This is a genomic window from Pseudomonas vlassakiae (assembly GCF_014269035.2).
GTDB classification, from domain to species: domain Bacteria; phylum Pseudomonadota; class Gammaproteobacteria; order Pseudomonadales; family Pseudomonadaceae; genus Aquipseudomonas; species Aquipseudomonas vlassakiae.
Map to the genome: position 1 here is coordinate 226227 of NZ_JABWRP020000003.1, position 54944 is coordinate 281170.

Annotated in this window: 58 protein-coding genes and 1 pseudogene (2 of these 59 cut by a window edge); 26 read left to right on the forward strand and 33 right to left on the reverse strand. The window is 63.2% G+C overall.

What is annotated here, in order from left to right:
* The 6 genes from HU738_RS05310 to HU738_RS05335 form a co-directional block, all read left to right on the forward strand.
* Positions 1-639: the 3' portion of an ABC transporter permease family protein gene (locus tag HU738_RS05310; RefSeq protein ID WP_186601496.1), read on the forward strand. Its footprint begins 1650 nt before the window's first position; only the last 639 of its 2289 coding nucleotides appear in the window; its start codon lies off the left edge, out of view; the stop codon is at positions 637-639.
* Between the two features lie 17 nt (positions 640-656).
* Entirely contained in the window at positions 657-2327 is a 1671-nt protein-coding gene (gene pstA, locus HU738_RS05315; protein ID WP_186601495.1) for a phosphate ABC transporter permease PstA, read from the forward strand.
* Positions 2328-2399: 72 nt separating this feature from the next.
* Positions 2400-3233, forward strand: a complete 834-nt coding sequence (gene pstB, locus HU738_RS05320) for a phosphate ABC transporter ATP-binding protein PstB (protein ID WP_054884758.1) — start codon at positions 2400-2402, stop codon at positions 3231-3233.
* Between the two features lie 85 nt (positions 3234-3318).
* Positions 3319-4089, forward strand: a complete 771-nt coding sequence (gene phoU, locus HU738_RS05325; protein ID WP_176508514.1) for a phosphate signaling complex protein PhoU — start codon at positions 3319-3321, stop codon at positions 4087-4089.
* 164 nt (positions 4090-4253) lie between these two features.
* Complete coding sequence (locus HU738_RS05330; protein WP_186601494.1) at positions 4254-5159, forward strand: response regulator; 906 nt, start codon at positions 4254-4256, stop codon at positions 5157-5159.
* Between the two features lie 254 nt (positions 5160-5413).
* Positions 5414-6316, forward strand: coding sequence for a peptidoglycan DD-metalloendopeptidase family protein (locus tag HU738_RS05335; protein ID WP_176508512.1), 903 nt, complete (start codon positions 5414-5416; stop codon positions 6314-6316).
* A 2-nt stretch (positions 6317-6318) separates the two neighbouring features.
* Here the strand turns inward: HU738_RS05335 and HU738_RS05340 are convergent, their stop codons facing one another.
* From HU738_RS05340 to phoB, 3 genes are all read right to left on the reverse strand, one after another.
* A complete protein-coding gene (locus HU738_RS05340; RefSeq protein WP_054884754.1) occupies positions 6319-7659 on the reverse strand; it encodes a hemolysin family protein in 1341 nt (446 codons plus the stop codon).
* A 126-nt stretch (positions 7660-7785) separates the two neighbouring features.
* On the reverse strand, positions 7786-9093 hold the full coding sequence (gene phoR / locus HU738_RS05345) for a phosphate regulon sensor histidine kinase PhoR (RefSeq protein WP_186601493.1): 1308 nt from the start codon (positions 9091-9093) through the stop codon (positions 7786-7788).
* A 48-nt stretch (positions 9094-9141) separates the two neighbouring features.
* Positions 9142-9831, reverse strand: coding sequence for a phosphate regulon transcriptional regulator PhoB (phoB, locus tag HU738_RS05350; RefSeq protein WP_003253341.1), 690 nt, complete (start codon positions 9829-9831; stop codon positions 9142-9144).
* Positions 9832-10005: 174 nt separating this feature from the next.
* Between phoB and HU738_RS05355 the strand changes: the two genes are divergently transcribed.
* A complete protein-coding gene (locus HU738_RS05355; RefSeq protein WP_186601492.1) occupies positions 10006-10374 on the forward strand; it encodes a COG4315 family predicted lipoprotein in 369 nt (122 codons plus the stop codon).
* Positions 10375-10476: 102 nt separating this feature from the next.
* Here the strand turns inward: HU738_RS05355 and ubiA are convergent, their stop codons facing one another.
* Together ubiA and HU738_RS05365 are read right to left on the reverse strand one after the other, a co-directional pair.
* The gene (gene ubiA / locus HU738_RS05360; RefSeq protein WP_186601491.1) at positions 10477-11367 is read right to left on the reverse strand and encodes a 4-hydroxybenzoate octaprenyltransferase; all 891 of its coding nucleotides are present in this window, start codon (positions 11365-11367) and stop codon (positions 10477-10479) included.
* The gene (locus HU738_RS05365; RefSeq protein WP_176508507.1) at positions 11367-11924 is read right to left on the reverse strand and encodes a chorismate--pyruvate lyase family protein; all 558 of its coding nucleotides are present in this window, start codon (positions 11922-11924) and stop codon (positions 11367-11369) included. Before HU738_RS05365 ends, ubiA begins: the two co-directional genes overlap by 1 nt.
* Before the next feature lie 112 nt (positions 11925-12036).
* On the opposite strand from HU738_RS05365, the gene HU738_RS05370 reads away from it, so the two are divergent.
* From HU738_RS05370 to HU738_RS05385, 4 genes are all read left to right on the forward strand, one after another.
* Positions 12037-12204 (forward strand): rubredoxin, encoded by a 168-nt coding sequence (locus HU738_RS05370; RefSeq protein ID WP_054884848.1) that lies wholly within the window; start codon positions 12037-12039, stop codon positions 12202-12204.
* A 15-nt stretch (positions 12205-12219) separates the two neighbouring features.
* Positions 12220-13368 carry an NAD(P)/FAD-dependent oxidoreductase gene (locus tag HU738_RS05375; RefSeq protein WP_186601490.1) on the forward strand — a complete coding sequence of 383 codons (1149 nt, stop codon included), beginning with the start codon at positions 12220-12222 and terminating at the stop codon, positions 13366-13368.
* 186 nt (positions 13369-13554) lie between these two features.
* Positions 13555-13851 (forward strand): HU family DNA-binding protein, encoded by a 297-nt coding sequence (locus tag HU738_RS05380; protein ID WP_176508505.1) that lies wholly within the window; start codon positions 13555-13557, stop codon positions 13849-13851.
* Positions 13852-13996: 145 nt separating this feature from the next.
* Entirely contained in the window at positions 13997-14371 is a 375-nt protein-coding gene (locus HU738_RS05385; protein ID WP_060507705.1) for a hypothetical protein, read from the forward strand.
* A gap of 108 nt (positions 14372-14479) precedes the next feature.
* Here the strand turns inward: HU738_RS05385 and HU738_RS05390 are convergent, their stop codons facing one another.
* The 6 genes from HU738_RS05390 to exbB form a co-directional block, all read right to left on the reverse strand.
* The gene (locus tag HU738_RS05390; RefSeq protein WP_176508504.1) at positions 14480-15883 is read right to left on the reverse strand and encodes an aminoacyl-tRNA deacylase and HDOD domain-containing protein; all 1404 of its coding nucleotides are present in this window, start codon (positions 15881-15883) and stop codon (positions 14480-14482) included.
* Between the two features lie 78 nt (positions 15884-15961).
* Positions 15962-18040, reverse strand: coding sequence for an ATP-dependent DNA helicase RecG (gene recG, locus HU738_RS05395; RefSeq protein ID WP_186601489.1), 2079 nt, complete (start codon positions 18038-18040; stop codon positions 15962-15964).
* A 3-nt stretch (positions 18041-18043) separates the two neighbouring features.
* Entirely contained in the window at positions 18044-18970 is a 927-nt protein-coding gene (locus tag HU738_RS05400) for a hydrogen peroxide-inducible genes activator (protein WP_060507702.1), read from the reverse strand.
* A gap of 94 nt (positions 18971-19064) precedes the next feature.
* A complete protein-coding gene (locus HU738_RS05405; RefSeq protein ID WP_176508502.1) occupies positions 19065-19799 on the reverse strand; it encodes an energy transducer TonB in 735 nt (244 codons plus the stop codon).
* The gene (gene exbD, locus HU738_RS05410) at positions 19796-20224 is read right to left on the reverse strand and encodes a TonB system transport protein ExbD (protein WP_186601488.1); all 429 of its coding nucleotides are present in this window, start codon (positions 20222-20224) and stop codon (positions 19796-19798) included. Before exbD ends, HU738_RS05405 begins: the two co-directional genes overlap by 4 nt.
* A gap of 3 nt (positions 20225-20227) precedes the next feature.
* Positions 20228-21187: a tonB-system energizer ExbB gene (gene exbB, locus HU738_RS05415; protein WP_176508501.1), complete on the reverse strand. Its 960-nt coding sequence runs from the start codon at positions 21185-21187 to the stop codon at positions 20228-20230.
* A gap of 191 nt (positions 21188-21378) precedes the next feature.
* On the opposite strand from exbB, the gene HU738_RS05420 reads away from it, so the two are divergent.
* Entirely contained in the window at positions 21379-22236 is an 858-nt protein-coding gene (locus tag HU738_RS05420; RefSeq protein WP_186601487.1) for an SDR family oxidoreductase, read from the forward strand.
* A 58-nt stretch (positions 22237-22294) separates the two neighbouring features.
* Here the strand turns inward: HU738_RS05420 and HU738_RS05425 are convergent, their stop codons facing one another.
* The 5 genes from HU738_RS05425 to HU738_RS05445 all read right to left on the reverse strand — a co-directional run bounded on the left by HU738_RS05425 (position 22295) and on the right by HU738_RS05445 (position 26989).
* Positions 22295-23020, reverse strand: a complete 726-nt coding sequence (locus HU738_RS05425; RefSeq protein ID WP_186601486.1) for a hypothetical protein — start codon at positions 23018-23020, stop codon at positions 22295-22297.
* Positions 23021-23077: 57 nt separating this feature from the next.
* Positions 23078-23458 (reverse strand): RidA family protein, encoded by a 381-nt coding sequence (locus tag HU738_RS05430; protein ID WP_145184357.1) that lies wholly within the window; start codon positions 23456-23458, stop codon positions 23078-23080.
* 23 nt (positions 23459-23481) lie between these two features.
* Positions 23482-25590, reverse strand: a complete 2109-nt coding sequence (spoT, locus tag HU738_RS05435) for a bifunctional GTP diphosphokinase/guanosine-3',5'-bis pyrophosphate 3'-pyrophosphohydrolase (protein WP_176508498.1) — start codon at positions 25588-25590, stop codon at positions 23482-23484.
* A 59-nt stretch (positions 25591-25649) separates the two neighbouring features.
* Positions 25650-25913 (reverse strand): DNA-directed RNA polymerase subunit omega, encoded by a 264-nt coding sequence (gene rpoZ, locus HU738_RS05440; protein ID WP_016394025.1) that lies wholly within the window; start codon positions 25911-25913, stop codon positions 25650-25652.
* 203 nt (positions 25914-26116) lie between these two features.
* Positions 26117-26989 (reverse strand): LysR family transcriptional regulator, encoded by an 873-nt coding sequence (locus tag HU738_RS05445; RefSeq protein ID WP_186601485.1) that lies wholly within the window; start codon positions 26987-26989, stop codon positions 26117-26119.
* 205 nt (positions 26990-27194) lie between these two features.
* Between HU738_RS05445 and HU738_RS05450 the strand changes: the two genes are divergently transcribed.
* The 3 genes from HU738_RS05450 to HU738_RS05460 all read left to right on the forward strand — a co-directional run bounded on the left by HU738_RS05450 (position 27195) and on the right by HU738_RS05460 (position 30994).
* On the forward strand, positions 27195-28577 hold the full coding sequence (locus HU738_RS05450) for a glutamine synthetase family protein (RefSeq protein WP_176508496.1): 1383 nt from the start codon (positions 27195-27197) through the stop codon (positions 28575-28577).
* A gap of 4 nt (positions 28578-28581) precedes the next feature.
* A complete protein-coding gene (locus tag HU738_RS05455) occupies positions 28582-29337 on the forward strand; it encodes a gamma-glutamyl-gamma-aminobutyrate hydrolase family protein (RefSeq protein WP_186601484.1) in 756 nt (251 codons plus the stop codon).
* 118 nt (positions 29338-29455) lie between these two features.
* Positions 29456-30994: an APC family permease gene (locus tag HU738_RS05460; protein WP_176508494.1), complete on the forward strand. Its 1539-nt coding sequence runs from the start codon at positions 29456-29458 to the stop codon at positions 30992-30994.
* Positions 30995-31030: 36 nt separating this feature from the next.
* Here the strand turns inward: HU738_RS05460 and gmk are convergent, their stop codons facing one another.
* Entirely contained in the window at positions 31031-31651 is a 621-nt protein-coding gene (gmk, locus tag HU738_RS05465; RefSeq protein ID WP_176508493.1) for a guanylate kinase, read from the reverse strand.
* Between the two features lie 14 nt (positions 31652-31665).
* On the reverse strand, positions 31666-32529 hold the full coding sequence (locus HU738_RS05470; RefSeq protein ID WP_176508492.1) for a YicC/YloC family endoribonuclease: 864 nt from the start codon (positions 32527-32529) through the stop codon (positions 31666-31668).
* Between the two features lie 205 nt (positions 32530-32734).
* Here HU738_RS05470 and rph point away from each other — a divergent pair, with 205 nt between their 5' ends.
* Entirely contained in the window at positions 32735-33457 is a 723-nt protein-coding gene (gene rph, locus HU738_RS05475; protein ID WP_082433665.1) for a ribonuclease PH, read from the forward strand.
* 24 nt (positions 33458-33481) lie between these two features.
* Complete coding sequence (locus HU738_RS05480; RefSeq protein WP_054886771.1) at positions 33482-33850, forward strand: DUF4870 domain-containing protein; 369 nt, start codon at positions 33482-33484, stop codon at positions 33848-33850.
* 27 nt (positions 33851-33877) lie between these two features.
* Here the strand turns inward: HU738_RS05480 and crc are convergent, their stop codons facing one another.
* Positions 33878-34657 carry a catabolite repression control protein Crc gene (gene crc / locus HU738_RS05485; RefSeq protein ID WP_008091582.1) on the reverse strand — a complete coding sequence of 260 codons (780 nt, stop codon included), beginning with the start codon at positions 34655-34657 and terminating at the stop codon, positions 33878-33880.
* A gap of 80 nt (positions 34658-34737) precedes the next feature.
* Here crc and pyrE point away from each other — a divergent pair, with 80 nt between their 5' ends.
* Positions 34738-35379, forward strand: a complete 642-nt coding sequence (gene pyrE / locus HU738_RS05490) for an orotate phosphoribosyltransferase (RefSeq protein WP_054886770.1) — start codon at positions 34738-34740, stop codon at positions 35377-35379.
* Between the two features lie 83 nt (positions 35380-35462).
* Here the strand turns inward: pyrE and HU738_RS05495 are convergent, their stop codons facing one another.
* The 7 genes and pseudogenes from HU738_RS05495 to coaBC form a co-directional block, all read right to left on the reverse strand.
* Positions 35463-36122: a DUF799 domain-containing protein gene (locus HU738_RS05495; RefSeq protein ID WP_186601483.1), complete on the reverse strand. Its 660-nt coding sequence runs from the start codon at positions 36120-36122 to the stop codon at positions 35463-35465.
* A complete protein-coding gene (locus HU738_RS05500; RefSeq protein WP_176508489.1) occupies positions 36119-36487 on the reverse strand; it encodes a DUF4810 domain-containing protein in 369 nt (122 codons plus the stop codon). The genes HU738_RS05495 and HU738_RS05500 overlap by 4 nt, the downstream gene beginning before the upstream one ends.
* Before the next feature lie 27 nt (positions 36488-36514).
* Complete coding sequence (locus tag HU738_RS05505) at positions 36515-37195, reverse strand: CsgG/HfaB family protein (protein WP_186601482.1); 681 nt, start codon at positions 37193-37195, stop codon at positions 36515-36517.
* A 212-nt stretch (positions 37196-37407) separates the two neighbouring features.
* A complete protein-coding gene (argB, locus tag HU738_RS05510; protein WP_054886766.1) occupies positions 37408-38313 on the reverse strand; it encodes an acetylglutamate kinase in 906 nt (301 codons plus the stop codon).
* Between the two features lie 30 nt (positions 38314-38343).
* Positions 38344-39711: pseudogene (locus tag HU738_RS05515) on the reverse strand (phosphomannomutase/phosphoglucomutase); the annotation flags it as partial.
* A gap of 144 nt (positions 39712-39855) precedes the next feature.
* The gene (gene dut / locus HU738_RS05520; RefSeq protein WP_176508487.1) at positions 39856-40311 is read right to left on the reverse strand and encodes a dUTP diphosphatase; all 456 of its coding nucleotides are present in this window, start codon (positions 40309-40311) and stop codon (positions 39856-39858) included.
* A gap of 5 nt (positions 40312-40316) precedes the next feature.
* On the reverse strand, positions 40317-41528 hold the full coding sequence (gene coaBC / locus HU738_RS05525; RefSeq protein WP_054886763.1) for a bifunctional phosphopantothenoylcysteine decarboxylase/phosphopantothenate--cysteine ligase CoaBC: 1212 nt from the start codon (positions 41526-41528) through the stop codon (positions 40317-40319).
* Positions 41529-41656: 128 nt separating this feature from the next.
* Between coaBC and radC the strand changes: the two genes are divergently transcribed.
* On the forward strand, positions 41657-42337 hold the full coding sequence (radC, locus tag HU738_RS05530; protein WP_176508486.1) for a RadC family protein: 681 nt from the start codon (positions 41657-41659) through the stop codon (positions 42335-42337).
* 116 nt (positions 42338-42453) lie between these two features.
* Here the strand turns inward: radC and HU738_RS05535 are convergent, their stop codons facing one another.
* A complete protein-coding gene (locus HU738_RS05535; RefSeq protein WP_186601480.1) occupies positions 42454-44043 on the reverse strand; it encodes an ABC transporter substrate-binding protein in 1590 nt (529 codons plus the stop codon).
* A gap of 361 nt (positions 44044-44404) precedes the next feature.
* Here HU738_RS05535 and rpmB point away from each other — a divergent pair, with 361 nt between their 5' ends.
* The gene (rpmB, locus tag HU738_RS05540) at positions 44405-44641 is read left to right on the forward strand and encodes a 50S ribosomal protein L28 (RefSeq protein ID WP_003253504.1); all 237 of its coding nucleotides are present in this window, start codon (positions 44405-44407) and stop codon (positions 44639-44641) included.
* Positions 44642-44652: 11 nt separating this feature from the next.
* Complete coding sequence (rpmG, locus tag HU738_RS05545; RefSeq protein ID WP_003253507.1) at positions 44653-44808, forward strand: 50S ribosomal protein L33; 156 nt, start codon at positions 44653-44655, stop codon at positions 44806-44808.
* A gap of 66 nt (positions 44809-44874) precedes the next feature.
* Here rpmG and HU738_RS05550 read toward each other — a convergent pair whose 3' ends face one another.
* The gene (locus HU738_RS05550) at positions 44875-45078 is read right to left on the reverse strand and encodes a hypothetical protein (protein WP_186601479.1); all 204 of its coding nucleotides are present in this window, start codon (positions 45076-45078) and stop codon (positions 44875-44877) included.
* A gap of 82 nt (positions 45079-45160) precedes the next feature.
* Positions 45161-45520, reverse strand: a complete 360-nt coding sequence (locus HU738_RS05555; RefSeq protein WP_176508483.1) for a cupin domain-containing protein — start codon at positions 45518-45520, stop codon at positions 45161-45163.
* A gap of 196 nt (positions 45521-45716) precedes the next feature.
* On the opposite strand from HU738_RS05555, the gene HU738_RS05560 reads away from it, so the two are divergent.
* Both HU738_RS05560 and HU738_RS05565 read left to right on the forward strand, forming a co-directional pair.
* Positions 45717-47210 (forward strand): aldehyde dehydrogenase, encoded by a 1494-nt coding sequence (locus HU738_RS05560; protein ID WP_099815011.1) that lies wholly within the window; start codon positions 45717-45719, stop codon positions 47208-47210.
* 103 nt (positions 47211-47313) lie between these two features.
* Positions 47314-48453, forward strand: coding sequence for an MFS transporter (locus HU738_RS05565; protein WP_186601478.1), 1140 nt, complete (start codon positions 47314-47316; stop codon positions 48451-48453).
* Positions 48454-48455: 2 nt separating this feature from the next.
* Here the strand turns inward: HU738_RS05565 and HU738_RS05570 are convergent, their stop codons facing one another.
* Both HU738_RS05570 and HU738_RS05575 read right to left on the reverse strand, forming a co-directional pair.
* Entirely contained in the window at positions 48456-50012 is a 1557-nt protein-coding gene (locus HU738_RS05570) for a phospholipase D family protein (protein WP_186601477.1), read from the reverse strand.
* A 60-nt stretch (positions 50013-50072) separates the two neighbouring features.
* Positions 50073-51503, reverse strand: coding sequence for an aminotransferase-like domain-containing protein (locus HU738_RS05575; RefSeq protein WP_186601476.1), 1431 nt, complete (start codon positions 51501-51503; stop codon positions 50073-50075).
* 179 nt (positions 51504-51682) lie between these two features.
* Between HU738_RS05575 and HU738_RS05580 the strand changes: the two genes are divergently transcribed.
* Entirely contained in the window at positions 51683-51913 is a 231-nt protein-coding gene (locus HU738_RS05580; RefSeq protein WP_176508479.1) for a DUF1127 domain-containing protein, read from the forward strand.
* A gap of 132 nt (positions 51914-52045) precedes the next feature.
* Here HU738_RS05580 and HU738_RS05585 read toward each other — a convergent pair whose 3' ends face one another.
* Positions 52046-53338, reverse strand: a complete 1293-nt coding sequence (locus tag HU738_RS05585) for an NAD(P)/FAD-dependent oxidoreductase (RefSeq protein ID WP_186601475.1) — start codon at positions 53336-53338, stop codon at positions 52046-52048.
* 102 nt (positions 53339-53440) lie between these two features.
* On the opposite strand from HU738_RS05585, the gene HU738_RS05590 reads away from it, so the two are divergent.
* Positions 53441-53794: a YkgJ family cysteine cluster protein gene (locus tag HU738_RS05590; RefSeq protein ID WP_186601474.1), complete on the forward strand. Its 354-nt coding sequence runs from the start codon at positions 53441-53443 to the stop codon at positions 53792-53794.
* Between the two features lie 2 nt (positions 53795-53796).
* Here the strand turns inward: HU738_RS05590 and dadR are convergent, their stop codons facing one another.
* Positions 53797-54285, reverse strand: coding sequence for a transcriptional regulator DadR (gene dadR / locus HU738_RS05595; RefSeq protein WP_003258963.1), 489 nt, complete (start codon positions 54283-54285; stop codon positions 53797-53799).
* Positions 54286-54438: 153 nt separating this feature from the next.
* Here dadR and dadA point away from each other — a divergent pair, with 153 nt between their 5' ends.
* Positions 54439-54944, forward strand: the 5' portion of a protein-coding gene (gene dadA, locus HU738_RS05600) for a D-amino acid dehydrogenase (protein WP_186601473.1). 799 nt of this gene lie beyond the right edge of the window; only the first 506 of its 1305 coding nucleotides appear in the window; its start codon is at positions 54439-54441; its stop codon lies beyond the right edge, outside the window.

Below are 54944 nucleotides of genomic sequence, written 5' to 3' on the forward strand. Positions count from 1 at the left end.
CGCCTGCCGGAGTCTATCCGCCTGCGCGTTCCGGATGGTTGGGAAGCGGCAATCCTGATTCCGGTGATCCTGGCGATCGGCTGGTTTGCCCTGGCGGTCAGCCCGTATCTCGAAAGCTGGTTCTTCGGCGGTGACATGCGCCTGTGGATCGAGCACTCGCTTGGCCTGCGCTACGACCAGCGCAATGCCTTGGTGGTCGGAATCGCCATGGGCTTCGCGGTCATCCCGAACATCTACTCGATCGCCGAAGACGCCGTGTTCAGCGTGCCGCGCAGCCTGACCCTGGGCTCCCTGGCCCTGGGTGCGACGCCGTGGCAGACCCTGACCCGCGTGGTCATCCTCACCGCCAGCCCGGGCATCTTCTCGGCGTTGATGATCGGCATGGGGCGTGCGGTGGGCGAGACCATGATCGTGCTGATGGCCACCGGCAATACTCCGGTGATGGAACTGAACCTGTTCGAAGGCATGCGCACCCTGGCCGCCAACGTGGCGGTCGAAATGCCTGAATCGGAAGTTGGCGGCAGCCACTATCGCGTGCTGTTCCTCGCCGCCCTCGTGCTGCTGATGTTCACCTTCATCATGAACACCTTGGCCGAGCTGATTCGCCAGCGTCTGCGCAAGAAATACTCGTCGCTTTGATAGAAAGGTAGCGATCCGTGAAAAAGGATTCCCTCAAAGGCTGGTTCAAGAGCGGCGCCCCAGGCGTCTGGATCAGCGGTGGCGCGGTGGCCATGGCGGTGATCATGACCGTTGGCCTGCTGGCGGTGATTGCCGTGCGCGGCCTGGGCCACTTCTGGCCAGCCGACCTGATCCAGGCCACCTACAAGGTGCCGGGCCAGGCCGACCACGTTGTCATCGGCGAAGTGGTGCAGAAGGAAGAAGTCCCGCGTGCCCGCCTCAAGGGCGCCGGCTTGCCGGTGCCAGACGACGGCCCTGAGTTCATGACCCGCGAGCTGGTCAAGGTGGGTAACCGCGACCTCAACGGCAGCGACTTCACCTGGGTGGTCGGCGAGTGGCTGGTAGACGAGCAGCGCCCGGCCGACCTGATCGCCCTGGAGCGCCGCGAGTGGGGCAACTTCTACGGCTACCTGGTCAGCGTCAAGGAAGACGGCCGCGTGGTTGCCCAAGGCCCGGCGGCCTGGAACGAGCTGCAAGCCCGCCTGAAGCGTGCCAACCAGCTCAACAGCGAACTGCAAACCCTCGAGAAGAAAGACATCGGGGCCATCAACCATGGCCTCGAGCGCTTGCGCCTGCACGGCCGCAAGCTGGAACTGGACGGCAAGCTGGACGCCACTGCCCAGGCCGACATCGACGCCGAACGCGCCGAGCTGAACAGCCGCTACAAGGCCGTCGAGGAGCGCCTGCTGGGCCTGCACCAGGCCTTCGCCCGTGACAGCCTGGTGGCCCGCGACGGCAACGGCCGCGAAGTGGAAATCAACCTGAGCAAGGTGGTGCACGCCATCCAGCCGAATGCCATGTCCGGCTTCAGCAAGATGGGTACCTATTTCGCCAAGGTCTGGGAATTCCTCAGCGACGACCCTCGTGAAGCCAACACCGAGGGCGGCATCTTCCCGGCCATCTTCGGCACCGTGATGATGACCCTGATCATGGCGGTAATCGTCACGCCGTTCGGCGTGCTGGCCGCGGTCTACCTGCGCGAATACGCCAGGCAAGGCCCGGTGACCCGCCTGATCCGCATCGCGGTGAACAACCTGGCTGGCGTGCCGGCGATCGTCTACGGCGTGTTTGGCCTGGGCTTCTTCGTCTATGTACTGGGCGGCTCGATCGACCGCCTGTTCTTCCCCGAAGCGCTGCCCGCGCCGACCCTGGGTACCCCGGGCTTGCTGTGGGCTTCGCTGACCCTGGCGCTGCTGGCCGTGCCGGTGGTGATCGTGGCCACCGAGGAAGGCCTGGCACGGATTCCACGGACCGTGCGCGAAGGCTCCCTGGCCCTGGGTGCGACCAAGGCCGAAACCCTGTGGAAGATCGTCCTGCCGATGGCCAGCCCGGCGATGATGACCGGCATGATCCTCGCCGTGGCCCGTGCCGCCGGTGAAGTGGCGCCGCTGATGCTGGTGGGTGTGGTGAAGCTGGCGCCATCGCTGCCGCTGGACGGCAACTACCCGTACCTGCACCTGGACCAGAAGATCATGCACCTGGGCTTCCACATCTACGACGTCGGTTTCCAGAGCCCTAACGTCGAAGCTGCGCGACCGCTGGTATACGCCACGGCGCTGCTGCTGGTGCTGGTGATCGCCACCCTCAACTTGTCGGCGGTGTGGATCCGTAACCACCTGCGCGAGAAGTACAAGGCGCTCGACAGCTGAGCCTGAATTGCAAGCGTGCCGCCTGCCAATCGGCGGCCCTTTGAAACGTATTGATAGCGTATGGAGTTGACCATGCAGCATGATTCCCATACCCACGGCATCGACATGTCTGCCCTGGGTCGCGACAAGCAGGGCCTGCGCCTGGCTGAAGAAACCGTGGCCATCGAAGTGCCGGGCCTGAGCCTGTTCTACGGCGACAAACAAGCCCTGTTCGACGTGCAGATGAACATTCCCAAGCAACGCGTGACCGCCTTCATTGGCCCGTCCGGCTGCGGCAAGTCGACCCTGCTGCGCACCTTCAATCGCATGAACGACCTGGTCGACGGCTGCCGCGTGGAAGGTGCCATCAACCTTTACGGCAACAACATCTACCGCAAGGGCGAAGACGTGGCCGAGCTGCGTCGCCGGGTCGGCATGGTGTTCCAGAAGCCCAACCCGTTCCCCAAGACCATTTACGAGAACGTGGTGTATGGCCTGCGTATCCAGGGCATCAACAAGAAACGCGTGCTGGATGAAGCGGTGGAATGGGCACTGAAGGGCGCCGCCTTGTGGGACGAAGTCAAAGACCGCCTGCACGAATCCGCCCTGGGCCTGTCCGGCGGCCAGCAGCAGCGTCTGGTGATCGCCCGTACCATCGCCGTGGAGCCTGAGGTGCTGCTGCTCGACGAACCGTGCTCGGCGCTGGACCCGATCTCGACGCTGAAGGTCGAAGAGCTGATCTACGAACTGAAATCCAAGTACACCATCGTCATCGTGACCCACAACATGCAACAGGCGGCCCGTGTTTCGGACTACACCGCCTTCATGTACATGGGCAAACTGGTCGAATTCGGCGATACCGACACCCTGTTCACCAACCCGGCGAAGAAGCAGACCGAAGACTACATCACCGGTCGTTACGGCTAAGGCCGGCTCGGTGTCTGGCACCGGCTTCGCCGGTGTTCGCGGGTGAACCCGCTCCTACAGGGCCGCGCTACCAAAGGATAATACGATGATCAACAAAGAAAGCCTGACGCACCATATTTCCCAGCAGTTCAACGCCGAACTCGAAGAGGTGCGCAGCCACTTGCTGGCCATGGGTGGCCTGGTCGAGAAGCAGGTGAACGATGCCGTCACCGCGCTGATCGAGGCCGACTCGGGTCTGGCCCAGCAGGTGCGCGAAGTCGATGAGCAGATCAACCAGATGGAGCGCAACATCGACGAGGAATGCCTGCGCATCCTCGCCCGCCGCCAGCCGGCGGCCTCCGACCTGCGCCTGATCATCAGCATCTCCAAGTCGGTGATCGACCTGGAGCGCATTGGTGACGAATCGACCAAGATCGCTCGCCGCGCCATCCAGCTGTGCGAAGAAGGCGAGTCGCCGCGCGGCTATGTCGAGGTGCGCCACATCGGCGACCAGGTGCGCAACATGGTGCGCGATGCCCTCGATGCCTTCGCCCGCTTCGATGCCGACCTGGCACTGTCGGTGGCCCAGTACGACAAGACCATCGACCGCGAGTACAAGACTGCCCTGCGTGAACTGGTCACCTACATGATGGAAGACCCGCGCTCGATCTCGCGGGTGCTCAGCGTGATCTGGGTGTTGCGGTCGCTGGAGCGGATCGGCGACCACGCGCGAAACATTTCGGAGCTGGTGATCTACCTGGTGCGCGGCACCGATGTCCGTCACATGGGCCTCAAGCGCATGAAGGCTGAAGTCGAAGGCACTGCGGGGGATGCGGCCGAAAGCGCTAATGTTCCGGGCAAACCTGACGATAAATAAGATTGCTCCCGAGCATCGACGCCCGGCCCGTGCCGGGCGTTTGCGTGTGTGGCAGAGCAATCAGCAGGCACCCGCGAACGATGCGAAGAAGTCCCGGCGTGACCCTAGAGTTGGCAAGTGGCCACCATTGCGCGGTAGGCTAGTCGGGTTCAAGAGGAGTATCGATGAGTAAAGTCAATGTGCTGGTCGTGGATGACGCACCGTTCATTCGTGACCTGGTCAGGAAGTGCCTGCGCAATGCTTTCCCGGGCATGGTCATCGAAGACGCGGTCAACGGTCGCAAAGCCATGGCCATGCTGGCCAAGGAGCCGTTCGACCTGGTGCTGTGCGACTGGGAGATGCCGGAGATGTCCGGCCTTGAGTTGCTGACCTGGTGCCGTCAGCAGCCCGAGATGAAGGACCTGCAGTTCATCATGGTGACCAGCCGTGGTGACAAGGAGAACGTGATCCAGGCCATCCAGGCCGGCGTCTCCGACTTCGTCGGCAAGCCGTTCACCAACGAGCAGCTGCTGACCAAGGTGAAAAAAGCCCTGAGCAAGATCGGCAAGCTGGAGAGCCTGATGGCTGGTGCACCGGCACGGGTGAATTCGGCCTTCGCCAACGACTCGTTGAGCGCACTGACCGGTGGCAAGCCTGAAGCGGCCAAGGTGGCGGCATCTGCTGCTGCCGCGGCGGCCAAGCCTTTGCTCAATGCGCCGAAGCCCCAGACGGCGGCGGCTGCGGCGGCCCAGGTCGGGCGGGGGCAGGGCCAGCTGCGCCTGGCCAGCGGTACCCAGCCCTGCGTGATCAAGGCGCTGAGCCTCAAGGAAGCGTTGTTGGTGGTGCGCCGCAGTGCAACGCTGCCACAGGTGCTGGAGGGCGCAGTGCTCGACCTGGAGCAGGGTGAGAACGCCGAAGTCGCGCGCCTGAACGGCTACCTGCACGCCATCGCGGCGCTGGAGCCCAAGCCAGAAAGTGACTGGCTGCAGCTGACCTTCAAGTTCGTCGACCAGGATGCGCAGAAACTCGACTACCTGTCGCGCCTGATTGCCCGAGGTACACAGCAGAAGCATTTCACCCCCGGCGCCTGATCGACAACCGGTACAGAACCCTATGGGAGCGGGCTTGCCCGCGAAGCAGGACCGCAGTGGATGGCACGGGCTTCGCCCGTGTTCGCGGGCAAGCCCGCTCCTACAGGGATCGCGCCAACTTCCAATGATTCGAGCAGACAGTTGCTCCCACAAGGTCCACATCGACCTGCCGGGTTCTTCCGACCAGCTGCAATACCGCTCACAAATCCCGCTGCTAGTCTTCGACAGACCATACCTGTCAAAAAGCCACCATCATGCCAGCCGCCGCCCGCTTGCTGCTTTTCTGTGCCTTGCTTTCGGCCTCGGCGTCGAGCGTGGGCATGACGATCTACAAGACCGTCGACAACTCCGGCGTGGTCTCGTACTCCGATCGCTACAGCCCGGGGGCGAAGACCTTCGAGCTGAGCGAGCCGATCCTCGATCACATCGATGGCAAGGTGCGCCTGCAGGCCGAAACCTTCCCCGGCGGTGTGCGCTTCATGGTGCGCAACGACCTGTACGTGCCGATGCAGGTCGAACTGCGGATCGACAAGCTGAGCAACGCCTTCGGTGGCAACCAGCCGCGCAACATACGCGCCGTGGTGGGGCCACGTTCGAGCAAAGTGCTGAGTTCAGTGCTGGCGGCACCCGGCGGCAAATTGCAGTACGCCACAAGCTTCCAGTACGCCATGGGCGACCCGGGCCAGCGCTCTCTCGCCTACCGCTACCCGTTCCCCTGGAAGGGTGGGCCATTTCGCCTGACCCAGGGGCCCAATGGCCGTTTCAGTCACTTCGGCCCCAGGAGCCGCTATGCGATGGACATCGCCATGCCGGAGGGCACGCCGATCATTGCGGCCCGCGGCGGTATGGTGGTGAAGGTCGAGAATGGCCAGAGTGGCCGGGGCAGCAACCCGGCAGGCAATTTCGTGCGGATTCTGCACCCTGACGGCACCATGGGCGTTTACCTGCACCTGATGCAGGGTTCGGTGGTGGTTCGCGAAGGGCAGCAGGTGGTCGTGGGGCAGGCCCTGGCGAAGTCGGGCAATACCGGTAACAGCACCGGGCCCCACCTGCATTTCGTGGTACAGCGCAATGTGGGGCTGGCGCTGGAGTCGATACCGTTCCAGTTCGACCGGCCGCTGGGCGGGTTGCCGGACTTCACTGCCGGCAACCCCTAGGGTCAGTCGAGCTTGAGCACCTTGGCCAGGACGATCTTCGGCCCTTTCATCTTCTTGATGATGATGCGCAGGCCTTCGACTTCCAGCACTTCCTCTTCTTCAGGCACGCGCTTGAGGGTCTCGTAGACCAGGCCGGCGAGGGTTTCTGCCTCGATGTGGTCAAGGTCGACACCTAGCAGGCGCTCGACCTTGAACAGCGGCGTATCGCCACGTACCAGCAGCTTGCCGGGCTGGTAGGCGAGGATGCCGCGTTCGGTCTTGCGGTGTTCGTCCTGGATGTCACCTACCAGCACTTCCAGCACGTCTTCCATGGTCAGGTAGCCGATCACCTTGCCGTCGGCTTCCTCCACCAGCACGAAGTGCGCGCCGCCTTTTCGGAACTGCTCAAGCAACTGCGCCAGTGGCATGTGCCGCGATACCCGCTCCAGCGGGCGAGCCAGATCGTCCAGGTCGATGGTTTCGGGCAGGTGCTCGAGTTCGGCCAGCTCCAGCAGCAAGTCCTTGATGTGCAGCAGCCCGGTGAATTCTTCGCGCTCGGCGTCATACACCGGGTAGCGGCTGAACTTGTGCCGGCGGACCAGGGCGAGGATTTCCTTGAGCGGGGCATGGGCGTCGATGCTGACCATGTCCTCACGCGAGTTGGCCCAGTCCACGACTTCCAGCTCGCCCATTTCCACGGCCGAGGCGAGTACGCGCATGCCTTGGTCGCTCGGGTCCTGACCGCGGCTGGAGTGCAGGATCAGCTTGAGTTCTTCGCGGCTGTAGTGGTGTTCGTGGTGCGGGCCGGGCTCACCCTGGCCGGCGATGCGCAGGATGGTGTTGGCGCTGGCGTTGAGCAGGTAGATGGCCGGGTACATGGTCCAGTAGAAAAGGTACAGCGGCACGGCGGTCCACAGCGACAGCAGCTCGGGCTTGCGGATCGCCCACGACTTGGGCGCCAGTTCGCCGACCACGATGTGCAGGTACGAAATGACGAAGAAGGCGACAAAGAACGACACCGCCTTGACCACTTCGGCGCTGTCCACGCCCAGGTAAGCCAGCAGCGGTTCGAGCAGGTGGGCGAACGCCGGTTCACCGACCCAGCCCAGGCCCAGCGAGGCGAGGGTGATGCCCAGCTGGCAGGCCGACAGGTAGGCGTCGAGCTGGTTGTGTACCTTGCGCAGGATGCTGCCGCGCCAGCCATGCAGTTCGGCAATGGACTCGACGCGGGTGGCGCGCAGCTTGACCATGGCGAACTCGGCGGCAACGAAGAAGCCGTTGAGCAGCACCAGCAGGAAGGCAAAGATGATCATGCCGAAATCGGCGAATAACGAGGCGAGGCTGATACCAGGGGAAGGGTCCATGATGGGGTTTTTACGGGGTCCGTCTTCGAGAAAGAGAAAAAAAGTGCCAGCTCTTGCTGGCACAGGGGATCCAATGTAGCGGCTGGGGCAGCAAAAGCAAAGGGCTGCAAAGCAGCCCCCGGTACCTCAGGCTTTGCCGTTGGCCAATTGTGCCGGCCCGAAATGACAGGTGAAGGTACTGCCATGCCCCGGCACGCTGCTGATTTCCAGCTTGCCGCGATGGCGCATCAGCACGTGCTTGACGATCGCCAGCCCCAGGCCAGTGCCGCCAGTATTCGACGCACGGCTGGAGTCGACCCGATAGAAGCGCTCGGTCAGCCGCGGCAGGTGCTTGGCGTCGATACCCACCCCGGAATCCTGCACCGACAGGTGCGCGCCGTGCTCGTCAGCCCACCAGCGGATGCGGATGGTGCCTTCATCCTGGGTGTACTTCACGGCGTTGAACACCAGGTTGGAGAAGGCGCTGCGCAGTTCCGACTCGCTGCCCTTCAGGCGCAGGCCTGGCGCCGCTTCCAGGGTGATTTTCTGGTTACGTGGCCCGGACAGAGCCTGGGCATCCTGCTTGATCGCAGTGAGCAGGACATCGACCGCCACCGGCTGGTTATCCGACGGGTAATCGGTGGCTTCCAGCTTGGCCAACAGCAGCAGGTCGTTGAGCAGGGTCTGCATGCGCGAGCCTTGCTGGGTCATCTGCTGCAGCGCCCGGGCCCAGCGCGGGTTGACGTCCTCGACGTTGTCCAGCAGGGTTTCCAGGTAGCCGGTGATCACCGTCAGCGGTGTGCGTAGCTCGTGGGAGACGTTGGCAACGAAATCCTTGCGCATCTGCTCCAGCTGATGGATGCGGGTGACATCGCGCACCAGCATCAGGTGCTCATTGTTGCCGTAGCGGGTGATGTGCAGCTGTACGCGCAGGCGGTCGTTGATCGGCGAGGGGATTTCCAGCGGTTCGACGTAGTTCTGCGCCTCGAAGTATTCCTTGAAGCGCGGGTGGCGTACCAGGTTGGTGACCGGCTGGCCGCCGTCCTGTGGGGTCTTGAAGCCCAGCAACGTTTCGGCGGCACGGTTCCACCACTCCAGGTTGCCATCGCTGTCGAGCATGATCACCGCATCGCGCAGTGCCGCAGTGGACTCTTGCACCCGGTCGATCACCGCCTGCAGGCGCCCGCGCACGCGCTGGTCGCGGCGTTGCAGGTGGTAGATGCTGTCGAACACCTCACCCCACAGGCCGTAGCCATCGGGCGGTGCTTCGTCGGGCTGATGGTTGCGCAGCCAGTCATGCAGGCGCAACAGCTGCTTGAGTGTCCAGCCCAGATAGAGCGCCAGGCCGATGGCCAGGCTCCAGCCGTAATAGCCGCTGACCAGGCCGCCGATCAGGCAGGCAGTGATCAGCAGCAACAGGTGGCGAATCAGGGTCGCGTGCCAGTTCTGGTTCAATTGACGGTCCTTGTACAACGACGTGCAGCTTGGCGCTTGTCGGCTCGATCAGCTCTTGGTCGAGAAGCGGTAGCCAGTGCCCCGGACGGTTTGTACCAGATTTTCGTAGGCCTCACCCAGTGCCTTGCGCAGGCGACGGATGTGCACGTCGACGGTGCGCTCCTCGACATACACATTGCCGCCCCACACTTGGTCGAGCAGCTGGCCACGGGTATAGGCGCGTTCCTGGTGAGTCATGAAGAACTGCAGCAGGCGGTATTCGGTAGGGCCCATCTCGGCCGGCTTGCCGTCGATGGTCACGCGGTGGCTGATCGGGTCGAGCAGCAGGCCGCCGACTTCGATCGGCGCTTCACTGTCGCTTGGGCCCGTGCGACGCAGCACGGCCTTCAGCCGGGCTACCAGCTCACGCGGCGAGAACGGCTTGGTGATGTAGTCGTCGGCGCCGACTTCCAGGCCCTGGATCTTGTTGTCCTCTTCGCCCTTGGCGGTGAGCATGATGATCGGGATGTCGCCGGTCAGTTCGTCGCGCTTGAGGCGGCGTGCCAGCTCGATGCCGGAGGTGCCGGGCAGCATCCAGTCGAGCAGGATCAGGTCCGGTTTGCGGTCGACGATGATCGCGTGGGCTTGCTGGGAGTTCTCGGCTTCCAGGCAGTCATAGCCGGCCATTTCCAAGGCAACGGCGATCATCTCGCGAATCGGTGCTTCGTCGTCGACGATCAGAATGTTTCTGCCAACCATGCTCAAAACCTCTCCCGGGAATCGTGTCTTGGCCCGCATTAGATAACGGAATTATTGCAGCTGTGTGACAGGGTGTTGGCCGTTCTGGCGACATTCCATGACTGGGCTAGGCTTCACAGGGCCGCCGTGGCGGCAAACAACACGCATTTCACGCCCGAATCTATGGTGAATCCAATGACACGACATACGCTGAGCTGGATGGCCTTGTTCGCTGCATTTGCGCTGCCTGGAGTGGCTTCAGCCCACCATGCCATGGAGAAAGACGGCATGTGGGTCGATCATGAAGGCATGACCTTGTACACCTTCGACAAGGATGCCGGTGGCAAATCGATGTGCAACGGTGATTGTGCGATGAACTGGCCACCCTTGATGGTCGAGAAAGGCGAGAAAGCCGAAGGCAAGTGGACGCAGATCAAGCGTGACGACGGCAAGATGCAGTGGGCCTATGATGGCAAGCCGCTGTACACCTTCAAAAATGACATGAAGGCCGGTGAGACAAAAGGTGATGGCATGAAGGACGTCTGGCACGTCGCCAAGCCGTGAAGCTTGCCTCCTGACGCTGTGGGAGCGGGTTTACCCGCGAATGCTGCGGTGCAGCCACCCTTGCATTCGCATGTAAACCCGCTCCCACAGTGACGCTGAACCTCAGCGCAATGCGTAATCCAGCACCACCCCGATGAACACCAGCAACCCCGCCCAGTGATTGTGCAGAAACGCCTTGAAGCACGATTCGCGGTCAAGCTTGCGTGTCGACCAGTATTCCCAGGCAAAGCACGCCACCGCCCCCAGCAACCCCAGGTGGAACCAGCCACCCAGCTCGAAGCGGCTGCCCGCCAGCAGCAGGCAGCCCAGCGACAGCAGCTGCAAGGTCAGGATGATCGCCCGGTCCGCGTCGCCGAACAGGATCGCGGTCGATTTCACCCCGATCTTCAGGTCGTCGTCGCGATCGACCATGGCGTAGTAGGTGTCGTAACCCACCGTCCACAGCAGGTTGGCGATGTACAGCAGCCAGGCACTGGCAGGCAACTCGCCGCCGGCCGCGGTAAAGGCCATCGGAATGCCCCAGGAATAGGCGGCACCCAGCACCACCTGCGGGTAATAGGTGTAGCGCTTCATGAATGGGTAGCAGAACGCCAGCGCCACCGCGCCGAACGATAGCCAAACGGTCCGGCTGTTGGTGCACAGCACCAGCAGGAAGCTCACGCCGACGAGAATGGCGAACAATGCCAGCGCCTCGCGCGACGTGACCCGGCCGCTGGCCAGCGGGCGGTCGGCGGTGCGTTTGACATGGCCATCGACCTTGCGGTCGGCGAAGTCGTTGATGCAGCAACCTGCGGCGCGCATCAGTACCACGCCCAGGCCGAAGATCAGCACGTTGGCCAGGGTCGGCGAGCCGTGCCCGGCGATCCATACCGCTGACAGGGTCGGCCACAGCAGCAGATAGATGCCGATCGGCCGATCCATGCGGCTGAGCTGGACAAAGTCCCAGGCCCGGGGGTGCAGGCGGTTGAGCGACTTGAGCAGGTGCAGGTACATCAGCGGTTCTCCTCCTTGGCCGCTTGCCACAGTGTAGGCAGGAAAACCTCGGCCACCAGCAGGTCGAGGCCGTTACGGGCGAAGCGTGAGCGGCGCCCCCAGAGCCCAGCTTGCGCGGCATCGGCTGGCAGCCAGCCTTGTGGATAACGGCACGCCTCGATCGGGTGGCGGATGAATGCCTGGTCGCAGAACAGCAATTCGCCCAGCGAACGGCTACCCAGGGTTTCCAGGTCCAGCCCGCCGCGTTCCAGGGCGCTGCGGCTGGCCACGCTGCGGGCAAACACCCAAGGTTGGCCATGCCCGCGCAGGAACACCTCGCGCACCCAGCCTTCGGCACCTGGCGCAAGGTTCAGGGCCACGCATTCGTCTTCGCGCAGCGGTTGCCAGCCTTCGAACAGGGGGGTGACGCTGAAGTGGCCCTGGGACAGCTGGGTGAGGCGGCGAGTCAGGGAGCCTTCGTCGAACAGCCAGTCCAGGGTTGGCTGGTCGATTTCAGTGGCCAGCTGTGAATACGGCAGCCACGCGACAGCGGCTGCTTGCGGGGATTCGTACGACACGTCGGTATGCTTGATTACAGCCAGAGAGGCGGCGAGCTTAGCATGATTGCCCTGAGTGCTTGCATAATGCCTGGCTACAACAAAGCCTGATCGACACCGAGGAAATGACCTGATGAAAAAGTGGCAGTGTATTGTCTGTGGCCTGATCTATGACGAAGCCGAAGGCTGGCCGGATGACGGCATCCCGCCTGGTACCCGCTGGGAAGACGTACCGGCAGACTGGCTGTGCCCTGACTGCGGTGTGGGCAAGAGCGACTTCGAAATGATCGCCATCGGCTAAAAAGGAAGGCAGCGCATGACGTCCCCCGTGGTAATTATCGGTACCGGCCTGGCCGGCTATAACCTGGCACGTGAATTTCGCAAGCTCGATGGTGACACGCCGCTGCTGCTGATTACCGCCGATGATGGCCGGTCCTACTCCAAGCCCATGCTCTCCACGGGCTTTGCCAAGCAGAAGGACGCCGATGGCCTGTGCATGGCTGAACCTGGCACGATGGCCGAACAGCTCAAGGCCGAGATCCGCACCCATACTCGCATCAGCGGTATCGACCCGGGCCACAAGCGGCTGTGGGTCGGGGAAGAAGCGATCGAGTATCGCGACCTGGTGCTGGCCTGGGGGGCGCAGACCGTTCAGGTGCCAGTCGAAGGTAATGGTGCCGGGCGGATTTTCCCGATCAACGACCTTGAAGACTATGCGCGCTTCCGTGTTGCGGCGGCGGGCAAGCAGCGAGTGCTGATTCTTGGCGCCGGCCTGATCGGGTGCGAGTTTGCCAACGACATGCGCTTGGGCGGCTTCGAGGTCGATGTGGTGGCGCCTTGCGAGCAGGTGATGCCGACCTTGTTGCACCCGGCTGCCGCCGCTGCCGTGCAGGCCGGCCTGCAAGGGCTGGGCGTCCGCTTCCACCTCGGCCCGGTGCTGACCCGTCTGCAGCAGGCAGGAGAGGGGCTTGAGGCGCACCTGTCCGATGGACAAGTGATCATCTGCGACCTGGTGGTCTCGGCCATCGGCCTGCGCCCGCGTACCGACCTTGCCGCTGCTGCCGGCTTGCAGACCAACCGCGGCGTGGTAGTGGACCGTCACCTGCGCACTTCGCACAGCAACATCTTCGCCCTTGGCGACTGTGCCGAAGTCGACGGCATCAACCTGCTGTATGTGATGCCGTTGATGGCCTGCGCTCGTGCCTTGGCACAGACCCTGGCCGGTAACCCGACCCAGGTCAGCTACGGGCCGATGCCGATCACCGTGAAAACCCCGGCCTGCCCGCTGGTGGTATCACCGCCGCCCGCGGGCCGTGAAGGCAATTGGCAGGTCGAAGGGCAGGGTAGCGATCTGAAATTGCTCTGCCATGCCGCCGACGGCCAGTTGCTCGGCTATGCCCTGACTGGGAGCGCCGTCATGGAAAAACTTGCGCTGAATCGGCAGCTGCCCGCTCTGATGGCGTAAATAGCTGGCGTTCTGTCGGATTTATCCTGTTGTTGCCAGCACAATGGCCGCCCAGATACTGGCGCGGCCTCGGTGGGCGTGCCATTCTCAGTTCCGTCTGCCGCAGATTAGAGCCTGCGGTGCCTTGAACGCTGCTTCCTGGCAGCACGGCATAACAACAAGAAATCCCGTCAAAGAGGCTTCACTATGCGTAAACCAGAACTCGCCGCTGTCATTGCCGAAAAGGCTGACCTGACCAAGGAAAAAGCCAACCAGGTGCTGAACGCCATTCTCGACAGCATTACCGGTGCCCTGGACAAGGACACGGTTACCCTGGTCGGTTTCGGTACCTTCGAAAAACGTCATCGTGGTGCCCGCACTGGCAAGAACCCGCAAACCGGCCAACCGGTGAAGATCAAGGCCAGCAACACCGTTGCCTTCAAGCCTGGCAAGAACCTGCGCGACAGCGTCAACACCCCGGTCAAGCCAGCCAAGAAAAAGTGATCGACTGCTGACCTCCAGAGTCATCAAGCGGGCGCCTCAGGGCGCCCGTTATGCATGCTGGAGGCTAAGTGTCGCGAATTAGCGTAATCAGTCGCGGAAAAGGATAAACTGCGCGCTTCAGTCATTTTTTATTCGAGGCGCGTTGATGAAGTTTCGCTTTCTTCTCTGGGCCATGGGGCTGCTGATGGCCAGGGCCAGCCGCAACAACCCGGCGTTTCAGCAGCAACTCAAGGACAAAGACCTGGTATTCCAGATGCAGACGCTGGACGGCAAGGTAGCGCGGCACTTCATCGTCAGCGGTGAGCGCATCAGCAGCAAGGGCGGCAGCCATCCGCAGCCGGCCTTCGCCATCGCCTTCAAGGACGCCGCCTACGGCTTTGCCACGATGCAGGCGGGCAACAAGCAGCTGGCGTTCATGCAGGGCATCCAGGACAAGAACATCCAGATCAAGGGCAATCCGGCGCTGGTGATGTGGTTCCAAGGGCTGATGAAGTACCTGAAACCGAAGAAGAAAAGCTGAAGAAAGGCTGAGTCAGATCCTGTGGGAGCGGGTTTACCCGCGAATGCGTCTGCAGATTCAGCCTGGCATTCGCGGGTAAACCCGCTCCCACAGCGATCTCCGATAGCTTCAGTGCGGGGCGTTGAGCTGCGACGCCAGGTCGCGCAGCAAAGCCTCGGCTTCGAGCACCTTGTTCACTACATCCTCCGCCTTGTCCCGGGTGATCCCCACACGCTCCAGCAGTTCCTCGGGAATCTGCTCCTGAGGCCCCGAGCCGATGCCACGCGAGCGCAGCAGTCGGGTCGCCAGGCACACCAGGTTCGGGTAGGCCGAAAACTCGCCGTCATAGGTCGGATCATGCTGGAAACGCAGCGCGGTCGACAGCTCTTCGGGCATGTCCCACAGCTTCATCAGCCAGGCGCCGATCTGCTCGCGGCTGATGCCCAGCAGGTGTTGTTCCACGTAGGTGTGGCACAGGTGCGGGTTGACCTCGAGGTGGCGGCAGATCAGCGAGAAATGCGGCGGGAACACGTGCGCCAGTAGCAGGTAGCCGAAGTTGTGCAGCAGCCCCGCCAGGTAGGTCAGGCCAGCCTCCGGACGCTCGGCACGTGGCATGGCGCGGGTCAGGCCTTCGATGATGGCCGCGGTGTAGATCGACTGCTGCCAGTACGGCGTGGCCTGCTGCGGATGGTCCTTGGGCAGGCTCAGGGTTTTGCCCAGCGCCAGGCCGAGTGCCAGGTTGATTACCAGGTCGAAGCCCAGGACGCGGACGATGGCGTCTTCCACCGAACGGATCTTGCCGGGTGAGGCGTAGTAGGGCGAAGCGGCCCAGCTGACCACCTGGGCGGCCAGCGCAGGGTCGGTTTCGACCACGCCGGTGATGTCATCGATGCTGGCATTGGGGTCGACCCGCAGCTTGATGATCTTTTGCGCCGTATCGGCCAGTGGTGGGATCTCGATGGTTTCTTCCAGGCGCTTCTGGATGCGCCGGGCCGTGAATGCCTGGACCGCCAGGGTGATTTCCCTGGAATCGTCATCCGGGCGATCGAGGTTGGGGCGGATGTCGCGCACGGGCTGGCCGAAACTGCCGGCGCTGGCCTTGGCGAGCATGCGCTTGAAGTCATTACGGTGAATCTTGAGCAGCAGGCCGGCTTCGCCGGACTGGATGAACAGGTGTTCGGCGTCGAGCAGTTTGCCTTCGTACAGGCAAGGCGAGCTGGTCAGGGCCGGAATGGCCGGCAGGGCCTTGAGCTTGTGCTTGTCGAGCATCTGCCTGAGGCGTGGCAACGGCACGGCCTTGAGCTTGCGACCGGTCAGCTCTTCGAGGCGGTTGAGGTCCAGGAGCTTGCTCTGCGGGAATAGCACCAGCAGGGCGCCAATCTCGTCATCGAGCAGGATCGCCTGCACCCGAGACGCGGCCGGCAGCGCTGGATGTTCCGCCACCTCTTCAAAGGCAACGTGCAGTTTTTCGAGCAACAGCCGGATTACAGACGGTGCGTGCGGGGTTGCAGTGTCCAGGGCAACTTCAGTCATGGTCTGTATCCATTCGTTCTCTTAAACGCGAAGTATAACCAGCCTGTTGGCAAAGCTGGATCCATTCTGGGACGGGCGTCACACCTGCCCATATTGTTGACCGTGGCGCAGCCAGCGGTCGAGCAGCGGGCTGACATGGTCGGGCCAGCGCGCCAGCAACGCCTGGGCCGCGTCGCGCACCGCCGGCAGCAAGTCGGCGTTGCGCATAAGGTCGGCGACCTTGAACTGCAGCAGGCCGGTTTGCCGTGTGCCGAGCATTTCGCCCGGCCCGCGCAATTCCAGGTCTTTCTCGGCGATGATGAAGCCATCATTGGTTTCCCGCATGATCCCCAGGCGTTCGCGGCCAATCTGCGACAGCGGCGGGTGATACAGCAGCACGCAGTGGCTCACCGCGCTGCCCCGGCCAACCCGGCCACGCAGCTGGTGCAACTGGGCCAGGCCCAGGCGCTCGGGGTTTTCGATGATCATCAGGCTGGCGTTGGGCACGTCTACGCCGACCTCGATCACCGTGGTGGCGACCAGCAGTTGCAGGTTGCCTTGCTTGAACTCGGCCATGACCTCGGCTTTTTCTGCCGGTTTCATGCGGCCATGGATCAGGCCTACGCGCAATTCGCCGAGTGCACTGCCAAGCTCTTCGAACGTGCTTTCGGCCGCCTGGCAGGTCAGCTCTTCGGATTCCTCGATCAGCGTGCACACCCAGTAGGCCTGGCGCCCCTCGGCGCAGGCGGCGCGGACCCGCTCGACCACTTCGAAGCGGCGGCTGTCGGCGACCAGCACGGTATTCACCGGCGTGCGCCCTGGTGGCAGTTCGTCGAGTACCGAGGTATCGAGGTCGGCATAGGCACTCATGGCCAAGGTGCGCGGGATCGGCGTGGCAGTCATGATCAGCTGGTGCGGGCACAGCTCGCCGGCCACGCCTTTCTTGCGCAGGGCCAGACGTTGCTGCACGCCGAAGCGGTGCTGTTCGTCGATGATCGCCAAGGCCAGGTGCTTGAAACGAACCTCTTCCTGGAACAGCGCGTGGGTGCCGACCACCATTGGCGCGCCGCCGGCGATCTGTTCAAGGGCGCTGGCGCGGGCCTTGCCCTTGAGCTTGCCGGCCAGCCAGGCGACTTCGATACCCAGAGGCTCGAGCCAGCGCTTGAAGGTGATGTAGTGCTGCTCGGCAAGGATCTCGGTAGGCGCCATCAGCGCCACCTGGTAGCCAGCTTCCAGGGCCTGCAGTGCGGCAAGGGCGGCGACCACCGTCTTGCCGGCGCCGACGTCGCCCTGCACCAGGCGCATCATGGGTTCTTGCTGGCTGAGGTCATAGGCGATTTCGTTGGCCACCCGTTGCTGTGCCCCGGTCGGCTGGAAACCGAGATTGGCCAGGTACTGCGCCTGCAGGCGCCTGGCCTTGGGCAGTACCGGTGCACGCAAGCTGCGCAGGCTCTCGCGCAGGCGCTGTTGTGACAGCTGGTGGGTCAGCAGCTCTTCGAAGGCCAGGCGGTGCTGCGCCCAGTGCTGGCCTTCGGCGAGCTCGTCGAGGTCGGCGTCGGCTGGCGGGTTGTGCAGGTAGCGGATGGCATCGTCCAGCGGTGCCAGGTGGTAGTCGCGGGCCAGCTCGTCGGGCAGCCAGTCGGGCAGGCTGCGCGGCCCGAGCATGCCCAGGCTCTGTTGGCAGAGCGCGCGCAGGCGCTGTTGGGTAAGGCCTTCGGTGGACGGGTAGATCGGCGTCAGGGTCTGTTCGACCGGTGGTGGCGGCTCGTCGCCATTCAGTGCACGGTACTCGGGGTGGTAGATCTCCAGGCCCGAGGCGCCGGGGCGGGCTTCGCCGTAGCAACGCAGGTGGGTGCCGCGCTTGAGGCCTTCCTTCTGCGCATTGCTGAAGTGGTAGAAGCGCAGGCTCAACACGCCTGTGCCGTCACCCAGGCGCACCACCAGGCTGCGACGCTTGCCCATGGTCACGTCGGCACCGCTGACCACACCCTCGATCACTGCATCCTGGCCCGGGCGCAACTGGCCGATCGGCACCACACGGGTACGGTCCTGATAGCGCAGGGGCAGGTGAAACAGCACATCCTGCAGGTTCTCCAGGCCGACCTTGGCGAGCTTCTCCGCCATGGCATCGCCGACGCCCTTGAGCGCGGTGACCGAAACCTTCGACAGCTCAGTCATGGATCAGGCCGGTTGTTCCACAGGCGGCTTGGCCACCGAGCAGAGGCGGATCGAGTCGGCAAGGATCTCGATCGCCTTCGGCCGCGGGAAGCTGGCGCGCCAGGCGATGGCGACGGTACGGAATGGCGCAGGCGGGGTGAGCGGACGCACTTCGATGACGCCGGGCGCATAATGATGGCTATGTACGGCCGACAGCGGCAGGATGGACACCCCCAGGCCGGAAGCGACCATGTGGCGGATGGTTTCCAGCGAGCTGGACTCGACCGTGGTGTGCCTGGAGCCTTCGCCACCTTTGTTCAGTGTCGGGCAGGCTTCCAGCACCTGGTCGCGGAAGCAGTGGCCCTCGCCGAGCAGCAGCAGGCTCTTGTCGTTGAGCATTGCAGTGTCGATGGTCTTTTTCGCCGTCCAGGGGTGGTCGGCTGGCATCAAGGCACAGAACGGCTCGTCGTACAGTGGCAGGGTCAACACGTCCGCTTCGTTGAACGGCAGGGCAATGATCACCGCGTCCAGTTCGCCGTTGCGCAGCTTCTCGCGCAGCACGTGGGTGAAGTTTTCTTCGATGTACAGCGGCATCTGCGGCGCAACCCGGTGCAGCTGTGGAATCAGGTGCGGGAACAGGTACGGACCAACGGTATAGATGGCGCCGACCTTGAGCGGGGCGGTCAGCTGGTTCTTGCCGGCCTGGGCCAGCTCGCGAATGCCCTGGGCCTGCTCCAGTACCTTCTGCGCCTGGGCCACGATGCTTTCGCCGACCGGGGTCAGGCGCACCGCACTTTTGCTGCGCTCGAAGATCAGCACGCCAAGCTCGTCCTCAAGCTTTTTCACGCCGACCGACAGGGTCGGCTGGCTGACGTGGCAGCGCTCGGCAGCATGGCCGAAGTGCTGCTCCTGGGCGAGCGTGACGATGTAGCGTAATTCTGTGAGGGTCATAACGTGCGTCCATGAAGTTGCGGCCCCAGCATAGCGGCTGCAATCGATAGACGCACGTTATCAGACTTGCCGATTTGTGACAGAAACAAAACTATCAGCGACGGTCCAGCGAGTAGACGAACGGTGCCACGACTTCGATCGTGCCATTGGTCAGCAGCTCGGCTGGCGGCTTCGGTACCGTACCGGCGCGGCGGATCATTTCCAGGGTCGCCCGGTCCAGGGCCGCGCTGCCGGAGCCGCCTGCCATGGAGTAGGACACCACCTTACCTTCGGCGTCGACCACGAAGCGCAGGCGGTTGATGCCTTGCAGGCCTCGGCGGCGAGCGTCCTCCGGGTAGCGCTTGTACTTCGCCAGGTGGCGCAGCAGGTCGCTCTGCCAGGTTGGCAGTGCCTGGCTGTTTGAGGCGATGCTTGGCGCCGGTGCCGCCGACTTCTGCGGTGGCGTGTTGCTTGGCGGTGTGTCAGCTACCTGTTCTTTGGCCGGTGGCTCATCTTTTGGCGGCTCAGGCTTCTTCTCAGGCTTCGGTGGCTGAGGCTTGGGCTTCGGCTTGGGCGGCTTGGCGATGGCGATCTTCGGTTTCGGTGCCTCGGCCAGCTTTGGCAGCGGCGGTTCTTCGACCGGCGCCGGCGGCTGTGGGGCGGCTTTCGGTGGTGGCGGCGGCGCGGGTTCGGGCAGTGGTGCCAGCTCGACCATCATGGCTGCCGGCGGCAGCTCGATGGCCTGGGGCACTGACCAGTTCAGCGTCAGCAGCACGGCGACCGCATGCACGCCCAGCACGATCGCCAGGCTGCCACCGTAGCGCGCCACGTTTGAGCGCGTTTTCGTCATTTCTTGGCTGCCGTCTCGAGACCTACCAGACCGACCTTGAGGTAGCCGGCCGCGCGCATGTTGTTCATCACTTCCATCAGGTCACCGTAATCCACGCCCTTGTCGGCCTGGAAGAAGATGGTGGTTTCCTTGTCGCCCTTGGTCTTGGCGTCGAGCATCGGGCCAAGCTGTTCCGGGGCAGAGACCTGATCGTCGCCGACATACAGCTTCTGGTCGGCCTTGACGCTGACGAACACGGGTTTTTCAGGCCTCGGTGCCGGCTTGGCGGTCGAGGCCGGCAGGTCGACCTTGATGTCGACCGTGGCCAACGGGGCTGCGACCATGAAGATGATCAGCAGCACCAGCATCACGTCGATGAACGGCGTAACGTTGATTTCGTGGTTTTCGGCGAGGTCGTCGCCACCTTCGTTGAGATGCAGGCCCATGGTTTACCCCACTTTCACCATGTGCGGGGCGGCGCGGTCGCTGCCCTGATGGTCCAGATCACGGCTGACCAGCAGCAGTACCTGGGCGGAGGCGTCGGACACCTGTGCCTTGTAGCCGGCGATGGAGCGGGCGAAGACGTTGTAGATGACCACGGCCGGGATCGCTGCAACCAGGCCCAGTGCGGTGGCCAGCAGAGCCTCGGCGATGCCTGGGGCGACGACGGCCAGGTTGGTGGTCTGGGTCTTGGCGATGCCGATGAAGCTGTTCATGATGCCCCACACGGTACCGAACAGCCCAACGAACGGCGCGGTGGAGCCGATGGTGGCGAGTACGCCGGTGCCGCTGCTCATGGTGCGGCCGCTGGCAGCTACCAGGCGCTCCAGGCGGAAGCTGACGCGCTCCTTGATGCCTTCTTTCTCGCGGGCATTGGCCGACAGGCGCATCTCTTCGAGGGCATCGTGGACCAGGGTATGGGCCAGGGTGCCTTCAGTATTGGCGACGGTGCTGGCCTCTTTCAGGCTCACCGACTTCTTCAAGGCGGCGATCTCGCCACGCAGGCGGCGCTTGGCGCCCATCAACTCGAAGCCCTTGGCGATCCAGATGGTCCAGGTGATGATCGAAGCGATGGCCAGGCCGATCATCACGGCTTTGACGACGATATCCGCGTTCTTGTACATGCCCCATGGGGACAAGTCATGGGCCATGCCCAGCGAGGTGTCTTCAACCAGTTCCTGCACGGCCGGGTCGGCGGAAGCAGGTGCTGCGACCGGGGTGGCGGCCTGGCCTTCTGCAGCAGCGGATGCCGGAGTGGCTGGTGCGGTGGCAGCGGCCGGGGCGGCGGCGTTGGCGGCAGGCTCATCGGCCATGGCTACCGGGGCCAGCACCAGGCTGAACAGCAGCGCGGCGATGGCGCGCCAGGCGCGCGACGGGGTTGGCGAAGCGGAAAGTTGAATACGTGTCATGCTGGCCGGACCTGATGAAGAAGAAAGTGAGCGTTCTCCAGGGCCTCGATACAGGCCGAGAACAGATAGGGGTGCCATTATTGCAAGTAATTCTTGTTAACAAAAGTAATCTTGTTGCTTTTTTCACCCGCGGTCTAGCCGCCTATCGTGTAATACGGCTAGCCTGATCCTTTGGTCTAGGGAGTTTTATGATGTCAGGCCTTTCCGCAGTTATCGTGGGATGTGGTGATGTAGGCGGCCGTTTGGCCCGCCAGCTGCTGGCCAAAGGCTGGCAAGTCAGTGGCTTGCGCCGCTCGGTCGCGCAGCTACCCGAGGGCGTTGCGGCCATTGCTGCCGACCTGTCCAGCCCTGCGATTCCGCAGGCATGGCCACAGCGCTCACCGGATTACCTGGTGTACTGCGTCGCCGCCAGCCAGCATGACGAGGCGGGTTACCAAAGCGCCTACGTCGATGGTTTGCGCCATGTGCTGGCGTGGCTGGCCGAGCGCGGCCAGCGCCCGCGGCGTTTGCTGTTCGTCTCCAGCAGCAGCGTGTTTGCGCAAAAGGACGGTGAATGGATCGACGAAACCGCGCCCACCGAACCTGAAGGCTATTCCGGGAAGGTGATGCTGGAGGCCGAAAGGCTGGCGCTGGCAAGCGGCATTCCTGCCAGCGTGATTCGCCTGACCGGCATCTATGGCCCGGGTCGCGAGTGGCTGCTGAGCCAGGTGCGCCAGGGCTATCGGGTGGCGGAGGAGCCGCCGCTGTATGGCAACCGGATTCATGCCGAGGATGCTGCGAGCCTGATGGCCTTCCTGCTACAGGCCGACGCCGATGGCGTGGCGCTGGAGGAGTGCTACATCGGCGTCGACGACGACCCGGCGCCCCTGGCCGATGTGGTGGTCTGGCTGCGGGGGTACATGGGCGTTACCGAGTGGTCCGATGAGCAGCGGGTGCGGCGTACCGGCAGCAAGCGTTGCAGCAATGCCCGGGTGCGGGCGTTGGGCTGGGCGCCGGCGTATCCGAGCTACAAGCAAGGCTATGCGGCCATCCTGGCAGGCCAGGGCTGATCCATCAGCCAGCGCAGTGCCTATTGGCAGGAGCGGGCACCCGGCTTGAAGGAGGTCTTCAGTCCCGCTCCAGCACCCACTGCTGAGCACCCGCCGCCAATTGCGGAATCTCGTCTGCCTGGGCAGTGTTCACTGCCTGGAAGATCGCCATCTTGTCGCCATCACGCTTGAAGATGAACGGTGCGCCGCGCTGGTTGCGCTCCAGCCACAGGCTGTCGTTGTTGCCACCCATGCTGGCGCAGTCGCCGGCCAGGCACAGGGCGAAACGGTCCGGGCCTGGCAGGCCGGTGACGTCGCCAGTATCGCTGAAGCGGACGGTACCGCCTTTGCCCTGGCCCTCGATGATCTTCCAGTCGCCACCCAGATAAGCCTGGTAAAGCGCCTTCTCGAAGCTGCCGCCCAGTGGTGCGTTGGCGGGTTGCTGGACGCGGACGAAGGTCTGCTCTGCACCGCTCTGGGTGGTGGCTTTCAGTTCATCGCCATCCAGTTCGAGCTGTTCGGTCTGGCCGCCCTGGAAGCTGGCCTGCCATTGCTTCTGGTTGGCGATCAGCTGGCCGTCGGCCGCCTCGAAACCATTGCTGTAGCTGGCCCGCTGGTTGGCAACGTCGAGCTTCCACTCGAACACCGGGCCGTGCTCGTTCAGTGCCTGGCGCAGGCTGCCGCCTTTGCTGGCGGCCTTGATGGCGGCCTGGTTGATCCAGGTGCCGTTGAAATCTTCGGGTTTGTGGCTGGCGCAGCCGCCCAGAAGCAGGGCTGCCAGCGCGAGGGGCAGTGCGTGACGCATGACGGGATAACCTTGCAGAGGAGGGGTGACGGGCAGGGGTGCCCGTCACCAGGGGCATCAGTCGATGACCAGGATGGCGTCCATTTCGACCTGGGCGCCTTTTGGCAGTGCAGCAACGCCGATGGCAGCGCGGGCTGGGTATGGCTGTTCGAAGTAGCGGCCCATCACCTCGTTGACCTTGGCGAAGTGGCTCAGGTCGGTCAGGAAGATGTTCAGCTTGACGATGTCCTTGAACGAACCGCCTGCCGCTTCAGCCACGGCCTTGAGGTTCTCGAACACCTGTACTGTCTGGGCTTCGAAGCCTTCGACCAGTTCCATGGTCTTGGGGTCCAGCGGGATCTGGCCCGACATGTAGACGGTGTTGCCGGCCTTGATCGCCTGGGAGTAGGTGCCGATAGCGGCAGGGGCCTTGTCGCTGTTGATGACGGTCTTGCTCATGATGACTCCTTGCGGTTGGCGGACTACGTACGCATGCGGGTGATGCGGACCACGCCGGTCAAGGTACGCAGCTTCTTGATCACACGTGCCAGGTGCACACGGTCGTGCACGCTGACCACCAGTTGGACCACGCTGATACGGCCGTCGCGTTCGTCCATGCTGATCTTCTCGATATTGCCGTCGGCAGCGTTGACGCTGCTGGCCAGCAGGGCGATCAGGCCGCGCTGGTGTTCAAGCTCGACACGCAGCTCGACGTTGAACTCGCCTGCGATGTCCTTGGCCCACGAAAGCTGTACGCACTTCTCGGGGTTGTGGCGAATTTCGCTGATGTTGCGGCAGTTCTCCAGGTGCACGACCATGCCTTTGCCCGCCGACAAGTGGCCAACGATCGGGTCCCCCGGAATTGGCGTGCAGCACTTGGCGTAGCTCAGCACCAGGCCTTCGGTGCCGCGAATCGCCAGTGGGCCTTCCGGCGCCGGCAGTGGCTCGCCTTCTGCCGACAGCAGGCGCCGCGCGACCACGTAGGCCATGCGGTTGCCCAGGCCGATGTCTTCGAGCAGGTCTTCGATCAGCTCCAGGCGATATTCGGCAAGGATTGCCTGGATACGTTCCTGGGGGATCTGCTCGAGGCTGCTGTCGAAGCCGGTCAGCACCTTGTTCAGCAGGCGCTCACCGAGGCTGATCGACTCGGAGCGGCGCTGTTGCTTGAGCGCGTGGCGAATGTGCGTGCGCGCCTTGCCGGTGACCACGAAATTGAGCCAGGCCGGGTTTGGCCGTGCGCCCGGGGCGCTGACGATCTCGACCGTCGAGCCGCTCTGCAGCGGTTCGGACAGCGGTGCCAGGCGTCGGTTGATGCGGCAGGCGATGCAGCTGTTGCCGACGTCGGTGTGCACCGCGTAGGCGAAATCGACGGCGGTGGAGCCTTTGGGCAGCTCCATGATCCGCCCTTTGGGCGTGAACACGTAGACCTCGTCCGGGAACAGGTCGATCTTCACGCTCTCGATGAACTCCAGCGAGTTGCCAGCACGCTGCTGCAGCTCGAGGATGCCCTTGACCCACTGGCGCGCCCGGGCATGGCTGCCCTTGGGCTGCTCGTCTTCGTTGGACTTGTACAGCCAGTGCGCGGCGATACCGTTGTTGGCCATCTCTTCCATCTCGCGGGTGCGGATCTGGATTTCGATGGGCACGCCATGCATGCCAAACAGCGTGGTGTGCAACGACTGGTAGCCGTTGGCCTTGGGAATTGCGATGTAATCCTTGAAGCGACCGGGCAGCGGCTTGTACAGGTTATGCACGGCGCCGAGCACGCGGTAGCAGGTGTCGACCTTGTCGACGATGATGCGGAAGGCGTACACGTCCATGATTTCGTTGAAGGCGCGGCGCTTGCCACGCATCTTCTTGTAGATGCCATAGAGGTGTTTCTGCCGTCCGCTGACCTCGCCCTCGATCCCGTCGGCGGCCAGGCAATTGGCCAACGAATGCTCGATCTTGGCGACGATCTCTTTACGGTTGCCGCGTGCGCTCTTCACTGCCCGGTGGATCAGCGACGAACGCATTGGGTGCATGGCCTTGAAGCCGAGGTCCTCGAACTCCACGCGCACCGTGTGCATGCCCAGGCGGTTGGCGATGGGAGCGTAGATTTCGAGGGTTTCCTTGGCGATGCGCCGGCGTTTTTCGCCAGACAGCACTTCCAGGGTGCGCATGTTGTGCAGGCGGTCAGCCAGCTTGACCAGGATCACGCGGATGTCGCGGGCCATGGCCATGGCCATCTTCTGGAAGTTCTCGGCCTGCGCCTCGGCCTTGGTTTCGAAGTTCATCTGGGTCAGCTTGCTGACCCCGTCGACCAGCTCGGCCACGGTCTCGCCAAACTGCTGGCAGAGCGCTTCCTTGGCGATGCCGGTGTCTTCGATCACGTCGTGCAGCATGGCCGCCATCAGGCTCTGATGGTCCATGTGCATGTCGGCGAGGATGCTGGCCACGGCCAGCGGATGGGTCACGTAGGGCTCGCCGCTGCGGCGGCGTTGCCCGTCGTGTGCCTGTTCGGCGTAGAAATAGGCGCGCCGAACCAGGTTGACCTGTTCGGGCCCCAGGTAAGTCGACAGCCGTTCGGCTAAGGCTTCTATGCCCGGCATGGTTTCACCTCTTGCCGAGGAAGAGGGCCTTGTGCCGCGCGACGTCGACAGGGCATCGATCAGACAGCCTCGTTGGACTCGTCCTCGAACGCGGCGAAGACCGGATCCTCGGTGACGATCTCTTCGGCGGCGATGAACTCAGGGGTCACGATACCTTCGGCGATTTCGCGCAGGGCGACCACGGTCGGCTTGTCGTTTTCCCACGCTACGCGGGGCTCTTTGCCGCCGGTAGCCAGCTGACGGGCGCGCTTGGTCGAGAGCATGACCAGCTCAAAACGGTTATCCACGTGTTCCAGGCAGTCTTCAACAGTTACGCGGGCCATGGTCTTCCTCAGTAGCAAATGCGGTAGGCGTGCAGCCCAATATGGGCAGGCGGACTCGATAGTTTAAAAAATCACCAGCCAATAGGGAAGCGCTGTTTTGTCGGCTACCTTGTCGGCCTGAGTATCACCTTGCCCAGTGGGAGCGGCTTCAGCCGCGAAAGGGCCGCATCAGACACCCTCGATGCATGTTCCTGACGATAACCTCAGAGCATCGCATCCCGCAACCGCGGCGTCAGCTCCTCGAACAATGTCTGCACCGAGCGCAACGCCCGGCAATCTGGCCGGGTCAGCAGCCACAGCTGGGTATCGCAGCCTGGCAGCGGCCCGCTCAACGCGTCGACCCCTGGCAAGGCATCGACCATATAATCCGGCAGGGCCGCAACGCCCAGTCCGGTGCTCACCAGCTGGGCGATGGTCGACATGCCGCTGCACTGGTAGCGTGGGCTCAGCCCCGGGTACTGTTGGTTGCGCCAGACCACGGTAGGGTGGTCCTGCATCGAGTCGTCCGGGGCGATCCACGGCACGCTGCTGGCCGACTCGTCCAGGCGCTCGCGCCACTGCGGCTGACCGCAGATCACATAAGATGTGGAGCCCAGGCAACGACCGACCAGGTGCTCCGGCGGCGTGTTGGTCAGGCGCAGGGCGATGTCGGCATCGCGGCGGCTGAGGTTGGCGAAGGTGTTCGAGGTGCCCATCTCCAGCGACAACGCCGGGTAGTTCGGCATGAACGCCGCCAGCGCCGGCAGCAGCAGGCTGTGCATCACCGCCTCGGTGCAGGTCAGGCGCACGGTGCCGCTGACCACTTGCTCGCCGCTGGTCATGGCGATGCGTGCGGCATCCAGCGCCTGCTCGGCGCGCTCTGCCTGCTCGGCCAGGGCCTGGGCCGTGTCGGTCGGCAGGTAGCCTTTGCGGCTTTTCACGAACAGCGCGGTGCCCAGCGCCGACTCCAGCCGGCGAATCGAGCGGAACACGGTCGACACGTCGACCTTGAGCAGTTCGGCGGCCTTGGCCAGTGAGCGCCCGCGTTCCAGTGCCAGGACCAGGGAAAGGTCGGCGTGGGTAATCTGATATTGCATTGGTGCACGCTCTGCTTGCCGAATTGCCAATGTCTGTTGCATGAGGGCCATTTTATAGTGAAACGGCCCCCGGGAATCAATGCGCCCGGTCGGGTAACCAATCCCCACGATGGGAAAGTGAAAAGAACAACAGCTGCAACCATCGTCGCCCGTGAGGCGCCAGCCGTATCCCCACATCGCCGCAGCAAATCATAGGATGTAAGCCATGACGTCGGTCACCCCGTGCGCCAGTACTTCCAGCGAGATGAATGACTTCCTTCAGGCCCATCCGGATACGCAGTACGTCGATCTGCTGATTTCCGACATGAACGGCGTGGTACGCGGCAAGCGCATCGAGCGCGCCAGCCTGCACAAAGTGTACGAGAAAGGTATCAACCTGCCGGCCTCGTTGTTCGCCCTCGATATCAATGGCTCGACCGTGGAAAGCACCGGCCTGGGCCTCGATATCGGCGACGCCGACCGCATCTGCTACCCGATTGCCGGTACGCTCTGTAATGAGCCATGGCAAAAGCGCCCGACCGCGCAGCTGCTGATGACCATGCACGAACTGGAAGGCGAGCCGTTCTTCGCCGACCCGCGCGAGGTGCTGCGCCAGGTGGTGAGCAAGTTCGACGCCATGGGCCTGGATATCTGCGCCGCGTTCGAGCTGGAGTTCTACCTGATCGATCAGGACAACCTCAACGGTCGCCCGCAACCGCCACGCTCGCCGATTTCCGGCAAACGCCCACAGTCGACCCAGGTGTACCTGATCGACGACCTCGACGAATACGCCGATTGCCTGCAGGACATGCTCGAAGCGGCCAAGGAGCAAGGCCTGCCAGCCGATGCCATCGTCAAGGAAAGCGCGCCGGCGCAGTTCGAAGTCAACCTGCACCACGTTGCCGACCCGATGAAGGCCTGTGACTACGCGATCCTGCTCAAGCGCCTGATCAAGAACGTCGCCTACGACCATGAAATGGACACCACGTTCATGGCCAAGCCCTACCCGGGCCAGGCGGGCAACGGCCTGCACGTGCACATCTCGCTGCTGGACAAGAAAACCGGCAAGAATATCTTTGCCCATGACGACCCGCTGCAAAGCGACGCCCTGCGCCACGCCATCGGTGGTGTGCTGGAGACCATGCCGGCGTCGATGGCCTTCCTGTGCCCGAACATCAACTCCTACCGCCGCTTCGGTGCGCAGTTCTATGTACCGAATGCGCCGAGCTGGGGCCTGGACAACCGCACCGTGGCCGTGCGCGTACCGACCGACAGCAGCGAGAACGTTCGTATCGAGCACCGCGTGGCCGGCGCCGATGCCAACCCATACCTGATGCTGGCGGCCATCCTGGCCGGTATCCACCATGGCTTGACCAGCAAGATCGAGCCGGGTGCACCGATCGAAGGCAACGCCTACGAACAGCTGGAGCAGAGCCTGCCGAACAACCTGCGTGACGCCCTGCGTGCGCTGGATGACAGCGAAGTCCTCAACCAATACATCAGCCCGGACTACATCGATATCTTCGTGGCCTGCAAGGAAAGTGAGCTGGCCGAATTCGAAGTTTCGATTTCCGACCTCGAGTACAACTGGTACCTGCACACGGTGTAAGCCCATGAGCGCAATTGCGGTCCCCTTGATCGGTATCAGTGCCTGCCGCCAGCAGGTCGGGAAGAACTCGTCGCATACGGTGGGCGACAAGTATGTGGAGGCCGCCGGCTTCGCCGGGTTGCCACTGATCCTGCCGGCGCGCGACGGCGGCAGCGACACGCAGGCGCTGCTGGCCCGGCTCGACGGCATTGTTTTTACGGGCTCGCCTTCAAATATCGAGCCGCATCATTACAATGGCGCCGCCAGCGCCGAAGGGACCCGGCACGACCTTGCCCGTGACCGGCTGACCCTGCCGTTGCTGCAGGCGGCGATTGCCGCTGGCGTGCCGGTGTTCTGCATCTGCCGTGGCTTTCAGGAACTGAACGTGGCCCTGGGTGGCAGCCTGCATCAGCGTGTGCAGGCGTTGCCTGGCTACATGGATCATCGTGAACCCGAGGATGCACCCCTTGAAGTCCAATATGGCCCTCGTCATCCCGTCAGCATTGCGCCTGGTGGGTTGTTCGAGCGCCTGGGCCTGGCTGCGCAGTTCGAGGTCAACTCGCTGCATAGCCAGGGTATCGACCGCCTGGCCCCGGGCCTGCGGGTCGAGGCACGGGCCCCCGATGGCCTGATCGAAGCGGTGTCGATGCCTGACGCGCCGGGCTTTGTGCTTGGTGTGCAGTGGCACCCGGAATGGCGTTTCGCCGACAACCCGGTCTCCCGGCGCCTGTTCCAGGCGTTCCGCGAGGCCTGCATTGCCCATGCTGCACGGGAGGCCTGACAGCCAGTCAGCCTAAAGTCCGGGATGACTGACCCCCGCCAGCGCGCTTTCAATGAGTGGAAGCAGGCCCTGGGAACAGGGCTTGTGAAAACAATTCCAATAGTTACGGCAAAAACTCATGAGCAATTACACAGAAGCCGGCCGCCCACCCGATGTGGCCGACTCGGGCAGCACCCAGCGCAGCAAGGGCCTGGCCAAGGGCCGTCTTGGCCTGCTGGCCAGCGTGGTGCTGGGCATTTCCACCATTGCCCCGGTCTACACGCTGACCGGCGCCCTTGGCCCGACCGTACGTGAGGTCGGTGCTCATCTTCCCGCCGTGTTCATCGTTGGCTTCTTGCCGATGCTGCTGGTTGCCCTGGGCTACCGCGAGCTGAACTCGGCCGAGCCGGACAGTGGCACTTCGTTCACCTGGTCGGCCCGTGCCTTTGGCCCGATGATCGGCTGGATCGGCGGCTGGGGGTTGGTGGTTGCCACAACCATCGTGCTGTCCAACCTGGCGGGCGTTGCTGTCGACTTCTTCTATCTGTTCCTCAGCCAGATCACTGGCCAGCATGAGCTGGCAGCGTTGGCCGACAACCTGTTGATCAATGTCACCACCTGTTGCGTGTTCATCGCCATGGCAGTGTGGATCTGCTGTCGCGGCATGGCCACCACCATGACCGTGCAGTACGGGTTGGTGGCACTGCAGCTGATGGTACTGCTCGGCTTTGCCTTTGCGGCCTTTGGCGGCACCACCGCACCGCCGCCGCTGGAGTTCGATTTCGCCTGGTTCAACCCGTTCGGTGTCGAGTCGTTCTCGGCCTTTGCGGCGGGGCTTTCGCTTTCGATCTTCATTTTCTGGGGCTGGGACGTCTGTCTTACCGTCAGCGAAGAGTCGATCGGCAGTGACGAGGTTCCGGGCAAGGCTGCCACCTGGACCGTGTTGTTGATCCTTGGCCTGTACCTGGTCACCGCCATTGCTACCCTGCAGTTTGCCGGCATCAGCGAGCATGGCCTGGGCCTGAACAACCCGCGCATCCAGGAAAATGTGTTTGCCCACCTCGCCGGCCCGGTGATGGGGCCGCTGGCGATCCTGATGTCGATCGCCGTGCTGGCGAGCACCGCAGCGTCGCTGCAATCGACCTTTGTGTCACCGGCGCGCACGCTGTTGGCCATGGGCTACTACGGCGCGGTGCCGCAGAAATTCGCCAGCGTCTGCCCGCGTTCGCAAACCCCGCGTTACGCGACCATCTGCGCAGGCGTGGCGGCAGGGCTGTTCTACGTGACCATGCGTACCCTGAGCGAGAACGTGCTGGCTGACACCATCACGGCGCTGGGGATGATGATCTGCTTCTACTATTCGCTGACCGCGTTCGCCTGCGTCTGGTACTTCCGCGACAGCTTGTTCGGCAGCCTGCGCCACTTCTTCATGCGCGGCCTGTGCCCGCTGGTGGGTGGGGTGATCCTGTCGGTGATCTTCGTGCGCACGGCCATCGACAGCGCCTCGCCGGACTTCGGCAGTGGCTCGCATGTGGCGGGGCTGGGGTTAGTGTTCGTGATTGCGGCGATCATTTCGGCACTGGGGATCGTGCTGATGATGATTTCGCGGATGCGTGCGCCGGCCTACTTCCTGGGGGCGACCCTGCGGCAGCAGGCTACCCTGCCATTGCAGGAGTGATGCAAGGGGGGCCGCAAAGCGGCCCCTTTCGGTATATCAGGCGAGCAGTTCCTTTAGCAGCCCGCTGTAACGTTGCTGCTGCTTCTTCAGCAGCAACCGGTTGGCCACGAATACTGCCTTCAACTCTTCCAGTGCCACATCAAAGTCGTCATTGATGATGACGTACTCGTACTCGTCGTAGTGCACCATCTCGCTGACCGCTTCCTTCATGCGCCCGGCGATGATCTCTTCGCTGTCCTGGCCACGGCCGTCCAGCCGCTCGCGCAGGGCCTGCTGGCTCGGCGGCAGGATGAACACCGAACGTGCCTCAGGCATCAGCTTGCGCACCTGCTGGGCACCTTGCCAGTCGATTTCCAGAATCAGGTCATTACCCTGGTCCAGCACCTCCTGGAGCGCGCTGCGGGAAGTCCCGTAGAAGTTGCCGAACACTTCGGCGTGCTCGAGGAAGTCACCCTTGGCGATCAGCGCCTTGAACTCGTCATGGCTGACGAAGTGGTAGTTCACGCCGTGCTCTTCGCCCGGGCGCATGGCGCGGGTGGTGTGCGATACCGAGACGCTGACGCGTGGGTCGGCCTTGATCAGGGCGGTGACCAGGCTGGTCTTGCCAGCGCCGGACGGTGCCGAAACGATATAGAGGGTGCCGCTGCTTTGGTTCATGGTCGGGGGAGGCCTTACTCGATGTTCTGTACTTGTTCACGCATCTGTTCGATCAACACCTTCAGGTTGACCGCCGCTTGCGTACTGCGTGGGTCGAAGGCCTTGGAGCCCAGGGTGTTGGCTTCACGGTTGAGTTCCTGCATCAGGAAGTCCAGGCGCCGGCCAGCAGCACCGCCGGACTTGAGCACCCGGCGCACTTCGTTGACGTGGGTGCTGAGGCGATCGAGTTCCTCGGCGACGTCGCTCTTCTGCGCCAGCAACACCATCTCCTGCTCCAGGCGTTGCGGGTCGAGCTCGGCCCTGAGGTCACCGAAACGGTCGATGATCTTCTGCCGCTGGGCGGCGAGCATCTGCGGCACCAGGGCACGCAAGGTGGTGACCTCGGTGGCCATGCTGTCCAGGCGCTCGTTGATCAGCCGGGCCAGCTCCTGGCCTTCGCGCAGGCGCCCGGCCTTGAGTTCGGCCAGGGCCTCGTCGAACAGCGCCACGGCCTCGGCGTTCAGGGCCTGCGGGTCGGTCGCGTCGGCCACCAGCACGCCCGGCCAGGACAGCACTTCCAGCGGGTTGAGCGCGGCCGGTTGCTGGATCAGGCTGGCCACTTCTTCAGCGGCGGCAACCAGCTGCGCAGCGCGCTCGCGGTCGACCTTGAGCGGCTTGCCGTTGCTGTCTTCGTGCAGGCGCAGGGTACATTCCACCTTGCCGCGCGACAGGCCTTGGCGCAGGCCTTCACGTACCGCGCCTTCCAGGTCGCGCAGGGCGTCCGGCAGGCGCAGGTGAGGTTCAAGGTAACGGTGGTTGACCGAGCGCAGTTCCCAGACCAGGGTGCCTTGGCTGCCTGCGCGCTCGACACGAGCAAAAGCGGTCATGCTGTGCACCATGGAAAGTACCTCGCGTAAATGAATTGAAGGCGCGCGATTGTAGCGCAGTGCGCACGTGACGCCCAATCCACCCATGTTACAGAGCGCGTGCCGGCGAGTGGGAAAAGGCGACAGGCTGCCGGGGGCGCGACAATAGGCATGTCCTCTGTGGGCGACGGGCTCTATAATGGCGGGCAGATTCAAAGTCCCAGTACAGGTATCCCAGATGAAACGTCCAAGTGGTCGCGCCGCCGATCAGCTCCGCTCGATCCGCATCACCCGCAACTACACCAAGCACGCCGAAGGGTCGGTACTGGTCGAGTTCGGTGACACCAAGGTCATCTGCACGGTCAGCGTCGAAAACGGCGTACCGCGCTTCCTCAAAGGCCAGGGCCAAGGCTGGCTGACCGCCGAGTACGGCATGCTGCCGCGCTCCACCGGCGAGCGTAACCAGCGCGAAGCCAGCCGTGGCAAGCAAGGTGGCCGAACCCTGGAAATCCAGCGTCTGATCGGCCGTTCGCTGCGTGCCGCACTGGACATGAGCAAACTCGGTGACATCACCCTGTACATCGACTGCGACGTGATCCAGGCCGATGGCGGCACCCGCACCGCATCGATCACGGGCGCCATGGTCGCCCTCTGCGACGCCCTGGCCGTGATCAAGAAACGCGGTGGCCTGAAGGCCGGCAACCCGCTCAAGCACATGATCGCCGCCGTATCGGTCGGCATGTACCAGGGCGAAGCGGTGCTTGACCTGGACTACCTGGAAGATTCCGCTGCAGAAACCGACCTCAACGTGGTCATGACCAGCGCCGGTGGTTTCATCGAAGTACAGGGCACCGCCGAAGGTGCACCGTTCCAGCCTGCAGACTTCAACGCCATGCTGGCGCTGGCGCAAAAGGGCATGAACGAAATCTTCGAACTGCAGCAGGCCGCGCTGGCCGACTGAGCCTCGCCAAGGGAGGTGCGGAGCATGAGCGATTCCGAACTGTCGGTCACTCCGCCCAATGCCGAGGTCCGGCAATGGGCGATGTTCTGTCACCTTTCCGCGCTGCTGGGCCTGGTCATACCACTTGGGCACCTGCTCGGCCCGCTGGTGCTGTGGCACCTCAAGCGCGAGCAGGACCCTTTCATTGATGCACAGGGCAAGGAAGCGCTGAACTTTCAGATCAACGTGACCATTGCCGGGTTCGTGTGTACCGCGCTGATGTTCGTGGCCATCGGCATCGTGCTGTTCCCGGTGCTGATGCTGGCAGTGCTCATCCTGATCATCCTGGCGGCGGTCAGGGCCAATGAAGGCAAGGCGTATCGCTACCCCTTCATCTGGCGACCGATCCAATGAAAAAGGGCCGCGTTTGCGGCCCTTTTCTCAGATGGTCAACGTCCAGTCGTAGTCGACGATCAGCGGCGCATGTTGCGAGAAGCGCGGCTGACGCGGCAGCCGGGCGTTGCGCACGAAGCGGCGCAGGCCCGGGGTGAGGATCTGGTAGTCGAACCGGTAGCCCAGGTTGAGCATCTCGGCCTGCTCGTTGTCTGGCCACCAGCTGTACTGGTCGCCTTCACGGCTGACTTCACGCAAGGCATCGACATAGCCCATGTCGCCGGTGATCGCATCCATCCACGCCCGCTCTGGCGGCAGGAAGCCCGGCGACTGCTGGCTGTCACGCCAGTTCTTGATGTCGAGCTTCTGCTGCGCCACGTAGAACGAGCCGCAATAGATGTATTCGCGACGCTTGCGACGCTGCTTGTCCAGGTACTTGGCGAAGTCGTCCATCAACTTGAACTTCTGGTTCAAGTCTTCGTCGCCGTTCATGCCCGAAGGCAACAGCAGGCTGGCAATACTGACTTTGTCGAAATCTGCTTGCAGATAACGCCCGTAGCGGTCGGCTGTCTCGAAACCCAGGCCGGTGATGACTGCCTTGGGCTGCATGCGCGAGTAGAGTGCCACGCCACCTTGGGCGGGTACCTCCGCGTCGCAGGCATAAAGGAAATAGCCATCGAGCTGGAAAGCTGGGTCGTCGAGTTCAAAGGCCGAGGCGCGGGTATCCTGAAGGCAGATGACGTCGGCATTCTGGGCTTGCAGCCAGCTGAGCAATCCACGCTCGGCCGCAGCCTGAATGCCATTCACGTTCACACTGATGATCCGCATAAATGGCCCCAAAAATCTCGTGCGTGTATGATACCCGAGCTCAACCCATTTAGCTAAATCCGTGGTGTCCGGGACTTTACATGCAGCCGTATCAGCGCGACTTCATCCGTTTTGCCATCGATCGCGGCGTGCTGCGCTTCGGTGAATTCACCCTGAAATCGGGGCGTACCAGCCCGTATTTCTTCAATGCCGGCCTGTTCAACAGCGGTTCCGCCCTTGCGCAACTGGGCCGTTGCTACGCGGCAGCCATCGTCGACAGCAAGATCCCGTTCGACGTGCTGTTCGGCCCAGCCTACAAGGGTATTCCCCTGGCGGCGGCCACCGCCGTGGCCCTGGCCGAGCAGCATCAGCTCGACGTGCCTTGGTGCTTCAACCGCAAGGAAGCCAAGGATCACGGCGAAGGCGGCAGCCTGGTCGGCGCGCCGCTGGCCGGTGACGTGCTGATCATCGACGATGTGATCACTGCCGGTACCGCCATCCGCGAAGTCATGCAGATCATCAACGCCCAGCAGGCCAAGGCCGCTGGCGTATTGATCGCGCTGAACCGTGAAGAGCGCGGCAATGGCGAGCTGTCGGCGATCCAGGAAGTGGAGCGCGACTTTGGTATCCCGGTGGTCAGCATCGTTTCGCTGACCCAGGTGCTGGAGTTCCTGGCGGACGACCCGCAGCTCAAGCAGCATCTGCCGGCTGTCGAGGCTTACCGGGCGCAATACGGGATCTGATCCCCGCTCGGCAATGAAAAAGGCGACCTTCCTGGAGGGTCGCCTTTTTTTGTGCCGCTGCCCCGGCCCTTGGCCGGGGGGACTCAGTCGGTGCCGTACCTGGGCGACCGCGGCCCGTAGAGAATGCCGCCATTGGCATACGGCGTCAGCAGCCGCGCGCTGGTCATGCCAGCAATCGGGTAGCCCGCATCATCCTGCACGCTGCTGATGATCTGGTTGACCGCGGCAGTGATCAGCATGCCGATGATGCCGCCCTGGTTTTGCTGGTTCTCCTGGCTGGAGGCCGTGGCAGTGCCGGTCCACAGGGTGGTGCCGGTCTTCAGGTCGACCAGCTTGGCGCTGGCGGTGACGATGGTCGCACTGCTCAGCACCATGTAACGGGTGCCGTAGTCGGACACGGTTACGTATAGCCCGGCGTCGGCGCCGAAGATCTCGTGCAGCTTGGTGGTCGGCAGTTGATGGATGTCGGCCGGGGTGGTCAGACCGTTCTGGCGGAAGGTTTCGTCGACCAGCGCCACTGGCATCACGTAATAGCCGGCTTCGGCCAGCGGGTAGGTGACCTGCGACAGCATGCTGTAGGTCGCCTTGACGTCCGGTGAGTTGTTCAGCGGCGGCAGGATCAGGATCGACTTCGGCCGGCTCTGCTTGTACGCCGAGTAATCGATGGTCTTGCGCTCGGCGCAACCGGCGAACAGGGCCAGCATGCAGGCGCCGACCAGCAGTTGGGTGAGGCGCTTGATCATTGCTGGGTCCCTTTGCTGGCGTTGCTCATCAGGAAGTCCATGTAGGCAGCCGATTCCGGGAACAGGGCCTTCTCGGTGCGGAACTGCTGGATCATCTGGTCATCCTTGCCGAGGCTTGAGTACAGCAGGCCGAGCTGTGCGTGGTAGCCCGGCGGCACGGCGCCATTCTTGGCCTTGATTTTCTCCAGGTCGCGCTCTAGGGCGATGACCTGTTCTTCTTTCGCGTCGCCTTTGAGGTAGCCGTACACCTGGGGCTGGTAGCTTTCCCACTGGTACAGGGTCTTCGGGCCGCTGCAGCCGGCCAGCAGCAAGCCGCCCAGCACGAGGCCCGCGCCGCTGCGCAAGGCCGGGAGGGTAATAGTCATTGAGGTGTCCTTCCTGGGAAAAGTCGGTTACTGCGCCTTGGGGTTCCACTGACCGCTTTCGACGGCGTTGACCAGCTTGTTCACGGCTTCGCGCATGGCCAGGTCGAGAACCTTGCCGTTGAGCGTCGAGTCGTAGCTGGCGGTGCCGCCGAAACCGATGACCTCGCGATTGGACAAAGCGTATTCACCGGCGCCCTGGCTCGAGTAGACCACCTCCGATGTGCTGATGTTGACGATGTTCAGCGCCACCTTGGCGTAGGCGATCTGGGTCTTGCCGCGGCCGAGAATGCCGAACAGCTGGTGGTCGCCGACTTCCTTGCGGCCGAATTCGGTGACGTCGCCGGTCACCACGAAATCGGCGCCTTTCAGGCGCTGGGCCTGGCCCTTGATCGCCGCTTCCTGCTGGATCTCGCTCATGTTGTCTCGGTCGAGTACGTTGAAGCGGTTAGTCTGCTGCAGGTGGGTGATCAGGATGGTCTTGGCCTGGCCACCGAGGCGGTCGACCCCATCGGAGAAGATGCCGCGCATGTAGCTGGAACGGTTGTCGAACTTGCCCACGGCAATCGGCGCACGCACACCGCTGTAGGGGCGGCTGACGCTTTCGACCTGCTGCACGGCAACAGCAGTGGACGTTTCGGTGGCACAGCCGGCAATGGACCCGACAGCCAGGGCGGCTGCCAGCACGAGTCCTTGTGATGCGTATTTCACGCGTGTACTCCAGATGAATAGTGGCAATTTGCAATGATCTGCCACGTTGTCTCGGCTGCCGGTCGGAAATCTTGAGGTGTAAACGCGAAGATGACAGGCCGTCAGCCATCCATCTGCCTGTGCCGCGATGAATGCAGAGCGGGGCAAGCCCACCCCCACGCGCCATCTGGCAGCATGGGGGCCGGCTTGCCCCGCCCGGTATTACAGAAGCTTCAGTGACGCTTGCGGTTGGTGATCAGGGTGCCCACGCCGCTGTCGGTGAAGATCTCCAGCAGCACCGCGTTTGGTACGCGGCCGTCGATGATGTGCGAGCTGTTCACGCCGCCTTGCACTGCATCCAGCGCGCACTTGATCTTCGGCAGCATGCCGCCGTAGATGGTGCCGTCGGCGATCAGTTCGTTGACCTGCTCGGTGGTCAGGCCGGTCAGGACCTGGCCCTGCTTGTCCATCAGGCCGGCGATGTTGGTCAGCAGCATCAGCTTTTCAGCCTTCAGTGCTTCGGCAACCTTGCCTGCCACGAGGTCGGCGTTGATGTTGTACGACTCACCATTGGCACCCACGCCGATTGGCGCGATCACCGGGATGAAGTCACCTTTGACCAGCATGTTCAGCAGGTCGGTGTTGACGCTCACCACTTCGCCGACGTGACCGATGTCGATGATTTCCGGCTGGGTCATCTCAGGGGTCTGGCGGCTGACGGTGAGCTTCTTCGCACGAATCAGCTCTGCGTCCTTGCCGGTCAGGCCGATGGCGCTGCCGCCATGGCGGTTGATCAGGTTGACGATGTCCTTGTTGACCTGGCCGCCGAGGACCATTTCCACCACGTCCATGGTCGCGGCGTCGGTGACGCGCATGCCATCGATGAAGTGGCTCTCGATCGACAGGCGCTTGAGCAGGTCGCCGATCTGCGGGCCGCCACCGTGCACGACCACAGGGTTGATGCCCACGGCCTTCATCAGCACGATGTCCCGGGCAAAGCCGGTCTTGAGCTCTTCGCTCTCCATCGCGTTGCCGCCGTACTTGATCACCAAGGTCTTGCCGACAAAGCGGCGGATGTAAGGCAGTGCTTCGGACAAAACCTCGGCTACATGGGAAGCGGCATCGCGATCGAGGGTCATGCAGGGCTCCTGTAAGGAACAGATAGTCGGTCAGAACGGCAGTTGCAACTCAGGGGCTACCCGCAGCAACTGGGCACGGAAAACATCCTTGATACGTTGCAACTCGGCGGCGCTTTCAGCCTCGAAACGCAGCACCAGCACCGGCGTGGTGTTGGATGCGCGGACCAGGCCCCAGCCGCTGGCGTAGTCGACCCGCACACCGTCGATGGTGGTCAGGTTGGCTTCGCCCCAGTCGGCGTCGCGTTGCAGTGCATCAATGATGCTGAATTTACCCTCGTCGGTCACATCAATATTGATTTCCGGCGTGGAAATATCGTTCGGGAAGGCAGCGAACAGCGCTTCGGCGCTCTGCGAGGCCTTGCTGAGGATCTCCAGCAGGCGCGCGGCGCTGTAGATGCCGTCGTCGAAACCGTACCAACGCTCCTTGATGAAGATGTGCCCGCTCATCTCGCCGGCCAGCAGCGAGCCGGTCTGTTTCATCTTCTTCTTGATCAGCGAGTGGCCGGTCTTCCACATCAGGGCGCGGCCACCGTGCTGTTCGATCAGCGGGGTCAGGCGGCGGGTGCATTTGACGTCGAAGATGATCTCGGCACCTGGGTTGCGTTCCAGCACGTCCAGGGCGAACAGCATCAGCAGGCGATCGGGGTAGACGATATTGCCGGTATTGGTCACCACGCCCACGCGGTCGCCGTCGCCGTCGAAGGCCAGGCCAATGTCGGCACCGGTTTCCTTGACCTTGGCGATCAGGTCTTCGAGGTTTTCCGGCTTGCCCGGGTCCGGGTGGTGGTTGGGGAAGTTGCCGTCCACCTCACAGAACAGCGGGATGACCTCGCAGCCCAGGGCCTCGATCAGCTGCGGCGCCACCACGCCGGCGGCGCCGTTGCCGCAGTCGACCACGACCTTGAGCTTCTTCGCCAGCTTCACGTCGTCGACGATCTGCTGGAAGTAGCGATCGAGGATCTCGACCTTCTGCACGCTGCCTTCGCCGCGTGGCACGTCGTTGGTCTTCAGGCGGGTCAGCAGGGCCTGGATCTGCTCGTTGGCCAGCGTGTCGCCAGCGATGACGATCTTGAAGCCGTTGTAGTCCGACGGGTTGTGGCTACCGGTGAGCATCACGCCCGATTTGCCGGCCAGCACGTTGGCGGCGTAGTACAGGGCTGGGGTCGGCACCAGGCCGACGTCGCTGACCTGGCAACCGGCATCGACCAGGCCTTTGATCAGCTGTTCGACCAGCATCGGGCCGGACAGGCGGCCATCGCGGCCAACGGAAATCTGCGGTTCGCCCTGGGCAATGGTCTGGGCGCCGATGGCGCGGCCGATCCAGTAGGCGGTTTCGCCGTGCAGGGTCTTGCCGACCACGCCACGGATGTCATAAGCGCGGAAAATGCTGTCTGGCAGTGCGGCGGGTGCCAGGTGGGCCATGTCGTTCATCTCGGGAAACTCCATTAGTCAGAGGCTTTCTGGGCAGGCGCAAACTGAACGCTTGGACGATGGATTCGCCAGAGAGTTCGCCATCCTTGGCCTGAACGGTCGTTGCTTGGCTCAGTGGCTACCGGAATGGCCGAAGCCGCCTGCGCCACGCTGGCTCTCGTCGAAGCGCTCGACGATGTCGAAATGCGCTTGTACCACAGGAACCAGGACAAGCTGTGCAATGCGCTCGCCGACAGCGATGGTGAACGGCGTGTTGCCACGGTTCCAGCACGACACCATCAGCTCGCCCTGGTAGTCCGAGTCGATCAGGCCGACCAGGTTGCCGAGCACGATGCCGTGTTTATGGCCCAGGCCCGAGCGGGGCAGGATCATGGCCGCCAGGCCCGGGTCGCCGATGTAGATCGACAGGCCGGTCGGGATCAGCACGGTTTGGCCCGGCTCGAGGACCGTGTCCTCTTTCAGCAAGGCGCGCAGGTCGAGGCCGGCGGAACCTGGGGTAGCGTATTGCGGCAGCGGGAATTCGCTGCCCAGGCGTGGGTCGAGGATCTTGGCTTGAAGAGCGTGCATGTAACTTATTGAACCTGATTGAGCCGTTCGGCGATGAACGCGACCAGTTGCCGGGCGATCTTGCCTTTGCTGGTCTGCGCGAAGAGGGTCTGATGCTGCTGGCGGTCGATCACGGTCAGGGCGTTCTCCTCGCTGTTGAAGCCGATGCTGGGGTTGGCCACATCATTGGCGACGATCAGGTCGAGGTTCTTGTCCTTGAGCTTGCGCGTGGCGTAATCGAGCAAGTGTTCGGTCTCGGCGGCGAAGCCGACGCTGAACGGGCGGTCGGCGCGGCCAGCGAGGGTGGCAAGGATATCGGGATTGCGCACCATCTGCAGCAGCATGCCGTCGCCGGTCGTAGGATCTTTCTTGAGCTTTTGCGGGGCGACTACTTCTGGACGGTAGTCCGCGACTGCTGCGGAAGCGATGAACAGGTCGCACGGCATGGCCGCTTCACAGGCCGCAAGCATGTCCCGTGCGCTGACCACGTCGATACGCTGCACGCGGTCGGGGGTCTGCAGGTGCACAGGGCCCGTAACGAGGGTCACCCGAGCACCGGCTTCGGCGGCCGCCTCGGCCAGGGCGAAGCCCATCTTGCCAGAGCTATGATTGGTGATGTAGCGCACCGGGTCGATGTTTTCCTGGGTCGGGCCGGCGGTAATCAGCACGTGTTTGCCGGTCAGCGCCTGGCGCTTGAAGCTTTCGGCGGCGCACCAGGCCAGGTCGGTGGCTTCGAGCATGCGGCCCAGGCCCACGTCGCCACAGGCCTGGCTGCCGGAGGCCGGGCCGAACACCTGGATACCGCGGCTCTTGAGCAGGTCGAGGTTGGCCTGGGTGGCCGGGTCGCGCCACATCGCCTGGTTCATCGCTGGGGCCACGGCCACGGTGGCGTCGGTCGCCAGCACCAGGGTGGTCAGCAGGTCGTCGGCCATGCCTTGGGCCAGGCGCGCCATGAGGTCGGCAGTGGCCGGGGCAATCAGTACCAGGTCGGCCCATTTGGCCAGTTCGATGTGGCCCATGGCCGCTTCGGCGGCAGGGTCGAGCAGATCCATGTGCACCGGGTGGCCGGACAGCGCCTGCAGGGTCAGCGGGGTGATGAATTCGGCACCACCACGGGTCATGACGACGCGCACCTGCGCGCCGTGCTCCAGGAGTCGGCGAATCAGTTCGGCACTTTTGTAGGCGGCAATGCCACCTCCGACGCCGAGAACGATGCGCTTGCGATACAGCCGCTGCATAGGCTTGCCTTTTTCCAGTGAGAGCGGGCGGCGACGTTTGAACATGCCTGCGGCAGAACGTCGCATGTACGAGGCGAAATAGATTAACACAGGGCCGAAACGGGCCGCAGCACGGGTAGGGAGCGGGAATGAATATCAGGGAATGGCCGTCAGAAGAGCGGCCGAGGGAGAAGTTGTTGCAGCGTGGGGCCGGGAGCTTGACCGATGCGGAATTGCTTGCCGTATTTCTCGGCTCTGGCGTGCGCGGGTGCAATGTCGTGGAGTTGGCGCGACGGTTGTTGGTGAAGTTCGGTGGCTTGCGGCAGTTGCTGGAAGCCGAGCGGGACGCCTTTGTCGGCGAACTCGGCCTGGGGCCGGTGCGGTACGGCCAATTGCAGGCATTGCTGGAGATTGGGCGCAGGCACCTTGCCACGACCATTGAGCGAGAGTCGGCAATGGACAGCCCGGCGGCAGTGCGACGCTATCTGAAATCCATGCTGAGGCATGAGGTGAGCGAGGTGTTCGGCTGCCTGTTTCTGGATTCCAAGCACCGGCCATTGGCGTTCGAGATCCTGTTCAGGGGCACGATAGACCGGGCGAGCGTCTATCCGCGAGAAGTGGTACGTCGGGCGCTGCAACACAATGCGGCGGCGCTGATCCTGTGCCATAACCATCCCTCGGGCAACTGCGAGCCTAGCCAGGATGATCTGCACCTGACACTGTCGCTGAAGCGGGGGTTGGGGTTGATTGATGTGCGGGTGCTGGATCACATCATCATTGGCGACGGGGAGCCGTTGTCGATGGTCGAGCATGGGTGGATTGTGGCTTAGGCGGGGTAATACGGTCAGGGCTGCAAGGCGCCTGTCTTGAGGGGTTTGGCGCCTGTGAGATCGAGCGGCGCTCGATCTCACAGGCGCAAAATCTTTCAAGGCGGGCCCCAAAAAACTTACCGCGTCACAGAAACCTTGCTGAAATCCAGCCGCCCGAACGGGCTCACCTGATAACCCTCGACCCCTTGGCGCAACAGCGTCGCCGCCGTCGGGTGCGCCAATGGCAGCCACAGCGCCTGCTGCTGGATCAAGGTCTGCGCCTGCTGGTACAGGCGACTACGCACGCTCTGGTCGTTGGTGGTGCGCCCGGCACTGATCAGCTGGTCCAGGCGGTTGTCGCAGAAGCGGGCGAAGTTGGTCCCCGATTGCACCGCCGCGCAAGAAAACTGCGGGCTGAGGAAGTTGTCTGGGTCGCCGTTGTCGCCAGCCCAGCCCATGAACAGCAGGTCGTGTTCGCCTGCCTTGGCCCGGCGGATCAGCTCGCCCCACTCGATCACGCGGATCTCGGCCTTGATGCCGATCTTCGCCAGGTCCGCCTGGAGCATCTGTGCACCCAGGCTTGGGTTGGGGTTGAGCAGGCTGCCCGACGGACGGGTCCAGAGGGTGGTGCTGAAACCATCGGCCAGGCCAGCCTTGGCCAGCAGTGCCTTGGCTTTGTTCAGGTTCAACGGATAGCCGGGCAGGTCCTTGGCGTAGCTCCAGGTGTTGGGCGGGTAGGGGCCGTTGGCAGCGGTGGCGGTGTCTTCGAATACGGCCTTGAGGTAGGCCTGCTTGTCGAACGCCAGGTTGATCGCCTGGCGCACCTCAGGCTTGTCCAGCGGAGGGTGTTCGCTGTTGATGGCGACAAAGGCGGTCATGAATGCCGGGGTGGTGGCGACCTTGAGGTTGCCGTCCTTGCCGGCCTCGGCGATGTCCACTGGCTTGGGCGAAAGGGCTACCTGGCATTCGTTGCGCTTGAGCTTTTGCAGGCGCACGTTGGCGTCGGTGGTGATGGCGAAGATCAGCGGGTCGACTGCCGGCTTGCCGTCGAAGTAATCCGGGTTGGCGCGATAACGCACCACTGCGTCCTTCTGGAAGCGCTGGAAAACGAACGGGCCGGTGCCGATCGGTTGGCTGTTGAGCTTTTCCGGGGTGCCGTCCTTCATCAGCTTGTCGGCGTACTCGGCCGAGTAGATCGAGGCGAAGCCCATGCTCAGGGTGGCCAGGAAGGTCGCGTCGGCGTGGGTCAGGGTGAAGCGCACAGTGTTCGGCTCGGGCGCCTCGATCGTCTTGATCAGGCTGCCCAGTTGCAGCGACTGGGCATGTGGATAGCCGCCCGGGGCGGTCTTGTGCCAGGCGTGGGCGGGGTAGAGCATGCGCTGGAAGCTGAACAGCACGTCGTCGGCGTTCAGTTCACGGGTGGGCTTGAAGTACGGCGTAGTGTGGAATTTCACCCCGGCGCGCAGCGTGAAATCGTAGGTCAGGCCATCGGCCGACACCGTCCAGCTCTGCGCCAGGCTCGGCACCACCTTGCCCTGGCCCGCGTCAAACTCGACCAGGCGGTTCATCAGCACATCGGCCGAAGCGTTGGTGGTGGTCAGCGAGTTGTACTGGACCACGTCGAAGCCTTCGGGGCTGGCCTCGGTGCAGACGCTAAGCGGGGCGGCCTGGGCAACGCCTGCGGCGAACAGGGATGTGAACAATAAGGAAAGGGCGGCAGCACGCATGGTGGCTCCTTGGCTGATCGATGGCCCATCTGCCGGCGCAGTCTGGAAATGTCCTACCCTAGTGTGCGTAAAAGGAAATGACCACCCTCTTTTTCAGGCGCTTGGCGACGAGCGGTCGACAGCGGGGCGAGCGAGTCGTTATGCTGCTCGCGCACAATTCGTGGCAGCAGGATGCTCATCTCCTGTTGTTGCGGCGTAGTCTTTCTGGTATAAAGCAGCGCTCTTTTCTAGGGGCTCGGCCTGTCGCATCAGCGGATCCGGTCGATAAGACCTCCAGAATCACGGCGCCTGGCGCCAAAGACTGAGAGATTAAGCGGCCAACCCATGCCGGGTTGGGCATGAGGTTTTAGAGGGCTGAGTCATGTCGAGAGTCTGTCAAGTTACTGGTAAGGGTCCAGTAACCGGGAACAACATTTCCCACGCAAACAACAAAACCCGTCGTCGTTTCCTGCCGAACCTGCAGCACCACCGTTTCTGGGTTGAGTCCGAGAAGCGTTTCGTGCGTCTGCGTGTATCCGCCAAAGGCATGCGTATCATCGACAAGCGCGGCATCGACGCCGTTCTGGTTGATATCCGTAAAGCTGGCGCCAAGGTTTAAGGGAGAACATCATGCGTGAATTGATTCGTCTGGTTTCGAGTGCCGGTACCGGCCACTTCTACACCACCGACAAGAACAAGCGCACCACCCCGGACAAAATCGAGATCAAGAAATACGATCCGGTTGTTCGCAAGCACGTGGTGTACAAGGAAGCCAAGATCAAGTAATTGATCGGCGACCTGAAAAAAACCCGCATCCGAAAGGACGCGGGTTTTTTTATGCCTGCGGTGGGGTCAGTTGAAGGTAAAACCCTGGATCAACTGGTTTGCATCGGTATTGATGTGAATCCGGGTGATGTCGTATTCGCGGGTGCTGATCTCGTTGGGCCCCACGACACGAGGACGACCGGTTAACTGGGTAATGATGTGCTTGACCGATGGTTCGTAACGGGTGCCGATCAGATGGGCGAGGGTTTGCAGGATTTCGTCGTTGTTCATGTGCGATTTCCATTGATGTGAGGATGGCCGATGTGGGCTGGGTCATCCTCCTGCAGGCCTGCAAACCGGCTGCGCTACATAATTACTTCTGCTCGAACATCACGTAGATCTTGCGGCACGGTTCCAGTACTTCCCAGGTGCCCTTGAAGCCTGCCGGGATGACGAACCGGTCACCGGCACGCAGGGTCTTGGCCCCGCCGTCCTGGTCGCGCAGTACCGAGACGCCCTGCACGATCTCGCAATATTCATGTTCGGTGTAGCTCACCGTCCATTGCCCGATTTCACCTTCCCAGACGCCCGCGGCGAACTGCCCGCATGGGCTGGAATAATGGTTGTAGACAGCCTGGTCCGGCTCGCCTTTGAGGATTTTTTCCGCGGCTGGGCGGTAGCGTTCGGCCTCGGTGAGAACCTGGGCGAAGTCGATGATGCTGTCGATGCTCATGGTGCGGCTCCTTTTGTTGTTTAATAAAATGCACATCAGTAGGCTTTTAGGCCGTTCGTGTCAAATATATTGATACTTTACCCAGCCTGGTTTAGGGTATCGCTTGCCAGTGTGCGTTCGTCGCCCGGCCAGAATTCTGACAACGCCTGTGAGTCCTCAGTGCGGCGTTGCACCTAAACAAGAGGAGGAGTTTCGTATGACCACCCTGACCCGTGCGGATTGGGAACAACGTGCCCAGCAACTGAAGATCGAAGGCCGTGCCTTCATCAACGGCGAATACACCGACGCCGCATCCGGTGAAACATTCGACTGCCTGAGCCCGGTCGACGGACGCTTCCTGGCCAAGGTTGCCAGCTGCGACCTGGCCGACGCCAACCGCGCCGTGGAAAACGCCCGTGCCACCTTCGATTCCGGCGTCTGGTCGCAACTGGCCCCGGCCAAGCGCAAGGCCACGCTGATCCGCTTCGCCGACCTGTTGCGTAAAAACGTCGAGGAGCTGGCGCTGCTGGAAACCCTGGACATGGGAAAGCCGATCAGTGACTCCTCCAGCATCGATATCCCGGGTGCGGCGCAAGCCATTCACTGGACTGCCGAAGCCATCGACAAAGTCTACGACGAAGTCGCCCCGACCCCACACGACCAGCTCGGCCTGGTTACCCGTGAGCCGGTTGGCGTGGTCGGCGCCATCGTACCGTGGAACTTCCCGCTGCTGATGGCGTGCTGGAAACTCGGCCCGGCACTCGCCACCGGTAACTCGGTAGTGCTCAAGCCGTCCGAAAAGTCCCCACTGACCGCCATCCGCATCGCTCAGCTGGCGATCGAAGCCGGCATCCCGGCGGGTGTGCTGAACGTGCTGCCAGGCTATGGCCACACCGTGGGCAAGGCCCTGGCACTGCACATGGACGTCGACACCCTGGTGTTCACCGGCTCCACCAAGATCGCCAAGCAGCTGATGGTCTATGCGGGCGAGTCGAACATGAAGCGCATCTGGCTGGAAGCCGGTGGCAAGAGCCCGAACATCGTCTTCGCCGACGCTCCGGACCTGCAAGCCGCCGCTGAAGCGGCCGCCAGCGCCATCGCCTTCAACCAGGGCGAAGTGTGCACCGCCGGTTCCCGTCTGCTGGTCGAGCGCTCGATCAAGGACAAGTTCCTGCCAATGGTGGTCGAGGCCCTCAAGGGCTGGAAACCAGGCAACCCGCTGGACCCACAGACCACCGTCGGTGCTCTGGTGGACACCCAGCAGATGAACACCGTGCTGTCGTACATCGACGCCGGCCACAAGGACGGCGCCAAGCTGCTGGCCGGTGGCAAGCGCACCCTGGAAGAGACCGGTGGCACCTACGTCGAGCCGACCATCTTCGACGGCGTGACCAACGCCATGCGCATCGCCCAGGAAGAAATCTTCGGCCCGGTGCTGTCGGTGATCGCCTTCGACACCGCCGAAGAAGCCATCGCCATCGCCAACGACACCCCGTATGGCCTGGCCGCCGGCATCTGGACCTCGGACATCTCCAAGGCCCACAAGACCGCCCGTGCCGTGCGCGCTGGCAGCGTCTGGGTCAACCAGTACGACGGCGGCGACATGACTGCACCGTTCGGCGGCTTCAAGCAGTCGGGCAACGGCCGTGACAAGTCGCTGCACGCGCTGGAGAAGTACACCGAGCTGAAAGCGACCTGGATCAAGCTGTAATTCCAGTGGGGGCCGCTTGGCGGCCCCAACCATAGCCGGGGCGGCTCATACCGCCCCGGCTTCGTCGTTTCTGCCATTCAAGAATTTTGCCTGGGAGGCTGCAATGCGTTGGGGAACCTATTTTGCCGTGCTGGCGTCGGTGCTCAGTGTCGGGCTCGCGCTCGGTGTGAGCATGCCGCTGGTGTCCCTGCGCCTTGAGGCCTGGGGCTACGGCGGGTTCGCCATCGGTGTGATGGCGGCGATGCCGGCGCTGGGCGTGCTGCTCGGGGCCAGCCTGGCCAGCCGCCTGGCAGGCTGGGTCGGCGTACCCTCGGCGATGCGCCTGTGCCTGTGGGGAGGGGCGTTGTCCATTGGCCTGGTGGCGCTGCTGCCGAGCTACCCGTTGTGGCTGGCCCTGCGTTTGCTGATCGGCATGTCGCTGACCGTGGTGTTCATCCTCGGTGAAAGTTGGATCAACCAGTTGGTAGTCGAGCAATGGCGCGGCCGCCTGGTGGCCTTGTACGGCAGCAGCTACGCCTTGAGCCAGCTGGCCGGGCCTCTGGTGCTGGGCTTCCTGGGTTCCGACGATGACTTCGGCTTCTGGGCTGCGACCAGCCTGTTGCTGTTGGCGCCATTACTGTTGTTGGGCCGGGGTGGGGCACCGAGCACCGAAGCATGCAGCGTAACCTTCGGCGACCTGTTCGCCTTCTGCCGGCGTTTGCCGGTGATCGCCTGGGCTGTTGCCTTGTTCGCCGCTTTCGAGGCGATGATTCTGACGCTGTTGCCGGTGTATTGCCTTCAGCAGGGCTTCACTACCGAAATTGCCTTGTTCATGGTCAGCACCGTGGTAGTAGGCGATGCCGTGCTGCAGCTGCCGATCGGGGCACTGGCGGACCACATGTCGCGGCAGGCCCTGTTCACCGGTTGTGCCGTGACCCTGATGGTTACCAGCCTGGCGATTCCGTTGCTGCTGGAGACGTTGGCGATCTGGCCCCTGTGGGTACTGTTCGGCGCTAGCGCCGGTGGCTTGTTCACCTTGTCGCTGATCTTGATCGGTGAGCGTTACCGCGATGATGCGCTGGTGCGGGCCAATGCTCATGTGGCGCAGCTGTGGGGAATCGGATGCCTGCTCGGGCCATTGCTGGCAGGTGCGGGCAGCCAGTGGATCAGCGGCCATGCGCTGCTGTGGCTGATGGCGGCAGGGGCCGCCGGCCTGGTAGTGCTGACCCGCAGGCGCGGTGCGTTCGAGCCAGCCTCGGCCTGAGCCTACAGCATCTTCTCCAGGCCGACGGCCTTGCTGATCCAGGCATTGAAGCGCCGCCAGAGGCCACCCGGCTCGGAGGTCAGCATGTGCCGTTGGCCATTGTCCTCGGTCACCCAGACCAGTTCGTCACCCACCAGCTTGACCTGATAGCTCAAAGCCGGTGCCATGCCCTGCTGGGCCAGTTCACGGGTGTATTCAGCCAGCTCCGGGCTGTCCACCAGCACGCCGACCTCGGTGTTCCAAAGCACTGAACGCGGGTCGAAGTTGAACGAGCCGATGAAGGTCTTGCGCCGGTCGAACACGATGGCCTTGGTGTGCAAACTCGAATCCGAACTGCTGCCGTGGAAGCTCAGGCGCGCAGGTGTCGGGTCGCCCGGCTGACGACGCAGTTCGAACAGCTGCACGCCGTGTTCGAGCAGCGCGCGGCGATAGGGCGCATAGCCGCCATGAACAGCCGGCACATCGGTGGCCTCCAGCGAGTTGGTCAGCAACTTCACCGAAGCGCCGGCGTCGGCCCGGCCGGTCAGGTACAGCAGGCCCGGCTCGCCCGGTACGAAATAGGCCGACATCAGGATCAGCTCGTGCTGCACGCTGGCCAGGTCCGGTGCCAGCTGCTGGCTCATCAGCAACTGTGGGTCCGGCTCATCATCGGCCAGCACCTTGCTCGGGGCATCCCACAGCGCTTGGGCGTGGGCCCAGATCAGTTCGTTGCGCCATACATCCAGGCGCGGTTGCGACTGGTAGGACATGAGCCGGTCGTACAGGGCCTTGCGCTCTACCCGCGCCTGGGCCAGGGACACTTCCAGGCGCTGGCGGCTGGCGCGCAGGTCGTCGGCATCCGGTGCCTGCCAGAGGAAATCGGTGATCGGCCGGCTCAGGGCGCTGTTCCAGTACTGGTCGAAGCTGTGCCCCAATTGCTCGGCCACCGGGCCGACGCCGAGCAGGTCGATGTCGGTGAAATTGAGGTTGGGTTCGGCATCGAAGTACTCGTCACCCAGGTTGCGCCCGCCGACGATGGCCATGCTGTTGTCCACCAGGAACAACTTGTTGTGCATGCGCCGGTGCTGGCGCGACAGGTTGAACAGGCGGCCGACTGCCCGCGTCGCGCCGGTGCTGCGCCCCAGGTGCAAGGGGTTGAACACGCGGATCTGGATGTTCGGGTGGGCATCGAGGGTGCCCATGATGGTGTCCAGGCCATCGCTGGTGGTGTCGTCGAGCAGGATGCGCACGCGCACGCCGCGGTCGGCTGCACGCAGCAGTTCGTGCACCAGGGCGCGGGTGCTCAGGCCATCGTGAACGATGTAGTACTGCAGGTCGATGCTCGCCTGCGCGTTGCGGATCAACTCGGCGCGGGCGCGAAATGCCTCGTTGCTGTTGGGCAACAGGCGAAAGCCCGAGCGCCCCTCATAGGGCGCGGCCTGGCGTAGTACCGAGCGGCCGAAGGCCGATTCGCTGGCCGGCAGTGCCTGGCTGGTTTCGCGGGGCGTGCCGATACTGGCACAGCCGTTGAGGCCGAGCAGCAGCACCAGCAGCAGAGGCAAGGCTCGCTGGAGTCTCAAGGGGGTATCGTCCTGTACGGCAAAGCGCTAAGGGGTTGGACTACCAAAGGCGGCGCAAAGTTACGCCTCGGCGTTATCTTCAGCCAGTAGACGAAGGGCGGTTTCACCGACCTTGCGCACGGCCGCTTCGATCTGCGGCGTTGGCCGAGCGGCGAAATTCATGCGCAGGCAATGGCGGAACTTGCCCGAGGCCGAGAAGATGCTGCCCACGGCAATCTGCACACCCTGCTCCAGTAAAGCGCGGTTCAGCCGCAGCGTATCGAAATGTTCAGGCAATTCCACCCACAGCATGAAGCCGCCCTGCGGTCGGCTGACCCGGGTGCCGGCCGGGAAATGACAGGTTACCCAGTCGCTCATCAGGTCGCGACCACGCTGGTACTGGCTGCGCATGCGTCGCACATGGGGCTGGTAGTGGCCGGCGGCAATGAAGTCGGCGATCGCCAGTTGCGGCTGGCTGGCGGTGCTGCCAGTGCTGATGTACTTCATGTGCAGCACCCGCTCCAGATAACGGCCGGGGGCGACCCAGCCGATGCGCAGGCCTGGGGCGAGGGTCTTGGAGAACGAACTGCACAGCAGCACGCGGCCGTCGTCGTCGAACGACTTGAGGGTGCGCGGGCGCGGGTAGGTGTAGGCCAGGTCGCCATACACGTCGTCTTCCAGGATCGCCACATCGTAGCGCTGGGCCAGGCTCAGCAGGGCTTTCTTGCGTGCTTCGGGCATGATGTAGCCAAGCGGGTTGTTGCAGCTGGGGGTGATCTGGATGAGCTTGATCGGCCATTGTTCAAGCGCCAGCTCCAGGGCTTCAAGGCTGATGCCGGTGACCGGGTCGGTAGGAATTTCCAGGGCCTTCATGCCCAGGCCCTTGAGGGTCTGCATGGCGCCGTGGAAGCTTGGCGAGTCGACCGCCACGATATCGCCTGGCTCGCACACTGCGCGGATGCTGCACGACAGCGCCTCGTGGCAGCCGGTGGTCACCACCAGGTCGGCCGGGCTCAGGCGGCAGCCGGAGTCGAGCGTCAGCCGGGCGATCTGCTCGCGCAGGGCCAGGTTGCCATGGATGTTGTCGTAGTACAGGCCCGGCATGTCCTGGCGCCGGCTCAGTTGAGCGAGGCTGCGCAGCAGCGGCTTGAGGGTCGGGCTGTCGATGTCGGGCATGCCGCGACCGAGCTGAATGATGTCCGGACGCGGGGTACTGCGCACCAGTTCGAGCACCTGTTCCCATTGCGAGATATCCACCGGGCGTTGGGCCGGGCGGCTGACGGCGGGCAGGGCAGGGAGGTGGCGATGGTCGCTGACGAAGTAGCCGGACTTGGGCCGTGGCGAAACCATGCCGCTGTCTTCGAGCATGCGGTAGGCCTGCTGTACGGTGCTCAGGCTGACCCCGTGCTCCACGCTCAGGGCGCGTACCGATGGCAGGCGCTGGCCGGGGCGGTAGAGGCCCTGTTCGATGCGCGCACCGAGCAGTTCGGCGAGGTTCAAGTAGAGGGTCAAGGCATACTCCTACGCTTCTTGTAGAAAGCGACCAGTACAGTTGCGTCGAAAATACAGCATTCAGGCGTCAGAGGACCAATGCTGTATGGGAATAATAAGCCCGTATTGGATCTGTATTGTCGGGCCTGTCGTCGCGCATGCTTTCTCCACGGTTACACACTGAATGGGAGAGAGCAGCGATGGGGGGCATGAGCGATGTGCGCTTGCAACTGTTGGCCAAGGAACTGGACGCCGGGCAGCAGACCAAGGTGTTCAACGCACCGGAAGGGCTCGGGCGTTGGGGGCTGATGCTGCATCGCTGGCACACCCGCCGGGCCCTGCTGCAGCTGGACGATGACCAGCTGCGGGATATCGGGCTGAGCTGGGAACAGGCACGTACCGAGGGGCGCAAACCCTTCTGGAGAGACTGAGCCGCCGCACTTTCTGTGGCAGCGGGTTTATCGAGGCGTCGAACCGCCGCGAACACCGGCAAAGCCGGTGCCATGCACCGCGTTGCATGCTTCGCGGGTGAACCCGCTCCCACGGGGGCAATGTATCAGCCTTCAGACCAGCTCTTTCAGGCGATGCCAGAGCATTCCCAGGGCCAGGATCGGCGAGCGCAGGTGCTTGCCACCGGGGAAGGTGACATGCGGCACCTTGGCGAACAGGTCGAAGCGCCCGCTTTCCTGGCCGCTGATCGCTTCACCCAGCAGGCGTGCGGCCAGGTGCGTGGCGTTCAGGCCGTGGCCGGAATAGGCCTGGGCGTAATAGACATTCGGCTGGCTGGCCAGGCGGCCGACCTGTGGCAGACGGTTGGCGCCGATGCCGATCATGCCGCCCCACTGATAATCGATGCGCACATCGGCCAGCTGCGGGAACACCTTGAGCATCTTCGGCCGCATGTAGGCCGCGATGTCTTTAGGGTCGCGTCCGGAATAGTGGCAGGCACCCCCGAACAGCAGGCGGCGGTCGGCCGACAGGCGATAGTAGTCCAGCGCCACGCGTTGGTCGCACACCGCCATGTTCTGCGGCAGCAACTGATGCGCGCGTTCTTCGCTGAGCGGCTCGGTGGCAATGATGTAGCTGCCGGCTGGCAGCACCTTGCCGCCCAGTTCGCGGTTGAGGTCGTTGTGGTAGGCATTGCAGCACAGCACCAGAGTCTTGGCGCGCACCCGGCCCTGAGCGGTGTGCACCTGGACTTCAGTGCCGTAGTCGATGCGCGTGACCTCGGACTGCTCGAACAGCTTTACACCCAGGCGACTGGCGACAGCCGCTTCACCCAAGGCCAGGTTGAGCGGGTGCAAGTGCCCCGAGCCCATGTCGATCAGGCCGCCGACATAGCGATCGGAGCCCACCACGCTATGCATGTCGTCCTTGCCGACCAGGCGCAGTTCGTGGCGGTAGCCCAGGCTGCGCAGTTCATCTGCACCCTCGGCAAAGCCTTTCAGCTCGTCGGGTTTGTTGGCCAGGTCGCAGTAACCCCAGGTCAGGTCGCAGGCAATGGCGTGACGTTCGACCCGTTCGCGAACGATCTCCACGGCTTCCAGGCCCATCAGCTTCATGCTGCGTACGCCTTCCTCGCCGATCACTGGAAGAAACTGCTCCAGGCCGTGGCCGACGCCGCGGATCAGCTGGCCGCCATTGCGCCCGCTGGCTCCCCAGCCGAGCTTGCGCGCTTCCAGCAGGATGACCGAGAAGCCGCGCTCGGCCAGTTCGATAGCCGTGTTCAGCCCCGAATAGCCGCCACCGACGATACACACATCTGCGCTGTGCTCACCTTGCAGGAAGGAATGGTCCGGGTGGGGCGCGCTGCTGGCGGCGTAATAGGAAGCGGCGTGCTGCGCGCTGTGGATCATGGGCGAAGTCCTGTTGCTGTTGTGAAAGTGGCAGAATAAGCCGAGGCCTGACAGTTGGCCTTATAATTCAGCCTGATTTAAATTTCATGTGTTTCTCCGGCCATGTCCTGCAACCGTCACAAAATCCACTTCCTGCGCGAACTGATTCCTTCCTTCGAATGTGAGCCCGGCTGCCACGACTGCTGCGGCCCGGTCACCACCTCGTCCGAAGAGATGGCCCGCCTGCCGCGCAAGACCCAGGCCGAGCAGGATGCCGCGCTGGAGCACCTGAATTGCGTGCACCTGGGCCCCAGCGGCTGCACCGTCTATGAAGAACGGCCGATGATCTGCCGACTGTTCGGCACCACGCCGCGCATGGCCTGCCCACGCGGCCGTGGCCCGGACCCGATGATCGAGCCCGAGGCCGAGCAGCTGATTCACCAGTTCATCGCCAGCACCCGCCAGGTGCTGGTCTAGCCTCAGTCCGGGATTGGCAGGCAGAGGCTCTCCTTCACCTCTTCCATCACGATGTAGCTCTTCGATTCGCGCACGTGCGGCAGTTTCAGCAGGATGTCGCCGAGCAGCTTGCGGTACGAGGCCATTTCCGAAATACGCGCTTTCACCAGGTAGTCGAAGTCACCGGATACCAAGTGGCATTCCAGCACATGAGGCAGTTTGAGCACCGCCCGGCGGAACTCCTCGAAGGTGTCGCCGGACTTGTAGTCCAGGCTGATTTCCACGAACACCAGCAGGCTGCCCTTGAGGTGCTGCGGATTCAGCCGGGCGTTGTAGCCCATGATGATGCCCTCGCGCTCCAGGCGGCGGACGCGCTCGGTGCAAGGGGTGGTGGAAAGCCCGACTTTCTCGCCCAGTTCGGTGAAGGAAATACGCCCGTCATTCTGCAGGATGCGCAGGATGTTACGGTCGATCTTGTCCAGTTCACGCTTGCTCTGGTGCTGGGTTCTCATAGGGGATGCCCCTCCGTGAAAGGCGATTTTGCCGAGAATTCTCGCCAATAATAGGCTTTTATATAGTGAAATGCACTGGGCTTAGATTCTTATACTGCGCGCATCCATGCCATATCAACAAAATAGCGGTGCGCCGCGTGCGAGGGATGAACAATGCGAGTATTGGTACTTGGTAGCGGTGTGATCGGTACCGCCAGTGCCTATTATCTGGCCCGGCAAGGCTTCGAGGTGACCGTGGTCGACCGCCAACCGGCAGTGGCCCTGGAAACCAGCTTCGCCAACGCTGGCCAGATCTCGCCCGGCTATGCCTCGCCTTGGGCCGCCCCAGGCGTACCGCTGAAAGCCATCAAGTGGCTGCTGGAGCGCCACGCGCCCCTGGCCATCAAGCTGACCGGTGATGTCGACCAGTACCTGTGGATGGCGCAGATGCTGCGCAACTGCACCGCCAGCCGCTACGCGGTGAACAAGGAGCGCATGGTGCGCCTGTCCGAGTACAGCCGTGACTGCCTCGACGAACTGCGTGCCGAAACCGGTATTGCCTACGAAAACCGTAGCCTTGGGACTACCCAGCTGTTCCGCACGCAGGCCCAGGTAGACGCTGCGGCCAAGGACATCGCCGTGCTCGAGCAGTCCGGGGTGCCATATGAGTTGCTCGACCG

Bases quoted from the DNA above. Each gene is read 5' to 3' on its own strand.
- pstB (WP_054884758.1), top strand. From the start codon at position 2,400: ATGCAGCATGATTCCCATACCCACGGCATCGACATGTCTGCCCTGGGT.
- phoU (WP_176508514.1), top strand. From the start codon at position 3,319: ATGATCAACAAAGAAAGCCTGACGCACCATATTTCCCAGCAGTTCAAC.
- HU738_RS05330 (WP_186601494.1), top strand. From the start codon at position 4,254: ATGAGTAAAGTCAATGTGCTGGTCGTGGATGACGCACCGTTCATTCGT.
- HU738_RS05335 (WP_176508512.1), top strand. From the start codon at position 5,414: ATGCCAGCCGCCGCCCGCTTGCTGCTTTTCTGTGCCTTGCTTTCGGCC.
- HU738_RS05340 (WP_054884754.1), bottom strand. From the start codon at position 7,659: ATGGACCCTTCCCCTGGTATCAGCCTCGCCTCGTTATTCGCCGATTTC.
- phoB (WP_003253341.1), bottom strand. From the start codon at position 9,831: ATGGTTGGCAGAAACATTCTGATCGTCGACGACGAAGCACCGATTCGC.
- HU738_RS05355 (WP_186601492.1), top strand. From the start codon at position 10,006: ATGACACGACATACGCTGAGCTGGATGGCCTTGTTCGCTGCATTTGCG.
- ubiA (WP_186601491.1), bottom strand. From the start codon at position 11,367: ATGTACCTGCACCTGCTCAAGTCGCTCAACCGCCTGCACCCCCGGGCC.
- HU738_RS05370 (WP_054884848.1), top strand. From the start codon at position 12,037: ATGAAAAAGTGGCAGTGTATTGTCTGTGGCCTGATCTATGACGAAGCC.
- HU738_RS05375 (WP_186601490.1), top strand. From the start codon at position 12,220: ATGACGTCCCCCGTGGTAATTATCGGTACCGGCCTGGCCGGCTATAAC.
- HU738_RS05380 (WP_176508505.1), top strand. From the start codon at position 13,555: ATGCGTAAACCAGAACTCGCCGCTGTCATTGCCGAAAAGGCTGACCTG.
- HU738_RS05385 (WP_060507705.1), top strand. From the start codon at position 13,997: ATGAAGTTTCGCTTTCTTCTCTGGGCCATGGGGCTGCTGATGGCCAGG.
- HU738_RS05390 (WP_176508504.1), bottom strand. From the start codon at position 15,883: ATGACTGAAGTTGCCCTGGACACTGCAACCCCGCACGCACCGTCTGTA.
- recG (WP_186601489.1), bottom strand. From the start codon at position 18,040: ATGACTGAGCTGTCGAAGGTTTCGGTCACCGCGCTCAAGGGCGTCGGC.
- HU738_RS05400 (WP_060507702.1), bottom strand. From the start codon at position 18,970: ATGACCCTCACAGAATTACGCTACATCGTCACGCTCGCCCAGGAGCAG.
- HU738_RS05405 (WP_176508502.1), bottom strand. From the start codon at position 19,799: ATGACGAAAACGCGCTCAAACGTGGCGCGCTACGGTGGCAGCCTGGCG.
- exbD (WP_186601488.1), bottom strand. From the start codon at position 20,224: ATGGGCCTGCATCTCAACGAAGGTGGCGACGACCTCGCCGAAAACCAC.
- exbB (WP_176508501.1), bottom strand. From the start codon at position 21,187: ATGACACGTATTCAACTTTCCGCTTCGCCAACCCCGTCGCGCGCCTGG.
- HU738_RS05420 (WP_186601487.1), top strand. From the start codon at position 21,379: ATGTCAGGCCTTTCCGCAGTTATCGTGGGATGTGGTGATGTAGGCGGC.
- HU738_RS05425 (WP_186601486.1), bottom strand. From the start codon at position 23,020: ATGCGTCACGCACTGCCCCTCGCGCTGGCAGCCCTGCTTCTGGGCGGC.
- HU738_RS05430 (WP_145184357.1), bottom strand. From the start codon at position 23,458: ATGAGCAAGACCGTCATCAACAGCGACAAGGCCCCTGCCGCTATCGGC.
- spoT (WP_176508498.1), bottom strand. From the start codon at position 25,590: ATGCCGGGCATAGAAGCCTTAGCCGAACGGCTGTCGACTTACCTGGGG.
- rpoZ (WP_016394025.1), bottom strand. From the start codon at position 25,913: ATGGCCCGCGTAACTGTTGAAGACTGCCTGGAACACGTGGATAACCGT.
- HU738_RS05445 (WP_186601485.1), bottom strand. From the start codon at position 26,989: ATGCAATATCAGATTACCCACGCCGACCTTTCCCTGGTCCTGGCACTG.
- HU738_RS05450 (WP_176508496.1), top strand. From the start codon at position 27,195: ATGACGTCGGTCACCCCGTGCGCCAGTACTTCCAGCGAGATGAATGAC.
- HU738_RS05455 (WP_186601484.1), top strand. From the start codon at position 28,582: ATGAGCGCAATTGCGGTCCCCTTGATCGGTATCAGTGCCTGCCGCCAG.
- HU738_RS05460 (WP_176508494.1), top strand. From the start codon at position 29,456: ATGAGCAATTACACAGAAGCCGGCCGCCCACCCGATGTGGCCGACTCG.
- gmk (WP_176508493.1), bottom strand. From the start codon at position 31,651: ATGAACCAAAGCAGCGGCACCCTCTATATCGTTTCGGCACCGTCCGGC.
- HU738_RS05470 (WP_176508492.1), bottom strand. From the start codon at position 32,529: ATGGTGCACAGCATGACCGCTTTTGCTCGTGTCGAGCGCGCAGGCAGC.
- rph (WP_082433665.1), top strand. From the start codon at position 32,735: ATGAAACGTCCAAGTGGTCGCGCCGCCGATCAGCTCCGCTCGATCCGC.
- HU738_RS05480 (WP_054886771.1), top strand. From the start codon at position 33,482: ATGAGCGATTCCGAACTGTCGGTCACTCCGCCCAATGCCGAGGTCCGG.
- crc (WP_008091582.1), bottom strand. From the start codon at position 34,657: ATGCGGATCATCAGTGTGAACGTGAATGGCATTCAGGCTGCGGCCGAG.
- pyrE (WP_054886770.1), top strand. From the start codon at position 34,738: ATGCAGCCGTATCAGCGCGACTTCATCCGTTTTGCCATCGATCGCGGC.
- HU738_RS05495 (WP_186601483.1), bottom strand. From the start codon at position 36,122: ATGATCAAGCGCCTCACCCAACTGCTGGTCGGCGCCTGCATGCTGGCC.
- HU738_RS05500 (WP_176508489.1), bottom strand. From the start codon at position 36,487: ATGACTATTACCCTCCCGGCCTTGCGCAGCGGCGCGGGCCTCGTGCTG.
- argB (WP_054886766.1), bottom strand. From the start codon at position 38,313: ATGACCCTCGATCGCGATGCCGCTTCCCATGTAGCCGAGGTTTTGTCC.
- dut (WP_176508487.1), bottom strand. From the start codon at position 40,311: ATGCACGCTCTTCAAGCCAAGATCCTCGACCCACGCCTGGGCAGCGAA.
- coaBC (WP_054886763.1), bottom strand. From the start codon at position 41,528: ATGCAGCGGCTGTATCGCAAGCGCATCGTTCTCGGCGTCGGAGGTGGC.
- radC (WP_176508486.1), top strand. From the start codon at position 41,657: ATGAATATCAGGGAATGGCCGTCAGAAGAGCGGCCGAGGGAGAAGTTG.
- HU738_RS05535 (WP_186601480.1), bottom strand. From the start codon at position 44,043: ATGCGTGCTGCCGCCCTTTCCTTATTGTTCACATCCCTGTTCGCCGCA.
- rpmB (WP_003253504.1), top strand. From the start codon at position 44,405: ATGTCGAGAGTCTGTCAAGTTACTGGTAAGGGTCCAGTAACCGGGAAC.
- rpmG (WP_003253507.1), top strand. From the start codon at position 44,653: ATGCGTGAATTGATTCGTCTGGTTTCGAGTGCCGGTACCGGCCACTTC.
- HU738_RS05550 (WP_186601479.1), bottom strand. From the start codon at position 45,078: ATGAACAACGACGAAATCCTGCAAACCCTCGCCCATCTGATCGGCACC.
- HU738_RS05555 (WP_176508483.1), bottom strand. From the start codon at position 45,520: ATGAGCATCGACAGCATCATCGACTTCGCCCAGGTTCTCACCGAGGCC.
- HU738_RS05560 (WP_099815011.1), top strand. From the start codon at position 45,717: ATGACCACCCTGACCCGTGCGGATTGGGAACAACGTGCCCAGCAACTG.
- HU738_RS05565 (WP_186601478.1), top strand. From the start codon at position 47,314: ATGCGTTGGGGAACCTATTTTGCCGTGCTGGCGTCGGTGCTCAGTGTC.
- HU738_RS05580 (WP_176508479.1), top strand. From the start codon at position 51,683: ATGGGGGGCATGAGCGATGTGCGCTTGCAACTGTTGGCCAAGGAACTG.
- HU738_RS05585 (WP_186601475.1), bottom strand. From the start codon at position 53,338: ATGATCCACAGCGCGCAGCACGCCGCTTCCTATTACGCCGCCAGCAGC.
- HU738_RS05590 (WP_186601474.1), top strand. From the start codon at position 53,441: ATGTCCTGCAACCGTCACAAAATCCACTTCCTGCGCGAACTGATTCCT.
- dadR (WP_003258963.1), bottom strand. From the start codon at position 54,285: ATGAGAACCCAGCACCAGAGCAAGCGTGAACTGGACAAGATCGACCGT.